This is a genomic window from Paeniglutamicibacter sp. NPDC091659 (assembly GCF_044756805.1).
Lineage (GTDB): Bacteria > Actinomycetota > Actinomycetes > Actinomycetales > Micrococcaceae > Paeniglutamicibacter.
Genome location: NZ_JBIVTO010000007.1, coordinates 170,666 through 228,336 on the forward strand (window position 1 = coordinate 170,666; position 57,671 = coordinate 228,336).

A 57,671-nucleotide genomic window follows, 5' to 3' on the forward strand; every position below is an offset into this window, starting at 1 on the left:
TGGCGACGGAGTACTCGAGGGAACCCAAGGCCGCGGCATCGATGACGTGGCCGGCGGTGCGCACCACGAACACGTCGCCCAGGCCCAGGTCGAAGATGATCTCGGCGGCAAGCCGGGAATCGGAGCAACCGAAGATCACTGCGAAGGGGTGCTGCTTGTCCACCAGGGAATGTCGGCGCATTGCATCCTGGTTCGGGTGGTCGGTGCTGCCTGCAACAAACCGGGAATTTCCCTCACGCAGTTTCCGCCAGGCCTGGGCGGGGGTGAGGTCGATCGGGTCGACGGATACGACGGGTTCATTCATGTTTTTCAGCTTAAGCCCACGAATGCCCCCGGTCCGCACATTGGTCAAAGCATGAAGCGCACGGACGTGTGGGAAAAGTCTCACCGGAAATCCCGGTGCGCGCCCCCGTGCCGGAGGGCGGCGGTGTCAGGAACCCGGGATCTGCTGCTGCGCCAGGCGGGCCAGCGCGTCGAGGGTTTCGATGCCGCTTTCGCTGGTGAGCACCACGGTCGAGTCGCCGAACTTGGAGATCAGGACCTGGTCCTTGTCCTTCTTGCGCAGTTCCCACGCATTTCCGTCGACCACGTGCTCGCCGGCCGGAGTCGCGTTGTCCGTGACGGTGGCCAGCCACGACGGGTTGGCGTCGGCGCTCTGGCGGACCCAGACGAACTTCTCGTCGTGCGTGACGACGCCGAGCTCCCAGTACTTGATGCCGTCGATGTTTCCGGTGATCCAACGTGCGAAGTTCACGTAGTCGCCCTCCGGCATCGCCGGTGCCCACGGGGTGAATGCGGCGTCGGCGGCGGCCTGCGAGGCAACGGCCGTGACGTCGACGGGCTGGCGGTAGGTGTCGGCCTTGTTGCCCGGGTTTATCAGGACCACCGGGATGGCCACTGCGACGGTGAGCACCACGGAAATGATCATGCCCTTGAGCGTCTGGTTGGCGCGCTTGGCCTGCGAGGCGGTCAAGACCGGCTTGAACGGCAACGGGGATTCGCCGGCCGCGGGGGTCTCCGGTGCCGCCGGCGGCTCGGTTGCTGCGGCGGGGGCGGATGCGGGCGCGGAAAGGTCTTCGGGGTGCTGGGTCACCACACCATTCTCGCGCATCCGCGCCGCAGAATCTAAACGCGGGATCGGACCGCCTGGCGCCCGTGCTTGGGAACGAGTTGACCGCTGACGATATGATGGAACTTGTTGGCCCCCGGCAAACGAACAGATCTCAACGACGAGGAAGACCGTGACTGAAGCCACGAATTTTGCCCACCTGTCCCCACGACTTTCGGTCGGCGACGCCGAACCGGACCGCAACCTTGCCCTTGAGCTCGTGCGCGCCACCGAAGCCGCGGCAATCGCCTCCAGCCCCTGGGTTGGTTTCGGCGACAAGAACGCCGCCGACGGCGCAGCCGTCGATGCCATGCGCTCGCTGCTTTCCACCGTGTCCTTCAACGGCGTCGTCGTTATCGGCGAAGGCGAAAAAGATGAAGCCCCGATGCTGTTCAATGGCGAGCACGTTGGCGACGGAACCGGCGCCGAGTGCGACGTCGCGGTCGACCCGATCGACGGCACCCGCCTGACCGCGCTGGGCATCGGCAACGCACTGTCCGTGCTGGCCGTTGCGGACCGCGGATCGATGTTCGACCCGTCGGCCGTCTTCTACATGGAAAAGCTCGTCACCGGCCCCGAGGCCGCCGATCTCGTTGACCTGCGCCTGCCGGTCAAGCAGAACCTGCACCTGATCGCCAAGGCCAAGGGCAAGAAGATCTCCCAGATCACCGTCTGCATCCTTGACCGCCCGCGCCACGCCGGACTGGTCGAAGAGATCCGTGCCGCCGGCGCTCGCACCAAGTTCATCATGGACGGCGACGTTGCCGGCGCGATTGCCGCGACCCGCGAGGACACCGGCGTCGACGTGCTGATGGGCATCGGCGGCACCCCGGAAGGCATCGTCACCGCCTGCGCCATCAAGTCGCTCGGCGGCATCATCCAGGGGCGCCTGTGGCCGATCGACGACGACGAGCGCCAGCGCGCCATCGACGCCGGCCACGACCTGGACCGCGTGTTGACCACCAACGACCTGGTCACCTCGGATAACTGCTACTTCGCAGCCACCGGCATCACAGACGGCGACCTGCTGCGCGGCGTCCGTTACAAGAACAACCGCATCTACACCCAGTCGATCGTGATGCGCTCCAAGTCGGGCACCATCCGCTTCGTCGAGGGCGAGCACCAGGCCGACAAGTGGGAAGCCTACACCCGCTAGGCCCAACGCCTGAGGCAAACGTTGGAGGGGCCGGTTCATTCATCATGAATGAACCGGCCCCTCACGTCGTTAACGCAGGATTTGCGGGCAACGCCGCAGGCTAGCGCGCTGCCTGGACCGTGACCGCGAAGGCGCGTGCGCCCGAGCCCACCGAGCGCCGGGCCACGGCCGGTGCCTCGGAGGCGCCGATGAACACGGATTCGCCGCGGTGCAGCACCAGGTCCCCGCGCGGGGTGTCCACGACAAGCCGTCCGTCGACGCACACCATCAGCACGGGGCCGTTGGCGGCGATCGGCACGTCGGCATCGGCCATGTCCGCGGCGTCCTCCGCGGCGGGCAGTTCGATGTGCTGCAGCTGGAACTCGTCGAATGGCGGCACGAAGACCTGCTGGCCGAAGGCCGTGGTCTCGGGGAGCAGCAGGGGCACTTCCTGCGGCTCGAACACGGTGATCCGCAGCAGCTCCGGCAGGTCGATGTGCTTGGCGGTCAAACCGCCGCGCAGCACGTTGTCGGAGTTCGCCATGACCTCCACGCCGAGCCCGCGCAGGTAGGCGTGGGCGTTGCCCGCGGCCAGGTAGATGGCCTGGCCCGGCGCCAGCCGGACGAGGTTGAGCATCAGCGACACCAGGATGCCCGGGTCGTTCGGGTAATGCGTGTGCAACGAGGGCAGTTCCGCCAGCGCGGGGTGGGAGCGCAGCGATTCCTCGGCCTGGACCGCTTGCAGGACGCTGGCCGTCAGCTCGGTGAGTTCCGGTGCTCCGCAGAGCAACCGCCCGAAGGTGCTGCGCAGCGCGTCAGCGCCGCCCAGCCGCACGATGACGTCGGCGCAGGCATCGGCGGCAATGCCGGAAAGATGCGGGAGCAGCAGGGAGAAAAGCCCGCCGATTTCAGCGGGTTCGCGGAAGCCGCTGAGCGCCGCGAAATCGGTGAGCGCGTAGATCATCTCGGGCTTGTGTGCGGCGTCGCGGTAGTTGCGGTGCGGGGCATCCAGCGGGATGCCGGCCTCGTTCTCCGCGGCGAACCCCTCGGCGGCCTGGGTCGCATCGGGGTGGACCTGGATCGACAGCGGCTTCTCCGCGGCCAGGAGCTTGAGCAGGAACGGCAGCGAACCGCCGTGGCCGGCCAACCCGGTGCCAAGCAGCGCCCCGGCATCGCGGGAAATGAGTTCGTCGAGTCCCGGGGTCTCGCCGGGGACGCCGGAGACGACCCTGGACGGGGCACTGGGGTGGGCACCGATCCACATCTCGGCTTCCGGTTCCGCACCGGGCTCATGGCCCAGCAGGTCGGCGATCAGAGTGCGGGAACCCCAGGGGTAGTTGCGAAGGGGATTTTCCAATCGATACAAGGTGGCACGTCTCTCTACGGAACGGAGCATTCATTGTTGTTGGCCGCGATTTTCGACAGGATGTCGGTGCGGCCGATCTGTTCCAGGGTGACCAGGTACTCTTCGGTGAGTGGGGACCCGTCGGGCTTGGTGGTGGGAACCGAGGCCTCGCCCTCGTTGACGTTGCCCGGTTCGCTGTTGCGTTCGCCGGAGCTGGACTTGCCGCCGGTCGGGCTCGGGGAAGAGCTCTTGGAGCTGCCTCCCGAGGTCGCCGGCTTGTCATCCGTCGCGGCCTTCTTTGGCTTGGAGGATTCACCCGTGGTGGCGATCAGCGAGGCGATGCGTGCGTGGATCTTGTCGAAGTCGGGGTACGTGGAGAACTTGTCGGAGGCCGAGCCGAAGTCCGGGGCACCGAGGGTGAGGTGCTTGAACGGGGTGGAGCGGGCCTTGTCCGCCAGATTCAGGAAGGAGCCCAGCTGCTGCTGCGGGATATCCGTCTCGACGAGGTCCTCCCCGGCATCCATGATCGAGGTGAAACGGGTGAGCATGGTCTGCGGGCTGAACTGGGAAATCATCGCCTGCTGCAGGCACTGCTGGCGGGCGATGCGGTGGTAGTCGGTGGTGAACTCGCGGGAGCGGGCGAACCAGAGGGCCTGCTTGCCCGTGAACGTCTGGACGCCGGGTTCAAACCAGTGGGTGTTCACCGAGGAGTTCGGCCACTTCTTGGCGTTGTAGGGGACCCAGCCGCCGGAGTCGACGGTGACCCCGCCCATCGCGTCGATGAACCCGGCGAACCCGGCCATGTTGATCATGACGTAGCCCTGGACCTTCAGGCCGGTGGTGCCCTCGATGGCCTCCATGGTGGCCTGGGCGCCTGGGTTCGCCACGCCGGGGTAGAGGTCCGCGTGGCTGTCGGTGGCGTTGCGGTAGATGGCGTTGAACAGGCATTCGTCGCCGCAGTTGTAGCCCTTCGGGTACACCTTGCGCATCGGCGAATCCTCGGAGAACTGCGCGTTCTGGAGGTTTCGCGGGATGGAAATCAGCAGGGTCTTGCCGGTCTTGGCATCGACGCTGAGCAGCGACATGCTGTCGGTGCGCACGCCCTCGCGGTTTCCCGCGGAGTCCGAGCCGAAGACCGCGATGTTGTACCGGCCGTCGACCGGCTTGAAGGCCGGCCCCGAGCTGAAGACGTTGGAGATGGTCGAGCGGCCCTTGTTGAGCACGAACGCGCCGTATCCCAGGGCGCCGCTGGTGGCCAGGATGGCGACCACTATGCCGCCGGTGACGATCAACCGGGCCCCGGGTGCCAGCAGCTTGGGCCGGATGATGGCCAGCGTGTTCAGGAACATCAGCAACCACCCGGCCGCCAAGGCGAACATGACGATGCTGGCCACCAGCTGCACCCAGGACTGCGCGAAGAAGCTCAGCAGCCAGTCCCGCTTGATGAGGGCCAGCAGGATCAGCACGGCGACCACGGCCCAGCAGGCCATGGTGACGCGCATGGCGATCCCGCCCAACTCACGCTTGCCCGACACCCATTGGGCGCTGCCGGGGAATACGAGGGTCAGCAGCAACAGCACCACGGCGCGCTTGGTGCGCACCGGTGCCGTGGCCGACTCCGGATCCGGCAGAAGATCGGTCGAGCGTGCGGAAGGGCGGGTCGATGTCATATGGGTCCTTATTCGCCGAACTCGGCGGCTGCGGCTGCGCGCAGGGCGGCACCCTTGTCGGAGGCCACCTGGCGCAGTCCCGCGGCGAACTCGATGAGCTGGGTGCGCAGCGAGGCGGCGAGCTCGTCGGTTCCGGTGGCCAGGATGCGTGCGGCCAGCAGGCCCGCGTTGCGTGCGCCGCCGATCGACACCGTGGCAACGGGTACGCCGGCCGGCATCTGAACGATCGACAGCAGCGAATCCATGCCGTCGAGCGTCTTCAGCGGCACGGGGACGCCGATGACCGGCAGCGGGGTGACCGAGGCAAGCATGCCCGGCAGGTGCGCGGCGCCGCCGGCTCCGGCGATGATGACGCGGATGCCGCGGGCGTGGGCTTCCTTGCCGTAGGCGATCATGTCCTCGGGCATGCGGTGCGCGGAGACGACGTCGGCCTCGAAGGGGATGTCGAATTCGGCCAGTGCCTCGGCGGCCAGGCGCATGACGGGCCAGTCCGAATCCGAGCCCATGACCAGTCCGACGAGCGGGGTTTCATTCGACATTTATGCTTGTCCTTCGGTGCTTGCGGCGGTCGTCGCCGGGACGCCGTCGCGGATCAATGAGGCGACGGTGTTGGCGCGGGCGCGCAGCGACTCGGCGCTTTCGCCAGGCTCGGAAACGACGTTGACGTGACCGATCTTGCGCCCGGGACGCACCGACTTGCCGTAGGCGTGGACCTTCACGCGCGGTTCGGCGGCCAGGGCAGCACGGAACGCGGAGTACAGGTCCTGGTTCTCGCCGCCGAGGTAGTTCTTCATGACGGTGATTTCGGCCAGCGCGTCGGTGGCGCCCAGCGGCAGGTCCAGGACCGCGCGCAGGTGCTGCTCGAACTGGCTGGTGATCGAACCGTTCATGGTCCAGTGCCCGGTGTTGTGCGGGCGCATCGCGAGCTCGTTGATGACAAAGCCGACGCCGACGCCGGGGGTCTCGAAGAGCTCGGCGGCCATGACGCCGGTGACGCCGAAGGCGTTGGCGATCTTCAGGGCAGCGGCCTCGGCCGTGTGGGCGACCTCGGGGGAGATGTCCTGGGCCGGGGCGATGACCTCGTCGCAGACGCCGTCGACCTGGATGGTGTGCACCACGTCCCAGGCCTTGGAGTCGCCGGACGGGGTGCGGGCCACCAGTGCGGAAAGTTCGCGGGTGAACGCCACTTTGTCCTCGGCCAGCAGGGCGCCGTTGCCGAACCAGTCGGCCGCGGCACGGGCTTCGTCGGCGTCGTCGATCATGCGCACGCCCTTGCCGTCGTAGCCGCCGCGCGGGGTCTTGAGCACGATGGGCCAGCCGATCTTCTCGCCGAAGGCGACAAGCTCCTCGACGGTTTCAACCGCTGCCCACGCCGGGTTGGGCAGGCCGAGCTTCTCGATCGCGGCTCGCATGACGAGCTTGTCCTGGGCGTGGATCAGCGCGGCGGGGCGCGGCTGGACGTTGACGCCCTCGGCAATCAGCGCCTGCAGGTGCTCATTCGGCACGTGTTCGTGGTCGAACGTGAGTACGTCGACACCGCGTGCGAATTCCCGCAGGGTTGCCAAATCTTTGTAGTCACCCACCGGTGCGTCGGCAACGGAGCGCGCAGCAGAGACATCCGGGCCTTCGGCCAAGATGCGTAGTTCGAATCCGAGGTTCAATGCCTCGGGGGCCATCATTCGTGCGAGTTGACCTCCGCCAACAACGCCAATTACTGGAAACATCACTTACATAGCCTACCCAACGCCGGTCGCGCAGCGCGGAGCCAAAGCGACATTGGACACCATTCTTGGGTAACTTTCAGTGAACCGCATTAGAATGTTTAGGTTGACCGGGTCTTGAAGTCGCGGTTCGACCGCACCTTTGCACCCCGGATCGAGAGTATTTCGGAGCGGTGCTTTCAAACCAATCCGTGGAGGATCATGCAGGCGAAGATCTGGGGCAGGCTCAACGGCCTTGTGTCGATGATGTGGCGTGAAGTCGCGAAATTTGGTGTTGTCGGCGGCGTCGCCTTCATTATCGACTCGGGCATCTATCTGTGGATGCTTGGGGGCCCGATGCACGACTCCGAGGTCAAGGCGAAGATCGTCGCTGGCGTGGTGGCCACCATGTTCTCGTGGGTTGCAAACCGTTTCTGGACGTTCCGCCATCGCCGACAGGCCAATGTGGTGCGCGAACTGGTGATGTTCCTCATCATGAATGCCATCGGCCTGGGAATCGCCGCGGCATGCGTGTGGGTCACCAAGTATTGGATCGGGTTGACCGACACCACCAGCCTGTTCATCGCGGGTTCGGTTGTGGGCCTGGTGCTTGGAACCATCTTCCGGTTCTTCGCCTACCGTTTCTGGGTCTTCGGAGCCGAGCTGGACGAGGAAGAGGCATTCGCGCACGATCGCGAATTGATCGGCATCGGTGCCGATTCCGGCAGCGCCGCGAAGCTGGCCGCCCCGGCAACGGAGCAGGCAGCGCCGGCCGAGAACGAAGCGGTCAAGTAGCAGTTCCCTGCCGCGGGCAACGCCCTGCCGCCGGGCAAAAAGGTTCCCGTCGTGTCCGCCCAATGGGTGGACACGACGGGAACCTTTTTTGCATCCCAGGGATAAAAGCGTGCCGGCAGGTAGCCGCTAGGCGCCCTGGTCCAGCCGGTTCACCACGCGTTCCCCGGAAAGCAGGCGGTCGGTGATCGCGACGCCCTCCTCGACAAGCACCACCGGGGTGCCGTTGGCCCACAGGCCGACGAGCGCCGGCAAAAGGCGCTCAAGCGGCCAAGCGGTGGTGGCAAGCGTGGTGCCCTCCGCGCCGGCGGGGATGAACAGCTCGCTGAAGCTTTGTCCGCCGTCACCCGATGCCAGCGCAACCGCACTGGTGTCGATGGGCGAGGCGAAATAGGAATCCGCGTAGGCGCGTACCTCTGCCGCGTAGTCGGTGGAGCCCACCGGAAGCTCGCCGTCGTAGGACATGGCCAGCGAGGGGAGCGGGACCACCAGCACCTCCACCGAACCGCCCACATTGAGCGTTTCGGGATAGGCCGTGACAAAAAGGTCCACGGTTCCGGGGTTCGTCCCCGGTGCCACGCAGCGCAATTCGGCGCCCAAATGCCAGCACGCCAAGGCCAGCGCGGCCGACTTCCAGTGCCCCGGCATGTCGGTGGCAACGGTGTCCCCGGGGGCTAAATCAAATTCTTCGCCCAAAAGGTTCGCGCTCTTGGCCACCCAGTTGTCAAAGACCCGGCCGCTCAGCTCGACGCGTTCACCGTTTTGCGAGTACCAGGTGAGCCACGGATGGGTGGAATGTCGGACCGGGGACAACAGGGCCTCGACGGGAGATAACGAATCGGTATCAAAAGCCATATGGAAGCTCCTTGTCATGCCGGAAATTCACGGGGAATTCACGGGGTTGCTGTATTGCTGGTGACTATCACGGAAGTCGCGGGCGTGGCGTGACTCCAAATCTACGATAACTTTCGCTAAAATCGTCGCCCCCACTTGACGCATCCGGAGTTACACCAGTGTAATTAGATAGTGAACCGTCCGGGAGAGCGAAATTGTCTCGCGGCGGCTTTTTATTGAGGAGCCGTCGCTGTTTTCCTAGGGTCTAGTTTTGAATCGAATTCGTTACAGCGGAAGGTTAATGAATCATGGGGAACGTGGATCGCGGCTTCGAAGAAGCGGCAGTACGGGGCGTCGCGCCGACCCAGTTCGGGTCGCGAAACGTGCCATCGGACTGGTTTGTCGATCCGGCCGGGGCCATCTTGGCTGATGGCGACAGTGATTCCCAGGTTCTGAGCAGCGAGGAACAGGTCGCTGCATTCTTGTTGGCCCATGACGCGGTCAACGAACTTGCGGGAGCACCAACCCCGTCGTGGGCGCCAAGCCTCGACGCCGAGTTGGACGGTGGGAATCCTTCAAAGGCCATCTGGATAGGCTTGGGGGCCGAATCCGAAGATGGCGAACTGGGCTGGCAGTCCCAGGCGCTTTGCGCACAAACCGACCCGGAAGCGTTCTTCCCCGAAAAGGGCGGATCGACACGGGACGCGAAGCGCGTATGCGGCTCATGCAGCGTACGCTCCGAGTGCCTTGAATACGCATTGACCAATGATGAACGATTCGGTATTTGGGGCGGATTGTCAGAGCGTGAACGTCGACGTTTACGGAAACGAGCAGTCTAATTCTCCCTACGATCCACGTTACCGCCGTTGTGGCATCCCGCAACGGCTCAGCTTTTCTCCCACGAACCCTCACCGCATTGCGGGATCAAACACGCCTGATCGACAGGTTCGTGGGAGTCGACGCTTCATCCGGCGACGATTCCGAGGCCTTGCTGCGCAAGCACCTGCCCTCGGATGCGAGCATCCTCTCCGTCGCGCCGCACAGCTTTGGCCGGTCCGTGAAAACGGCCGTCGACTCGCTGGGCCAGCCGAAGGCCGGACGCACCGAATGGCTGTGGCTGATCCACGACGATTCGGTGCCCGAACTCGATGCGCTGGAGAAGCTGCTCACCGTTGTCGAGGCCACCGAATCGGTGACCATCGCCGGCTGCAAGCAACTTGACCTTGATTCCCCGCGCCGCCTGCTGGACGTGGGACTGGGCGTGAACGAACACGCCGAACGTGTCACCCTCATCGAAATCGACGAGGTCGACCAGGGGCAGTACGACGGGCGCACCGACTCCTTCGCCGTGACAAGCGCCGGCATGCTGATCCGCCGCGACGTCTTCGAGGAGCTCGGAGGATTCGACCCGGCATTGCCCGGCCTGGGCGACGACATGGACCTATGCTGGCGCAACCGCCTGATGGGACACCGTGTGGTGGTGGTGCCGCAGGCCCGCATCTACCACAAGGCCGAGGTCGTCAGGGCGCTGGCCGGACCGCACGAGACCCGCCGCGCCGAGGTCTTCATGCGCCTGAAGCACGCCGCCGCCTGGAAGCTTCCCTTCCTCATCGTTGGCGCCGTGTTCGGCGGGCTGTACAGGTTCCTGGATTCCATCCTGGCCAAGGACCCCGCCTACGCATTCGGGCAGCTCGGCGCGACGCTGCGCGCGGTCGGCTCGCCCGTGAAGCTTTCCCGCTCGCGGGCCGCGGCCGCCGAGACCCGCCGAGTGCCGAGAAACTCGATCGCGCGACTGCTCACGGACCAGTCCAAGGTGCGCGAACACCGCAAGCACATGCTCGAGAGCATCGACCACGCGCAGGTCTTCGGCGACGGAACCGGCGCACTGACCTCGCAGGCCCCGAGCGGCGACTCCCGCAACGACTTCGCCGCGGTCGCGGCCCCGGCCCGCACCTCCGCAATCGTCAGTGCGATCCTGGCCGTCCTGGGCACCCTGGCCGTTTCCCTCGTCGGGCTGCGGTCCTTGATCGGCGCCCCCGCCGTCGCCGGCGGGGCGCTGCTCCCGCTCTCGACCACGGCCGGCGAGATTTTCACCAACGCCACCGCCTGGTGGCAGAACCTCGGCGCCGGGATCCCCGGAGGCGCCGACCCGTTCGACTTCCTGTTGTGGCTGGGCGCACTGCTCGGCGGCGGCAACGCGAACGCCACGGCCGTCGTGCTGACCCTGCTGGCCATGCCCCTTGCGGGGCTCAGTGCCTGGCTCGGGCTGGGGGCGGTGACCCGTTCACGCTCCGCCCGCATGGTCGGCGGACTGCTCTGGGGCCTGTCCCCGGTGCTGCAGGTGTCGCTTGCCTCCGGCCGCGCCGGTGCGGTGCTGGTGCACGTTGCCGCTCCGCTGCTGCTGCTGGCGCTCCTGCGCACGGTCGGTGCCGCCGCGGACACCAAGCCGCGTGCCCCGTGGGCCCAGGCCCAGAACATTTCCCGCCCGGGATTCGGCGGCGTCCCGTCGTGGACGGCTGCGGCCTCGGCCTCGCTGTTGCTGGCCGCCGTTGCGGCGGCCTCCCCGTCGCTCGGCCTGGCCGTGGTGGTGCTCATCGTCCTGTGCGCCATCCCGTTGGGTGCGCGGGCCAAGACCCTGTGGTGGGTTCCGCTTCCGGCACTCGTTTTCCAGGCCCCGCTGGTCATCGCCGCGCTGGGTAACCCGCGGGCCGCCTTGGCCGACCCGGGCCTGCCGCTGGCCTTCGCCCCGGCGCCGCTGTGGGCCCAGGCCCTCGGCTTCCCCGTCGACTTCGACCCGTGGGCGGTCCCGGCCGGCTTCGGTTTCCTGCCCTCCGGACCGTGGTCGCTGGTCCTGGCACTGGCCATTGGTGCCCCGTTGATCGTCTTTGCCGTGCTGTCGCTGTTCCAGGGCGGCCGGAAATCGGCACTGCCCCGCGCGCTCTGGCTGCTCGGCGTGCTGCTGCTTGCCGGCAGCTACGGCGCGGGCCTGATCCCGACCGCGGTTTCCGGCAACTCGCTGGTGAGCCCGTCCAACGCCCCGTTCGTCTCCGGATTCCTCCTGGCGATGCTCTTCGCCGCCGCGCTGGGCCTCGCCTCGCTGCGTCGGGAACAGGAAGACACCGCTCCCGACGTCCTGCTGGACCGCGACGGATCGACCAAGGACCCGGCACGCAGGGCCCCGGCCGGCGCACTCGCCGTGGCTTCCTCGTTGATGGCGCTGGCCATCGTTGCTGGCGGCGCCAACTGGTTGTTGTCGCAGGACGCCCGGCGAGATGCTGCCCAGACCTCGTGGGGGACCACCAGCGCGCTGCGCTCCGTGGCTCCGCGCACCTTGCCGGCCACGGCTGCCGACAGGGGCCTTGGTCGCTACGAGGACCGCACGCTGGTGCTGGCCCAGGGCACGGACGGGGCCGTTTCCGCGGCCCTGATGAACGGCTCGGGAACCACCGCCGACGCACTGTCCCAGGTCGCAACCGCGGAACGGCTCCGCGGCAACCTGCTGGACCCGCAGGTGCGCGGGGACGACGCGGCCGAGAAACTCATCGAGTCGACAGTGGCCATGCTGGTCTCCGACTCGGCCCTTGACCCGCGCACGGCGCTGGCCTCGCTGGGCACCGGATTCGTGGTGCTGCAAGAAAACGACGACACTGCCTCGGCACTGGTCGCGCAGCTGGATTCCGTGCAGGGGTTGGTGCCCGTGGGCAAGACCGATGCCGGCTGGCTGTGGCGGGTCGAACAGCAGAAGGAGGTCGCCGGTGCCGACAACGCCACCGACTTCACCTCGCGGGTCCGGGTGACCACCAACGGCCAAACCACGGCGCTGCTGCCGTCGCACCGGGCCGAAGTCTCCAACGCCACCGTGGCGCCGGGGGAGGGGAGCCGGATGGTCGTGCTTTCCGAACGCGCCGATGCGGGCTGGTGGGCGACCCTTGACGGGGTCCCGCTGAAACGGACCACGGTCGGGCCCGACAGCGCCTCGCTGGCCGGCGCCGCCGGCACGCAGTCGCTGGCCTGGGCCCAGGGCTTTGAACTGGGCGCGAAGGGCGGCACCCTGAACGTGGGCTACCGCAGCCCCTTCGCGGTGCCCGTGGCCATCGCCCAATGGACGGTGCTGCTGCTGGCAGTGCTGCTGGCCATTCCGATTCCGCGCAGCCGCCGGTTCGCCACACGCCGGCTGGACGAGTACCGCACCCGCGGAAACGCCGAAAGCATCAACGAGCTCGATAGCGGACTCCGCGAAACGCGAGCCAAGGAGAACAAGTCATGAGCGAATCCCGTCGCGAACGACGTGAGGCCGAACGCGGCTCCAAGCGCCGCCGCATCTCACTGGGCAGGCCCGAAGCCGCGGAGCAGGAATCCGCACGCCCGAAGCCCGCGGAACAGGCGGCGGCCGCGCAGGCTTCGGAGGACAGGGCTTCCGAAGCCAGCGTTCCCGCTCCTGCCGTCACGGCGGCGGAAGAACCGGCGGTCGTTGCGCCGGCCGCGGGCGATGCTGCGGATCAGGCACCCTCCAGCAAAGAAGAATCCGGCAAGCCCGAATCCGGGAAAGGCGAACCCGCCAAGCCCGAATCCGGGAAAGGCGAACACGCCAAGGAATCTGCCTCTGCGAACAAGGCGGCGCCGAAGGCTGCAGCACGCGCGTCGACACCGGATTCGCGGGCAGCAGCGCGCGAGGCAAAGCCCGCCGGAGGCCGCCCGAAGAAGGAACACACCCCCGGACGCAAGGCCCTGGGCGTCGTCGGATCGGTTGCGGTGCTCTGCCTGGGCGCGGCGGCCATCGCCGCCGGCTCCCTGTTTCCGCCCGAGCTTCCCGCCCAGGGCGCAACCACGGAACTGACCACGTTGCCTGCCGGCGACTCGCTGGCGACCTGCCCCGCCTCGGTGCGCCTGCTCAAGGGCGCCGGAAACGGAACGGATCCCGAGTTCGCCCCGGCATCGAAAGACGCCAAGTCGCTGGTCCGCGCCGCGGCGCTCTCCGACTCCGCGGGCCGCATCCCGGGGGCGCAGCTGCTGGAAGCCAACGGATCGGCCGGGCAGCAACTGGCTCCTCGGCTCGCCGAGGCCGAGGCCGCCACGCTCACCGGCGCTGCCAAGGACGGAACCTCGCAGCGCAAGGGCGTGGTGAGTGGCGGCGTTTCCCACGACGCACCGCTGAGCCTGCGCGCGCAGCCGCTGGGCGGGGTCCAGTCCCTGTCCGCGGCCGCCCGCTACTACACCGCCAAGGACGGGGACCTGGCCGGGCTGGCCGCTGCCCCGTGCACGGTGCCCGGCTCCGAAGCGTGGATCACCGGGGCCGCAACGACCGGCGGAACCACCTCGATCCTGCACCTGGTGAATTCCTCGACGTCGGTCAGCCAGGTACGCATCGACCTGCGTGGTGCCGGGGGAATGATCCCCGCACCGAACCTGGAATCGGTGGCGATCGCACCGGGCGAATCGAAGTCGCTGGTCCTTGCCGCCTACGCGCCGAACGAGAAGTCGCTCTCGCTGAAGGTCGTGGCTTCCGGCGGCCGGGTGAACGCCAGCATCCAGCAAAGCACGCTGCGCGGGCTGGTCCCGGGCGGCGTCGACTACTTGGTGGCCGGCACCCCTGCGGCAAACAGCCAAGTCATCCCCGGCGTGGTCCTGCTGGACCCGAAGCGTGCCGGCGAACTGGCCGGATCGGCCGCCACCGCCGATGCGGTTCCCGAGCTCCACGTGGCGGCAACCTCCGCGGAGGGTGCCACCGTCAAGATCCGGATCATGGGCGCCGCGGGCGAGGTTGCGGTCCCCGGCGGCGGGGAGCTGGTCGTCGCCTCCAACGCGACGGCCCGGCTGCCGCTGACCGGCCTCCCCGCCGGTGCCTACACCGTCGTGGTCCAGGGCGATTCGGCGGTGAGCGCGGCGGTGAAGCTGGTGCGCGGAACCAAGTCCGCGGAACCCATGGACCAGGCCTGGGCGCCCGGTGCGGCACGGATCGGCAGCGAACACCTGGTGGTCATGCCGGAATCCGGCAACGCGAAGCTGGTGCTCAACGCGCCGGCGGAAAGCTCCACGGTCACTCTCCGCCCGCTGGGCAGGAACGGGGCACTGGGCGCGGAGCGGAAGATCGAGCTCTCGGGCTCAAAGACCGTGGTGCTTGCCGTCCGCGACCTGGGGGCCGACGTCGCAGCCGTCATGCTCTCGGCCAACGGAGCCCCGAGCTACGCCGCAACTGTCGTAGAGGAGGGCGCAGCCGGCATAGCCGTGCTTCCGCTGGGCGAAGCCCCCGTGGGACGCGAGGGCGTCCAGGTGCAGCTGCGCCACTGACGGGTTTGAGACAACGGGTTTCGGGGGCCTAGTCCCCGAACCCGTTGCCCCAGCCGCGGTAGCCCGGGTCGATCTCCTGCGGGTCCATGGCCCACAGCTCGGCCAGTTGCTCGACGACCGCCATGTGCACGAACTCGGCCAGCTCGGCGGGGACCGGGCAGGCCTGCTCGATGGGGCGCCGGTACACGGTGATGCGTTCGGGCCGTCCCGGGCGCCCCGGGCGGCTGGTGGCCCACGGCACGCGCGAGCCGGTGGCCTGGGCCTTGTCCAGGACCTTGGCGTTGGGCACCAGCATCAGGCGGAAGTCGATGCCCGTCACCCGATCGCCCCAGCGGTCGGCCAGGCGTTCGGCGGATTCGACCAGCAGGTCCTCGAAGTGTTCCTCGCGGGTCCGCGAACCGGGCAGCCGCGCATCGAGCATCGGCCCGCGCCGGCCGCGCCCGTGGCGGTTGCGCTTGCGCGCGCCGAAGCCGCGCACCGCACCTTCCTCGGCGCCCTGCCCGGGTTCCTCTGGATCGAGGGGATCGAGGTCGATCGACAGGTATTTGTCCATGTCCCAAGACTAGGCCAGCCCGCACGCCCCGGCACCGCATCGGCACGGCATCGGCACGGCTTTGCGCGGGCCTGCGGCGGTGCGTCGAGGCAAACGCCGCGGAACGGGGTAGTCTGTCTAACCGTGGGATCTTCCAGACTTTGTTCACGTTCGGCGTGCCGTCAATCGGCCATTGCGACTTTGACGTATGTGTATGCCGACTCAACCGCAGTGTTGGGCCCGCTGGCCACCTACGCGGAGCCGCATTGCTACGACCTGTGCGCCACCCATGCCGGACGCCTGACCGTGCCGCTGGGGTGGGAAGTGCTGCGCCTGGCCCTGCCCAGCGAGGCGCCGCTGAACAGCGACGATCTGTATGCGTTGGCGCGTGCCGTGCGGGAGCAGGAAGCCCAGACCCCCATGGAACCTGCCGGCGAGGTCCCCGCCCCGCGCACCTCGCCCCCGGCGATCGAACCGGGCTCCGGCGCACATCTGACCCGCAGGCACCTGCGCGTACTGCGCGAGGGGAACATGGAGCCCTAAACTGGGTTGCATGTCGAATCTTTCCACTGAACTTTCCTCCCTGCTCCGCTGCCCCCTGACGGGCTCGCGGCTTGAACAGTCCGGCGCCGCGCTGGTTTCCACCGGAACCGGCGAGAACGGCGAACGCTACAGCTACCCGATCGTCGAGGGCATCCCGATGCTGCTGGCCCAGGCGGCCACGACGGTCCCCGCCGGCACCGGGGCAGGCCCCGCACCCGCGGGGGAGTGACACCGGCGATGGGCATCGATTTCAGGGTCGCAGACCTTTCGCTGCACTCGGCCGGACGCCACCAGATCCGCCTGGCCGAGCACGAAATGCCGGGACTCATGGCCCTGCGCACCGAATACGCCGATTCCCGGCCGCTGGCAGGGGCCCGCATTGCCGGGTCCCTGCACATGACGGTGCAGACAGCGGTGCTCATCGAAACACTGGTGGCCCTCGGCGCGCAGGTGCGCTGGGCCTCCTGCAACATCTTCTCCACCCAGGACGAGGCCGCCGCCGCCGTGGTGGTCGGCAGCGGAACCCCCGAAAACCCCGCCGGGGTCCCGGTGTTCGCCTGGAGGGGCGAGTCCCTCGAGGACTACTGGTGGACCGCCGAACAGATCCTCACCTGGCCCGGGGCCGCGGATGATCCCGGGCTGGGCCCGAACATGATCCTGGACGACGGCGGGGACGCCACCATGCTGATGCACCTGGGCGCGCAGTACGAGGCCGCCGGCACGGTGCCGGGCCCCGAAGCCGCGGAAAACCTCGAGCACGGCATCCTGCTGGCGACCCTGCGGGCCGCCCTGGCCAGGGACCCGGGCAAGTTCACCCGCATCGCCGAACGCATCCTGGGCGTCAGCGAGGAAACCACCACCGGGGTCCTGCGGCTGAACCGGATGGCCGCCGCCGGCGCGCTGCGCTTCCCGGCGATCAACGTCAACGACTCGGTCACCAAGTCCAAGTTCGACAACAAGTACGGCATCCGCCACTCGCTGCCCGACGGGATCATGCGCGCCACCGACGTGCTGATCGGCGGCAAGGTCGTGGTCATCTGCGGCTACGGCGACGTGGGCAAGGGCGCCGCGGAGGCCATGCGCGGGCAGGGTGCCCGCGTCGTCGTCACCGAGATCGACCCGATCTGCGCGCTGCAGGCCGCGATGGACGGCTACCAGGTGGCGAGGCTTGAAACGGTGCTCGCCCGGGGCGACATCTTCGTGACCACCACCGGCGGGCGGGACATCATCACCGCCGCCCACCTGCAGGGCATGAAGAACAAGGCGATCGTGGGCAACGTGGGCCACTTCGACGACGAGATCGACATGGCCGGCCTTGCCGAAGTGCCGGGCGTGCGGAAGGTCGAGATCAAGCCGCAGGTCCACGAGTGGGTCTTCGACTCCGGCACCGAGGCCGAGCGCTCCATCATCGTGCTTTCCGAGGGGCGCCTGCTGAACCTGGGCAACGCCACGGGCCACCCCTCCTTTGTGATGTCCAGCTCGTTCACCAACCAAGTCATCGCCCAGATCGAGCTGTTCACCAAGGCCGGGACGGGCGCCTACGGCATCGGTGTCCACGTGCTGCCGAGGATCCTCGACGAGAAGGTCGCCCGGCTGCACCTGGACGCCCTGGGCGTTGAACTGACGGTGCTGGACCCGGCCCAGGCCGCGTACCTGGGGCTCGATGCCGCCGGGCCGTACAAGCCGGAGACGTACAGGTACTGAGCAGCTTTCCCCGTCCCGGACCTGCCGGCGGGGACGCGAAAACCAGTGCCGTCCGGCCGACACGCTGGGTCGCGAACGCCGCAGTGAACCGAGGGTTGGGCACTTGTCTCGATAGGCTTGCACAGTGGTGTGTTCCGGGCCCGGCAAGTATGCCTGCGCCCCTCGCACAGGCACGTCGCCAATTGTCATAAGTTGTGAGGGAGAACATGGCTGAGCAGGACGAACCCCAGGCTGGTAAGCCGGAGCCCCGGTTGGCACAAACGGCCGATTCGAGCGCCGGCTCCGCGGTCCTGGCCGCCGAACCCGCCACGGTCCCGGCCAAGGCCAAGGCCAAGGCCAAGGCCGAAGCAATGCCGCTGAGCGCCGCGGCCGCGGCAGCCGCGGCGAAGATCGAGGCGACAATCGCCGCTTCCCGTGCCGCAGCCGCAGCCAAGGGATCCGCCGCACCCGTGTTGAGCGTTCCCGAGGTCGAGCCCGTGGACGAGCCGGTCGAGCACCAGCTTCCCGCAACCGTCCCGGCTGCGCCGAACCCGGCCATCAGCGCCGCGGCCGCAGCGGCGTCCAACCTGGCGGCCACCGCCGCCCCCGCAACCAAGGGTGCCCCCGCCGACGACCGGCCGGAGATCGACGACTTCATCGCCCGGATCCCCGTCGAACCGCTGCCGGCACCGACCGCCGCGACACCTGCCGACCCGGCAGCAAAGGCCCCGGAAACCCGGGCATTGCCGACCCCCGAATCGGCCGACCCCGCCGCGGCAAACGCGGCCATGACGGCCGCAGCCGTTGCCGAGGCCCGCAACCGGGTCTTCGGAGCGTACACGCCGATTCCGGAGCCGACCCGCGCCGCCCGCGAGCGCCGTGCCGCGCGCGAGGCCGCACTCGGTGCCAAGCCGCCGCTGGCCCGCACCCTGCAGGTGCTGCTGGCCGCCGCCTACCCGCTGGTGCTGCTCATCCTGGCGATCCGCCTGATCGCCAGCCCCGTCTTCCTCTGGATCGCCTACCAGCGCCCCGGATTCCCGGCCGACGGCTTCGGCTTCAGCACCTCGGACAGGTTGCTCTACGGTTCCTACGGCGTCGACTACCTGAACAACTTCGCGGACTCCCGCTACCTGGGCGAATTGCGCGACCCGCTGGGCAACCCGCTGTTCCTGAACACCGAGGTCCAGCACATGCTGGACGTCAAGAACGTCATCTCCACCACCTACCTGGCGGGCCTGCTGCTCGCGGCGCTCGTGGTGGTGGCGCTCGTTTATCTGGGCAAGCGCTACGCCGGCGGCATCCGCCGCGGGCTCTTTGCCGGCGCCGTCGCCACGCTCGCGCTGTTCGCCGTGCTGGGCACGCTGGCGGTGCTCGGCTGGGAATCCTTCTTCACCGGCTTCCACAAGATCTTCTTCGCCAACGGCACCTGGACGTTCAACTACTCGGACACGCTGATCCGCCTCTACCCGCCGCAGTTCTGGGTCGATGCGGCGATCGCCATCGCGGTCCTGGTGGCACTCACCTCGGTCATCACGCTCATTGCCACTTGGCCGACGGCCAAGCGCCGCGAGGCCTCGCGGCTGCGCCAGGATGCGCGGGTCTTCGGGCTGAAGTAACAACGACGCAGCAATCCGGCCAAGCAAAACGGCCAAACAGCGAGGGGCCTTGCCGGGCCCGGGATTCACAACCCCGGACCCGGCAAGGCCCCTTTTTGCGCCTGCGGTTGTGCGCCTGCGACGGACTTGGCGCCGGGGCTAGCGCTGGTAAAGCTTGTCGATTTCCGCGGCGAACGAATCGATCACGCTGCGGCGCTTGAGCTTCATCGACGGGGTCAGGTGCCCCGATTCCTCGGTGAAATCGCTCTCCAGCACCACGAACTTCCTGATGGTTTCCGCCTGCGACACCGTGGTGTTCGCGGCATCCACCGCGTGCTGCACCGCGGCCAGCACCAGCGGGTGCGACGCGGCCAGTGCCATGGACAGCGGGGGCAGTCCGTTGGCCCTGCACCACGGACCCAGCTCGTCCGCGTCCAGGGTGACGAGTGCTGCGACGAACGGGCGGTTCTCGCCCACGACGACCACCTGGGAGACCAGCCGGGCGGAGCGGACGTATTCCTCCAGCGGGCCCGGTGCGACGTTCTTGCCGCCGGCGGTGACGATGATGTCCTTCTTGCGCCCCGTGATGCTCAGGAAGCCGGACTCGTCCAGGGTGCCGGTGTCGCCGGTCTTGAAGAACCCGTCGGCGTCGAAGGCGCCGGCCGAGGCCTCGGGGTTGTTGTGGTATCCGGCGAAGACGCCGATGCCCTTGACCAGCACCTCGCCGTCCGGGGCGATGCGGATCGTGGTTCCCGGGATCGGGATGCCCACAGTGCCGACCCGAACGTCGTCGGCCATGTTCACGGTGGCAGGGGCCGTGGTCTCGGTCAGCCCGTAGCCCTCCAGCAGGCCCAGCCCGGCGCCGCGGAAGAAGTGCGCCAGGTCCGCGTTCAGTTCGCTGGCCCCGGATATCGTGTAGCGGGCGTGCCCGCCGAGCACCGCGCGCAGCTTGGGGTAGAGCACCTTGTTGAACAGTGCGTGCTTGGCCAGCAGGACGGGGGAGCGGAAGACTCGTTCTCCGCGCCCGCGAGCGTCCGCGGCCTTCGAGTATTCGATGGCAACGGCCTCGGCCTGGGCAAAGAGCGCGCCCTTGCCGGCGCCCTCCGCCGTCGCGAACGCGGTGGCGCGGATCTTCTCGAAGATGCGCGGGACGGCCAGCAGGAAGCCGGGCTTCACGGCCTTCATGTCCTCGACCAGCGTCGCCGCGGACGGGGTGTGGGCGATCGTGGACCCCGCGTGCAGGCACACCTGCTGCACGGCGCGGGCGAAGACGTGGGCCAGCGGCAGGAACATCAGGGTGCGTTCCCCGTCACCCAGGACCTTGGCCATGTGCGGGGCAAGGTTCACGGCGACCTCGGAGAAGTTCGCGTGGGTCATCACGCAGCCCTTGGGGCGGCCCGTGGTGCCCGAGGTGTAGACCAGCGTCGCGGTGTCCCCGAGTCCGGCGATTTTGCGCACGGCTTCCACGTCGGCCTCGGAGACCACCGAGGCGGCGCCCTGCTCCAGCAGCTTCCGCAGCCCGTCGGCGGGGATGGGGGCATCGGCTGCGTCGTCGGATCCGGTCTCGAAGGGCCAGATCGTGACGGGTTCGCCCAGCGAGGCCAACGCGGCCCGGACCACGCCCGCGCGCTGGGAATCCTCGGCGAACACGTGTCTGGCGCCCGAGTCGCGCAGGATCCATTCGACCTGGAAGGGCGAGCTGGTCTCGTAGATCGGCACGGAGATGGCGCCGGCAAACCAGATGGCCTGCTCGGCCATGGCCCATTCGTAGCGGGTGCGGGACATGATGGCCACCCGGTCCCCGGGCCTCACGCCGTCGGAGATGAGCAGCTTGGCCAGAGAGCGCACGTCGGCGACGAAGTCCGCCGTCGACACGTCGTGCCATGCGGTGCCGCGCTTGACGCTGAACAGCGGTGCCCCGCCGCCGGATTCGAGCCTGTCCACCAGCATCTGGGTGGTGTTGAACCCCGGGGGAAGGTCAATGAGTTTTTCGGTGCTTGCTTCGCGCATGAGTGTTCCTGCTTGTCGGGGTGTTCAAAGTATCGGGGGAGCGGGTCGGCGGGCCTAGGACCAGCTCGGCATCCAGATGTGGATGCGCCAGTCGTCGTAGGTGACCATCTGCCCGGACCAGATCGGCCAGAAGAAGGCGGACACCGCGACAATCAGGGCCACGAACATCCCCAGCAGGAGCAGGCGGCGCCGGTGCCACGGGGAATGCGAGTCCGGGGGCAGGAACCTGCCCAGCACGTAGGTCAGTGCCAGCACCATGAACGGCGCAAAGGGCAGCGTGTAGAAGAAGAACATGGTGCGTTCGGGGTAGGCGAACCACGGCAGGAACCCTGCGGCGATCGCCCCGAGGATCGCCCCGGCACGCCAGTCGCGGGCACCGACCCAGTAGAAGAGCAGCAACAGCAGGCTCAGCGTCGCGGCCCACCACATGATCGGGTTGGGCAGGTCGGTGATGCCCTGGACGCAATTGGCATCCAGGCAGCCGTACTGGCCGTTGCTGCGGGACTCGTAGAAGAAGAGCACGGGACGGCCGGCGAAAAGCCAGCTCCAGGGGGAGGACTCCCAGCCGTGCGGCGAGCTCAGCCCCTGGTGGAAGGCGTAGGCGGCACGGTGGTACTCGGCCAGCGAGCGCAGCGACGCCGGGACCCAGCCCCAGGTGTCGGACGGATTCTCCGCGGCCCACTGCCTGTAGCGGCCGCCCGACGTGGCCAACCAGCCGGTCCAGGTAGCCAGGTACACGGCGCAGGCCGTGGGGATGATGGTGAGGAACGCGGGGATCCCGTCGCGCAGCACCCCGCCGAGGATCCAGTGCCTGATGCCCGCGCGGCGGCGTGCCGACAGGTCCCACAGCACAGTCATCAGGCCGAAGACCGCGATGAAGGAGAGCGCCGACCATTTCACGCCGGCCGCGCAGCCGAGCATTATGCCGGCCAGCAGCCGCCAGGGCCTCCACAGGATCCAGGGGCCGTAGGCCAGCAGCCGGGGATCGGGCAGTCTACCGTCGACGGTGGCCAGGGCCCGGGCGAGTTTCTCGCGGCCGTGGAAGCGGTCGTTGAGCAGCGCCCAGAACCCGGCGAGGATGAAGAACATCAGGAAGATGTCCAGCAGCCCGGTGCGGGACATGACGATCTGGTGCCCGTCGATGGCGGCCAGCCCGCCGGCCAGCCCGCCCAGGAGCACCGAGGAAAACAGTTTCTGGGCGACCAACGCGACCAGCAGCACCGACAACGTGCCGAAGAGCGCGGCGCTGAAGCGCCAGCCCAGGCCGTTGTCCGTGCCGAAGAGCCACATGCCGCCCGCGATCAGCCACTTGCCCAGCGGCGGGTGCACCACGAAGGAAGCGGTGTCCTTCGGCGCGGGGTGCCCGTTGATGAACGCGTCGTTGGGATTCTCTCCCCATTCGAGCTCGTAGCCCGCGTGCATCATGGTGTACGCGTCCTTGACGTAATAGGTTTCGTCAAAGATCAGCAGGTGCGGGTGGTCGAGGTTGGTGAAACGGAGCATGCCCGCAAGCACGGTCACGGCCAGCGGAACAATCCAGCCCCACAGCCCGGGGGCGAAGGCCCGCCCGATGAGCCGTTCACGCAGCGCTTGGACGCCAAAGGCCTGATCCGGGTCGATGGCCCAGCGGCGCGTGGTCTGCGGGGATGCTGTGTTCACCGTCCTTACTCTACCGGCGGGCCCCCGCGTGCGCGGGGAGGGCGGGCGGCGAGTAGGCTTGGCGTGTGGAAACTCAAGAAAAGCCGGGCCAGATTGTCCTCGCGGCAACCCCCATTGGCAACCTGTCCGACGCCTCCCCGCGGCTGATCGAATTGATGAAGACGGCGGATGTCGTGGCGGCCGAGGACACTCGGCGATTCATTCACCTGGCCCAGGGTCTGGGCGTGCGGGTCCCTGGACGCCTGATCAGCTACCACGAACACAACGAGACGCACCGCCTGGCCGAACTGCTTGAACTTGTTGCCGGCGGCGCCACCATCCTGGTGGTCTCGGACGCGGGAATGCCGTCCGTCTCGGACCCGGGATTCAAGCTGGTGGAGGCCGCAGTCGCGGCGGGAGTCACCGTCACGGCCGTTCCCGGCCCCTCGGCCGTGCTGACGGCGCTGGCGCTTTCGGGCCTGCCCACCGACCGCTTCACCTTCGAGGGCTTCCTGCCGCGCAAGGCGGGGGAGCGCGCCAAGCGCCTCGAGGACCTGGCCACCGAGCAGCGCACCATGGTCTTCTTCGAGGCACCGCACCGACTGGATGCGATGATCCGCGCGCTGCGCGATGCGTTCGGCGCCGACCGCCCCGGTGCGATCGCCCGCGAACTGACCAAGATGTACGAGGAAGTCATCCGCGGAAACCTCGGCGAGCTGCTGCTCTGGGCCGAGGGCGAGGTCCGCGGCGAAATCGCCGTGGTTATCGGCGGCGCCCCGGCCGGGGAACCCGCCCGCGCGGTCGACCACGTGGCGCAGGTGCAACAGCTCGTCACGGAGGGCCTGCGGCTGAAGGAAGCGGTGGCGGCGGTCGCCGAAAAGGAACGGGTCTCAAAGCGCGAGTTGTACACCGCGGTGCTCGAAGCACGCGCCTAGCCCGGGGCCCGGTCCGGCGCTCCGTGCGGCGCCGGCATCCGGTCCTTTGGGATACCTGCACAACGCCCGGGGTGCGTCATAGTGCAGATAGAAATTTACAGCCACACTCCGCACCACTAGCGTGGGCAGGGATATGTTCCACCGCCCGATACCTTTCGTTCAAGGGAGAACGCCCCGATGACCATTACCCCAGAGCGTGAAGCCGCGCTGATCGCCTCCGTTCCCACCGGCCTGCTGATCAACGGCGAATGGCGCGATGCCTCCGACGGCGGCACCTTCGACGTGTTCGACCCGGCCACCGGAGAAAAGCTTGCCACCCTGGCCAGCGCCACCAGCGAAGACGCCATGGCCGCACTCGACGCCGCCGACGCAGTCCAAGCCTCCTGGGCCCTGACCGCACCGCGCGAACGCGCCGAGATCCTGCGCCGCGCCTTTGACCTGATCACCGCGCGTGCCGATGACTTCGCGCTGCTGATGAGCCTGGAAATGGGCAAGCCCGTGGCCGAAGCCCGCGGCGAGGTCACCTACGGTGCCGAGTTCCTGCGCTGGTTCTCCGAGGAGACGGTACGCGACTACGGCCGCTACCTCACCACCCCCGAGGGCAAGAACAAGATGATCGTGCAGACCAAGCCGGTCGGCCCGTGCCTCTTGATCACCCCGTGGAACTTCCCGCTGGCCATGGCCACCCGCAAGGTCGCCCCGGCGATCGCCGCAGGTTGCACCATGGTGCTCAAGCCCGCCAAGCTCACCCCGCTGACCTCCCAGCTCTTCGCCCAGGTCATGATGGAAGCCGGCCTGCCGGCAGGTGTGCTGAACGTCGTTTCCTCGGCCAGCGCCTCGAAGATCTCCGGCCCGTTGATGGCCGATTCCCGTCTGCGCAAGGTTTCCTTCACCGGTTCCACCGCAGTTGGCAAGATGCTCATGAAGGACGCCACCGAAAACGTGCTGCGCACCTCCATGGAACTGGGCGGCAACGCACCGTTCCTGGTCTTCGAGGACGCAGACATCGACGCAGCAGTCGAAGGTGCCATGGCAGCCAAGATGCGCAACATGGGCGAAGCCTGCACCGCAGCCAACCGCTTCCTGGTCCACGAGTCCGTGGCCGAGGAATTCACCGCCAAGTTCGCGGCCGCCATGGGCGCGCTGAAGACCGGCCGCGGCACCGAGCCGACCACCAACGTCGGCCCGCTGATCGACGGCAACGCACGCGACGACGTGCACGCACTGGTCGTCAAGGCCATCGAGGCAGGCGCCATCGCTATCACCGGCGGCGCGCCGGTCGACGGCCCGGGCTACTTCTACCAGCCGACCGTGCTGACCAACGTCGCCAACGACGCCGAGATCCTCCGCCAGGAAATCTTCGGCCCGGTTGCCCCGATCACCACCTTCCGCGACGAGGCACACGCCATCGAGCTGGCCAACGCCAGCGAATACGGTTTGGCTTCCTACGTCTTCACCAAGGACCACAACCGCCTGTTCCGCGTGGCAGAGAAGATCGAATTCGGTCTGGTTGGCTTCAACGCCGGCGTCATCTCCAACGCGGCCGCCCCGTTCGGTGGCGTGAAGCAGTCCGGCCTGGGCCGCGAAGGCGGAGCCGAGGGCCTGGCCGAGTACACCACCACCCAGTACATCGGCATCGCCGACCCGTACGCAGTCTAAGCAGTACCGCCTGCGGCCTTGGTGCCGCTTGCGTCTTGAGCGGTGTTCCGCCTTCCTTCCGGCAATCGGGAGGAAGGCGGAACACCGCTTTTGTCTGTGCAGGGTCCGGCCGGCGACGGAGCGCGGTTCCGCTAGTGGTACGGGTCCTCGAAATCGTTCGAGAGCAGCATCCGAAGGTATGCGCCGTAGCCGCTCTTGCCCAGTTTGCGGGCGCATGCCTCCAGCGACGCATCGTCGATGTATCCGCTGCGCCACGCGACCTCCTCCGGCACCCCGATCTTCAGTCCCTGGCGGGCCTCGATGGTGCGGATGAAATTCGACGCATCATTGAGCGAGTCAAAGGTCCCGGTGTCCAACCACGCGGTGCCGCGGGCCAGCACGTTGACCCGCAGCGACCCTTCGTCCAGGTACTGGCGGTTGATGTCGGTGATCTCCAGCTCGCCACGCGGCGAGGGTGAGAGGTGTCGGGCCCGCTCGATCACCGTGTTGTCGTAGAAGTACAGCCCGGGCACCGCATAGTTGCTCTTCGGCTTTTCCGGTTTTTCCTCGAGCGAGATTGCCTTGCCCGCACGGTCGAACTCCACCACCCCGTAGGCGCCGGGATCCTTGACCCAGTACCCAAAGATGGAAGCACCCGAGTCTTCATGGAAATCGGCAAGTTGGGTGCCGAACCCCGGGCCGTAGAAAATATTGTCGCCGAGCACCAACGCGACGGGCCCGTCCCCGATGTGCTGCTCCCCGATGATGAACGCCTGGGCCAGGCCGTCCGGGGATTCCTGGACGGCGTATTCCAGCCGGATCCCGAATTGCGAACCGTCACCCAGCAACTCGCGGAATTGATGCGCATCCGCCGGGGTCGTGATCACCAGGATGTCCCTGATGCCGGCGAGCATCAACGTGCTCAACGGGTAGTAGATCATCGGCTTGTCGTAGACAGGTACCAGCTGTTTCGAGATGCCGTTGGTGATCGGATGAAGTCTCGATCCAGTGCCCCCAGCAAGAATTATCCCCCTCATGAGCACATACTAGGCACACCTAGCCACGAATGGGGAGGGGCGCTAGCCTTGCAACCATGAAAAGAATCCTGGTAACTGGGGGTGCCGGATTCATTGGGGCAAATTTTGTTCGATACGTGATTGCGCACTCCCAAGTACGCATTGTTGTTGTGGACGCACTGACCTACGCGGGTAATCCCGATTCGCTCAGGGGCCTTCCCCCCGATCGGGTCCAGCTAAGAATCGGGGACATCACCGATGCCCCGTTGATCGACGAACTCGTGGGGCAGGTCGACGCCGTGGTCCATTTTGCCGCGGAATCCCACAACGACAATTCACTCCACGACCCCGCGCCGTTCCTGAACACCAACATCGTGGGAACATACACCTTGCTCGAGGCGGTCAGGCGTCACGACGTGCGTTTCCACCACATCTCGACGGACGAGGTCTACGGCGAGCTGGCGCTGGACGATCCGGCGCGTTTCACCGAGACCACGCCATACAACCCCTCGAGTCCCTACTCGTCGACGAAGGCGGCCTCGGACCTCCTGGTCAGGGCGTGGGTACGGTCGTTCGGGGTACGGGCAACGTTGAGCAATTGCTCGAACAACTACGGGCCGTACCAGCACGTGGAAAAGTTCATCCCGCGGCAGATCACCAACATCCTCAACGGGGACCGGCCCAAGCTCTACGGCAGCGGCGCAAACGTACGCGACTGGATCCACGTCGATGACCATTCATCGGCCGTCTGGGAAATCCTGCAACGCGGCGAGGTGGGCCGCACCTACCTGATCGGGGCCGACGGCGAGCAGAACAACCGCGAGGTCCTGGAAACGATTCTTGGCCTGCTGGGCGAGAACAAGGACGCCTTCGACTCGGTTGCCGATCGGCCCGGCCACGACCTGCGCTACGCGATCGACGCGAGCACCCTGCGCCACGAGCTGGGCTGGCGCCCGCGGCACCAGGACCTGGCCGCGGGCCTGGCCCAAACCATCGCCTGGTACCGGGAGAACCGATGGTGGTGGGAACCCGGCAAGCAGCAAACGGAGGAGCGCTACGAGCTTCAGGAACAAGCCCACCGACTCGCAGCCGCAACGGAAGGCTCCGGCCGGTGAAGGCTCTCGAGGTCCAGACCACCGGCATACCCGGGCTGTTGGTGGTCCAACTGCCCGTGCACGAAGATGCGAGGGGCTGGTTCAAGGAGAATTGGCAACGCGAGAAGATGGCGGCCGCCGGGCTGCCTGACTTCCGCCCGGTGCAAAACAACGTTTCCTTCAACCGGGAACCGGGAACAACCCGGGGGATCCACGCCGAACCCTGGGACAAGTACGTTGCCGTGGTTGGCGGGTCGGTCTTTGGCGCCTGGGTGGATTTGCGTGCCGGGGAAGGCTTTGGCGCCAGCTTCACCACGATTCTCACCGCGGGCCAGGCGGTATTTGTTCCGCGCGGTGTCGGAAACGGTTTCCAGACCTTGGAACCGGACACCGGATACAGCTATCTGGTGACGGAGCACTGGTCGCCGCAGGCCCAGGAAAGCTACACGTTCGTGAACCTGGCCGATGAAGTTGCCGACATCCGGTGGCCGATCCCGCTCGACAAGGCGATTACCTCGGATGCGGACAAGTCCCACCCGGCCCTGGCCGATGTCGTTCCGGTGCAACCGCTGAAGACCTTGGTGATCGGAGGTAACGGGCAATTGGGGCGCTCCTTGGCCACGCTCGTTTCCGGGGACGGCCGCCATGATTTTCCGCAGCGTTCGGAATTCGACCTGTGCAATCCTGCCCATGTGGCGCAGGTCAATTGGTCGGAGTACGGGACGGTGATCAACGCCGCCGCATACACCCAGGTCGACCTGGCCGAAACCGAAATCGGAAGACACGACGCCTGGGCCACAAACGTCACGGCCGTGGCACGGCTTGCCCGAATCTGCATCGAGCATCAGATCACGCTCGTCCATGTTTCCAGCGACTACGTCTTCGACGGACGCAAACGTTCCTACGACGAGGAAGACGCGCCTTGTCCATTGGGTGTCTATGGCCAGACGAAGGCGGCCGGCGACGCCCTGGTGCGGATGGTTCCGCGGCACTACATCATCCGTACGAGCTGGGTTGTCGGCGACGGGAAGAACTTTGTCGCAACCATGTCGCGGCTGGCCAAGACCGGTGTGAATCCATCCGTGGTCAACGACCAATACGGGCGGTTGAGCTTCACCGAAGACATTTCGGCCGGCATCGTGCACCTGCTCGCTTCCGGTGCTCCATACGGCGTGTACAACCTGACCAACGACGGTGACCCAACCTCATGGGCACACATCGCCCAGCAGGTTTTCATGCTCTGCGGACACGACCCCGGCCGTGTGACCGAAATCAGCACCGCCGAGTACTTTGCGGGGCGCCGCGATACGGCTCCGCGGCCGGCGAGCAGCAACTTGCGTTTGGACAAGATCCAAGAAACCGGCTTCAAGCCGTCGGACCAGTTCGAGCGCCTGTCCGGCTACTTGGAAGACACGTAGCCCACTGGTTCCAGCGGGCGCGGGGCAAAGACGGATCGCGGCCACAAGCCAACCGCAAGCCGTTGCCCCGCGCCCAGCCGGGACCTGAAGGCCTGCTCGACAGCGGACAAGGCCTCCGCCAGCACCCGGCCGTCGGCCTTGGACGACTTTGCCGGGGCGTAGAGCTGCCTTTCATACGCCCCGGCCAGTGTTTGCAGGTCCGTCTTGGCATCGGGCAGCAACGCAGCCAGGCGCCGGGCGTAGTCCCCGGCCGATTCATCCTGCCGCATGGGTCTTGAATGGTCCAGGCCCAGCGCGACCAGTTCCGCCCATGCCGAGGCAACGCCGGAAACGGCGGCATCGGTGCCCGTGGCGTCGATTCTGCGCAGGCGTCCGGCACGTTGGAAGCGCCTGATTGCCAGCGGAACCGAGCCCAGCAACAGGAAGCCAACGAGCACCGCCAACGGCCACGGGGACGGGGTCCGCTTCACGGTTTCGTTCCCGACGATGGCTGCCGGCGCGCTGGAGCTGGAGCTGGACGAGGTAGCGGCCGGTTTTTTCGAGGTCGGGTTCGTCTGGCGCGGGTCGGCGCCCAGGGAGGGGTTCTGTGCGACGGCAGCCGGGGCGTAGGCCGGCGGCACGCCGCGGCCCGGGGTTGGCTCGAAGGCGACCCAGCCCGCGCCGGGGAAGTACAGCTCCGGCCACGCGTGCGCGTTGCGGGAACTGACGGTGAACTCGTTCAGCGTGGTCCCGTTGCTGCCCGGAACGCTGTTGCCGGTGGCGCTTCCCGGGGAGTACCCGGTGACGATGCGGCTTGGAATGCCCAGCGTGCGCGCCATCATGGCCATGGTCGAAGCAAAGTGCACGCAATAGCCGGACTTTTCCTCGAGGAAGGCCTCGATGACCTGCATGCCGCTGCCGTCGTAGCCGTCCTCGACGGGGGTCTTTTCGGAATAGCTGAAGGCCCCCGAGCGCAGGTGCTCCTGGATGGCGGCCGCCTGTTCAAAGGGCGACTCGTTCTCGGATCCGGCAATGGCCTTCGACGCCGCCGTAAACAGGGACTCGGGAGTGTCGTCCGGCATGCGCGAGTACACCGGGTCGACAGAGCCGAAGAATCCCTCTTGACTTCCATCGGTCCAGTCGACGAGCTCTTTGGCCGTGATCTCGGGAACCTGGTTCAGCGTCGTGTAGTCCTGGGCCGCCATCGGTTCGTTGGACCCCGCAAGCATGGTCCCGGTGTCCGGGCTCCAGCGCCAGTTGCCGGGCAGCCCGCTGATGAGCACCGGGTTTCCCGGCATCGGCAGCCACACCCCGCGGTACTTGTCGGTCACGACCCGGGTCACGGAGTCCCGCATGGTGCCATACATCGTGGGAATCTCCGGGGTTGCCAGCGTCTCCGTGACGGGCACGCGGAGCAGTGCGTCGTCCGGCTGCCATTTGCTGCCCTCAAGGTTCCCGATCACCGAGGTGCGCAAGTACTGGGGCTCCGTGTCATTGGTGTAGTACCGCAGGACCGTTCCGGGGGCGTTGTTGCGCAGGTCGTTCCCCAGGGCGATCATCGGGTCGATGTTGGTTGCGACTCCGCCCCAGGACGGCCTGGTGCCCTCCACCATCATGCCCTTGGTGAACCCGGGGACGACCATGGGCAAGACCATCAGGCTTGCCACGGCACCGGCGATGATCACCGATCCCTGGATCCACGAATTTCCCGGCTTGCGGGCTGCCGCCGCATGGCCGCTCCCGTCGTCGCCGACAAGTTCGACGGCCAGCCGCCGGCCCCTGCCCGCCGACGTCCCGGATTCCAGCCATCGGGCGGCGGCCAGGATCAGGAGGTATCCGATGGCCGTCACGGCGACGGAACCGATGCCGGCGCCAAGGGGTTCGAACAACGAAGAGATGAGCAGGAGCAGCGACAGGGGGATCCCGGCCACTGCCGCGGCCCGAACCGTGAAGGCGAGCGTGTCCACGGCCAGGGCGACAATGGCGGCCCACAGCGTCACGGAAAATACGATGACGCCCGTGGTCTGCACCGGCGGCACCTGGGACCCCATTTGCTCGTTGGCCGTGGCCCAGACGTGCAGCAGCGCCCGATACGTAGCGGAGGTGGGGATGAAGCCAAGCAATGCGGTGTTCGAAAAGAACAAGACGGTCAGGGTGAGGACGCCGGCCAGCAGCCCGATCCCGGGCACGAGCAAGCGCGGGGCCACCAGATAGCGGGCCACGTTCGTGGCCACGGCAATCGCCAGCACAGTGACCGCCACCTGGACCAGCCATCCCCAGCCGCTGACGACCCCGTGGAGGCTGGCCGCGGCGCCAAGCGTGGCCAGCACCGTGGCAAACGCAGCAAAAAGCAGCGGAGCCGCAGCCCTGAGGTCCCTGCGGGCAGGGGGCGGGACGTGGAGGTTCTCGGAGGTTCGAGGTTGGTCCAGCGTGGGGGTGCTCATGACTGCCTGCTTAGTTCGTTCCAGGCCTCGGCAAGCGAGGTCTTGGGGGAGACTGCCACGGCCGACCATCCTGCCTGCCTGAATTGCGTGATGACATGGTGGGCCTGCTCCGGTCGATGCACGACGCACATGACCGCGACCTTGCGGCGCCCGCCGACCGAATCAATCCAGGCGTTCGCGGTCGCGGGGGACACCTCGCCGAGCAACAGCACGAGCCTGTCGCCGTGGGTCCGCAGCCGGGTTTTCAACGCGGTGGTCAGAGCCGGTGCGGACTCGGAGACGTGCCGCGAGGGGGGATCCTCAAGCCCCAGCGCCGCAAGTGCGCCCTGCATGTCCTCGACGGCATGGGAACCGCCGAAGACCTCGGCGCCGTCGTCGGACCCGGAAGCCGAGACCTGGTTGATGGGCCGGGCCTGGTGGTCGATCATTTCGATGCCGAATCCGGAGTGCGACAGGTATGCGCCTATGCCCAGCGCTCCCTTCAGCGCCCACTCGAATCGTTGGCTGGATTGCTTGGATGCCGAGGTGTATTGCGGGATCTCCAGGCTGGTTTCGGAGCCGACGCCGTGGGGCAGGAATGCCGCACGCGAACGGTCAAGCACGATGACCGCCCGCGGGGTCGCGCGGTAGTCTTCCTGGCGCACCATGACGGAACCGCGCCGGGCAGTGGCCGGCCAGTGGATGCGGCGCACCGAATCCCCGTCCCGGTAGTCCCGGGTCATGACGTCGAAGGAATCCGGGGTCAGCCGGCGGTTGGAGCTTGCCTGGCCGTGGGCCCCGCGCTCGCCGGGCAGCCCGCCCGGCTCCAGGGATTCGATCTGCGGCATTGCCACCAGGGCGCTGGGTTTGTCCAGCGCCGCCGGGCGCGTGGCCAGCCCGAACGGATCGGTGACCTGGGCCTTGACGGGGCCGATGGGGTAGATGCCGCGGGAGGCAAGGCGGAGGCGGTATTCGTAGTGGCTGCTGGAAACCCCGCCCTGGACCACGGCGGTCCGGGACGGGTAGGTGAACTCCGGCCCGTTCCCGAAGTCCTGCGGCAGGGTGTCGCTCAGGGGCAGGATCCCGGGGGAGCGGCCACGGTGGCTGATGTGGAGCCTGACCCGGAGGCCCGAGTCCGTCACGGCGACGCTCGGGTTGAACGTCCGGTTCACCGTGATCGGCGACCGTCCGTAGCGCAACAGGAAAGCAGCCAGCAGGGGCGTGAGGATCAGGAACAGTGCCACGGCCATCAACTCGCGGCGGCCCAATAGCCAGGCGCCGGCCAGGGCCGCGACGCCCGTGGCAAACAAGCCCCAGCCGCGTGCCGTGAGGAACCCCAGGTGGACGCGCGCCCGCAGGGTTGCCGGCGGCTCGTCGCGGGTCCACCGGTCGTTGTGGGGGGACTCGCGGAATTCGGCGGGTCCCGGATCCGGCAGGCTCATGTTCCCGACAGGCTTTCGCGGGTTATCCGCGGGCACCGGCACGAACCGGGATGGAGTTGAGGATGGACGCCAGCAACGTTTCGGCGTTGGTGCCGGCGGCCTCGGCGCGGCGGTGCAGGATCAGGCGGTGCCCCAGGACGTCGGTGGCGATGGTCCGCACGTCTTCGGGCAGGACATAGTCCCGGGCGTTCAACGCTGCCTCGGCCTTTGCGGCGCGCAGCAGCTGCAACAGGGAGCGGGGGGATGCCCCCAACCGGATCTCGCCGTGTTCGCGGGTGGCCCGGCCCAGGGCAACGATGTACTCCTTGACCGGCTCCGAAACGTACACCGCCGCAACCGTGTTGATCAGGGTATGCAGGGTCGCCAGGTCCAGCACGGGGCGGACCTTGTCCAGGGGCGAGGTGGATTGGTGGGATTCGAGCATCGACATTTCCGCCGCGGCATCGGGGTAGCCCATGGAGATCTTGGCCATGAACCGGTCCCGTTGCGCCTCGGGCAGCGGGAACGTTCCCTCCAGCTCGATGGGGTTTTGCGTCGCGATCACCATGAAGGGGTTGCCCAGGGGGTGGGTGATGCCGTCGACCGTGACCTGGCCTTCTTCCATGCACTCGAGCAGCGCGGATTGGGTCTTGGCGTTGGCCCGGTTGATCTCGTCGCCGATGACGATGTGGGCGAATACCGGCCCCGGGCGGAACTGGAACTCGTGGGTGTCCTGGTTGAAAATCGAGACACCGGTGACATCCGAGGGCAGCAGGTCCGGGGTGAACTGGATCCGGTGGACCGTGCAGTCGACGGTCTTGGCCAGGGTCTTCGCAAGCATGGTTTTTCCGACGCCCGGAACGTCCTCCAGCAGCAGGTGGCCCTGGGCGAGCAGGACGATCAGGGCGGTGCGCGCCACCTCGGCCTTGCCGTCGATCACCGTGGCGATGCTGGACAAGACCTGTTCACAGACGCGGCCAAATTCATCGGCCGACAGGATCTGGGGCTCGGTGGATAGCGACATGCAATGTCCTCCTGAAGTGCGGCAACAAGTAAATGTGAAGTCCTTACTTCAACGATACCGGCATTGGCGTGCCGAGCGTCACATTCGGCGGGGTTCGGTCGGGTGAGCCGCGTACCCTAGATACGTTGTGGGCAAACGCTTCGGAACGAAAAACGTGGATTGATAGGGAGCTGGATTGATGGCCAAGGGCAGTGGCGGCGCTAAGGGCGGAAGCGCCATCGGGGTTCCCGAGGCATACCTGCCCGCGGAGGACAAGGAAGGCGCGGCCGGAGACCTGGCGCGCAGCAGTGAAACCGAGCATGGCAAGAAGCGGAACCTCCACTACCCGCCCGCGCCCGAGCCGCTGCCGTTTGGCGTTCCGGACAACCACACCCACCTGGATTTCCGCGACGGCCTGGTCAACGTCAATGTTGCACAGGCGCTTGATGCTGCAAATGCCGTGGGGGTTCCCGGCGTGATCCAGGTCGGTTGCGATGTCGAATCGTCCGAATTCGCGGTGCGTGCCGCCAGCGAGGACAGCCGCGTCCTGGCCGCCGTGGCAATCCACCCCAATGACGCGGCAGATCTTGGGGCACGCGGCGAGCTTGATGCCGCGATCGCCAGGATCGAGGCGCTTGCCGGCCACGAGCGGGTCCGCGCCATCGGGGAAACCGGCCTGGACTACTTCCGAACGGGCCCGGAGGGGCGCCCGGCCCAGGAGGCCTCGTTCCGCGAGCACATCCGCATTGCGCGTGAAAATGGAAAGGCGCTCCAAATCCACGATCGTGACGCACATCTCGACGTGGTCCGCGTGCTTGAAAGCGAAGAGCTGCCGGAGCATGTGGTCTTCCACTGCTTCTCGGGGGATGCCGCTTTGGCCGAGATCTGCAACGCCAACGGTTGGTACTTGTCGTTCTCGGGAACCGTGACGTTCAAGAACTCCTTGGACCTGCGTGAAGCCTTGTCGGTAGCCAGACCGGAATTGGTGTTGGTGGAGACCGACGCCCCGTTCCTGACCCCGCACCCCTACCGGGGGCGGCCCAATGCCAGCTACCTGATCCCGCAAACCGTGCGTTTCATGGCCGGCCACGTGGGCGTTGAGCTGGAGGAATACTGCCGGACGCTCGCCGACAACACCCGGCGTGCCTACGGCTCCTTTTAACGCATTTTTCCCACAACTCAAGCACGCGCCACTTGCGACCTTATTACGATTCGATTACGGTTAATAGAAAGTAGCCGGGATCGGGGAAGGTTCCCGGGTGCGTTTGTTGCTGCAGATGTTAGGCCGGGATCCGTTTGGGTACCGGCATTTCTGTGGCATCGGAGGTGCCTCAAAACACCCGCCTTGTGCAACAACGGCTCCGCCCCTGGTTCGTGATCGAACTTGTGGCTGCAATCGCGCAAGGGCGGGATCCCCGTGCCTGGACCAGATCTAAGTTTGGAATCCTGTGCAGAATGCCTTCAAGAATCGCTGGGTGAAAATCGGCGCGCAAGCAGCCGTCCTAACCGCGTTGATCCTCGGTCTTGTCATGTTTGTCGGTGGCAACAAGTCCATCGCCGTGGCCATTGACGGTCAAAGCCAAAACGTATCCACCCGTGCCGCAACAGTGGCCGATGTCCTGAAGGACTCGCAGATCGAGGTTTCCAGCCTCGACGTGGTTTCGCCGGCCCTTGATGCGGCCGTTTCCGATGGATCATCCATCGAGATCAAGCGCAACAAGACGGTCGAGGTCAGCATCGACGGTGTTGAGCGCGTGGTTCACACCACCGGCCTGACCGTCGCCGATGTACTTGAACAGCTTGACGTGGATTCCGACTCGGCAATCGCACAGCGTCCGGCGCTTGAGCTTGCGGATTTGAGCACCTCGATCGATATTTCCACTCCCAAGGCAGTGACGATCAAGGTCGATGGCGACACCAAGAACCTGGACACCACGGCCGCCACCGTTGCCGAGGTGCTGGGCGATGCCAAGGTGAAGCTCGGGAAGGATGACGAGCTCAACCTCAAGCCCTCTGACGAGGTCACCGAGAACCTGAAGATCAAGGTCACCCGCGTGGAGACCAAGAAGGTCAAGGAAACCGAATCGATCGCCCACGGCACCAAGACCGTCAAGGATTCCAAGGCGCTTGAAGGCACCAAGAAGACCCTGACCAAGGGCGTCGATGGCGAACGAACCCTCACCTACACGGTCACCCTGCGCAACGGCAAGGAATCCGACAAGGAACTGGTCAGTGACAAGGTCACCACCAAGCCCGTGGAAGAAGAAGTCTCCGTGGGAACCAAGGCCAAGCCCAAGGCCAAGACGGCCACCGCGGCCCCCGGCAGCGTTTCTGCCACCTGGAAGGCCTTGGCCAAGTGCGAATCCGGCGGCAACTGGTCGATCAACTCCGGCAACGGGTACTACGGCGGCCTGCAGTTCTCCGCCAGCAGCTGGGCCGGCGCGGGAGGCACCAAGTACGCTCCGCTGCCGCACCAGGCAAGCCCCGCCGAACAGGTTGCAACGGCCGAGAAGCTCCGCGCCAACGGCGGCTGGGGTCACTGGCCAGCCTGCTCGAGCAAGCTGGGCCTGCGCTAGGAACCAACGCATGGCGCGCCCTCGGGCGAGGGCCGGCAACAGCACAAACCAGAATGAACGATGGGCCCCGCGCAATTGCGGGGCCCATCGGGCTTTCCCACCATTGCCCCGCTTCCGGAGCTTTCCGCGGACCACCGGTCCGCCCGGTCCGGTGCCTGAACTAAGATTGAAACGTGACTTCCGTAGAATCAACCCCGCCGCCGCTGCTCGGCGCCACCGACATTCGCCGCCTTGCCGGTGAACTCGACGTACGCCCGACCAAGACGTTGGGGCAAAACTTCGTCATTGACGGAAACACTATCCGCCGCATCGTTTCCACCGCGCGCCTGGATCCAAGCGAGACCGTGCTCGAGGTCGGACCCGGTCTCGGCTCGCTGACCCTTGGCCTGCTCGACGCCGCGGCCCGCGTGGTCGCCGTCGAGATCGACCCGAAACTGGCCGCACGACTGCCGCAGACCGTCGCCGAATTCCGTCCGGACAAGGCGGAGAACCTCACGGTCATCCTTTCCGACGCCATGAAAATCACTGAGCTTCCGCATGAGCCCACGGCGCTTGTGGCAAACCTGCCGTACAACGTGGCGGTGCCGGTGGTCCTGCACCTGCTTGAACACTTCCCGTCGTTGCGCCACGGCCTGGTCATGGTGCAGGACGAGGTCGCCGACCGCATGGCGGCCGGACCCGGCAACAAGACCTACGGGGTCCCCAGCGTCAAGGGCGCCTGGTACGGCACCATGCGCAAGGCCGGCGTCATCGGCATGAACGTATTCTGGCCCGCGCCGAAGATCAACTCGGGCCTCGTCGGCTTTGAACGCAGCGAGCCGCCGGTGACATCCGCCAGCCGCAAAGAGGTTTTTGCCGTCATCGACGCGGCCTTCGCCCAGCGCCGCAAGACGTTGCGCGCGGCACTGGCCGGATGGGCCGGATCCCCGGCCAAGGCCGAAGAAGCCCTGGTGGCAGCCGGCATCGACCCGCAGGCCCGCGGCGAGAAGCTCGGCATCCTCGAGTTCACGGCCATCGCCGAGGCCAAGCAGAAGCTGGAATCCGGTACCGAATGAGCCGCACCATCACCGCCCGCGCACCGGGAAAAATCAACTGCTACTTCAAGGTTGGTCCTCCCCGGGAAGACGGCTACCACTCGGTGGCCAGCCTTTACCTGGCGGTGTCGCTTTACGAGGATGTCTCGGCAACCGGTCGCGACGACGAGGAAATCCACGTCTCGCTGCACCCGGATTCAACCGCGGTCTCCGACCCCGACTCGTTCCCGCTGGGCCCCGACAACCTGGTGGTGAAGGCCGCGATGATGCTGCGCGAGCACACCGGCCACTACGCCGGCGTGGACCTCTGCATCACCAAGCGCGTGCCCATCGCAGGCGGCATGGGTGGGGGATCGGCCGACGCCGCAGCCACCCTGGTGGCCTGCAACGCACTCTGGGGAACCGGGCTGAACCGCGAGGAACTGGCCAGGCTCGGTGCCCGCCTCGGCGCCGACGTGCCCTTCGCCCTGCACGGCGGAGCCGCCGTCGGCCTGGGCGTCGGGGACCTGCTGGCCCCGCTGCTCCTGCGCGAACGCACCGACTGGGTGCTGGTTCCCGCCTCCTACGGCCTGTCCACGCCGCGCGTCTACGGCATGCTGGACCGGCTGCGCGCCACCGAAGACGTCCCGACGCCCACGGAGGTCGACCCCGACATGGTCGGCGCCCTGATGGACGCGGACCTCGAAGCGCTTTCGGGCCTGCTGGTCAACGACATGACGCGTGCCGCACTGGCACTCGCCCCGGAACTCGGCGTGGTGCGCGACCTCGGCGAGGCCGCCGGCGCCCTGCACGCCCTGGTCTCCGGCTCCGGCCCCACCCTGGCCCTGTTGGCGACCGACGAGGCGCACTGCGAGCAAATCATGACCCAGCTCTCGGACGAGGCGGGCGTGGCGACGATCGCCGTGCACGGCCCGGTTCCCGGAGCCAGCATCCTGCCCACCACCGAACACACCCTCTAGCTAGGAGCACCCCACCCGTGGCACATTTGCTCGGCGCCGAAAACATTTCCATGGCCTTCGGCACCCGTACCGTTCTCGATTCCCTGTCGCTGGGGCTCGAGGACGGCGACCGCATCGGCATGGTCGGTCGCAACGGCGACGGCAAGTCCACGCTCATGCGCCTGCTGGCCGGTCGCATCACCCCCGACTCGGGACGCGTCACCAAGCGCGGCGACGTGCGCGTCGCCTACCTTGACCAGTCCGACGTGCTCGAAGGGCACCTTTCGGTGGGCGAGGCAATCGTCGGCGAGGCCGCGGACCACGAGTGGGCCTCCAACCCGCTGGTGCGCGAGGTCATGGGCGGCCTAGTCGGCGAGGTCGACTGGCACGCCGAGGTCTCGTCGCTCTCCGGCGGCCAGAAGCGCCGCGTCGCCCTGGCTAAGCTGCTCATCGGCGAGCACGAGGTGATCATGCTCGACGAGCCGACCAACCACCTCGACGTCGAGGGCGTGGCCTGGCTGGCCAAGCACCTGAAAAGCCGTTGGCGCGCCAACGCCAACGGCCTGCTCGTGGTCACCCACGACCGTTGGTTCCTGGACGAAATCTGCACCCGCACCTGGGAGGTGCACGACGGCATCGTCGACCCGTTCGACGGCGGCTACGCGGCCTACGTGCTGGCCCGGGCCGAACGCGACCGCACCGCGTCGGTTGTCGAAAGCAAGCGCCAGCAACTGGTCAAGAAGGAACTGGCCTGGCTGCGCCGCGGCGCCCCTGCCCGCACCGCCAAGCCGAAGTTCCGCATCGAGGCAGCAAACACCCTCATCGCGGATGTCCCGGTGGCCCGCGACTCCGTCGCCCTGAACAAGATGGCAACCGCCCGGCTGGGCAAGGACGTGCTTGACCTCGAGCACGTCACCCTCGACTTCGGCACCGGCAAGCCACTGTTCAACAACATCACCCTGCGTCTGGCGCCGGGCGAACGCATCGGCATCGTCGGAGTCAACGGCGCCGGCAAATCGACGCTGATGCGACTGCTCAACGGCGAGATCGAGCCAACCGCGGGCAAGATCAAGCGCGGCAAGACGGTCAAGACCGCCATCCTCACCCAGGAGGTCAAGGAGCTCGACGAGGTCGCCGACATGCGCCTGATCGAGGTCATCAAGTCCGAGCGCATGTCCTTCGAGGTCGGCGGCAAGGAAGTCTCCGCCGGCCAGCTCGCCGAACAGCTTGGCTTTGGTACTGACAAGCAGTGGACCCCGGTCAAGGAACTTTCCGGCGGCGAGCGCCGTAGGCTGCAGCTGCTGCGCCTGCTCATCGGGGAGCCCAACGTGTTGATGCTCGATGAGCCCACCAACGACCTGGACACGGACACCCTCGCGGCGATCGAGGACATGCTCGACGGCTGGCCGGGCACCCTCGTGGTTGTCAGCCACGACCGCTACCTGCTTGAACGCGTCACCGACCACCAGGTGGCACTGCTTGGCGACGGCAAGATCCGCGGCTTGCCGGGAGGCGTGGACCAGTACCTGGAACTTCGATCGGGTGTCCAGGGCGGTGGAAGTACGGGCGCCCCCACCGACAAATCCGGATCCGCCGCGGCCGTCGACGCCGCCGGACCGAGCGAGGCCGAGAAGCGCGAGGCCCGCAAGGAACTGAACCGCGTCGAGCGCCAGATGGGCAAACTGGACACGCAGATCGACAAGCTCCACGCACAGATGGCGGCCGCATCGGAAGCCATGAAGTTCGATGAGGTGAACAAGTTCAACGCCACCTTGCAGGGCGTCGAAGCGGAGAAGGAAGAGCTGGAAATGGCATGGCTGGAGGCCGCTGAAATTCTCGGCGAGTAAGAGTCCGGCGGCTGGCCGTGTGACTGCCCTCCAGCCGCACGGCCAGCCAAGCTATCAACTGCATACCCACAGATGACCTATCCAATCTTATTTTTCAGTGGCAAGATTGCCCCATGGGGGAGGGGCAGGCATAAGTGGATTGGTTTGGGGCGGTCGCCGAGTCACAATCGTATTCAGGGGATCGGTTCGTCGATTCGCAACGCGGCCTAGATTTCAACTGGGATGTCTTTGAAAGGGACGGGCTGGTCAATCAGGCCGTCGATGCATTGCTCAACGGACCGGGCGCTCTGCTTGAGGGGCCGGCTGGCTCGGGCAAGCGAACGATGGCTGCCGCGGTCATGCGTAAATTGCATGGCAAAGCCCTCTTCCTGGATTTGGGATTTCCCGAGCAGCAACGCACAACATTGGCTTTCAGTCGGGTCTTGGATCGCATGGAACACCAGGATGAGGAAACCAAGTTCCAGGAGCTTAGCGGCGTTCACGAGATGCTGGAAAGGGAATCCGGAGGACGGCCAGTTGTGGTCTTTGTTCCCGAGGCCCTTCATCTTGGCTCCCATGCCATTTCATTCCTGTCTGCCTTGGCGCTTGCCAATGCCGTTGCATTGTTGTGTTTGACGACAACTTTGCCCTCGGCAGACCACCAAGAACGCGACGACCTTCTGGGTGCCGTGCGCTTGCAGCGGGTACGGCTAATGCCCTTGACCCTGGGCGAAACACAAAGTCGATTGGGAATGGCGTTGGGTGGCGACGTCAGCCGCTCCACGTCATATCAACTGTGGAAGTCCTCTTCAGGGCAACTGCACCTCATCGCGGCGCTTGTGCAGGACTGGTATGAGCAGGGCTACTTGGTCCGCTCGGGAAACGTTTGGATCGTCAACGGCACTATGGGCCCCATTGGGCCGCGTAGCCGAGCCATCCATGTGACAACGGCACAGCGGACCCATGGCAAGGAACTCGAGATCCTCCAACTCTTGGCGCTTTCCGAGGAAATTCCATTGAGCGCTTTGATGAGCGTCAGCGATGCCTCGGTCATCGATTCCGTGCATGCCCAAGGACTGCTGGAAATTCGTGGAAAGTACGCGCGAAAGGTGAGTCTGCAGGGGGCGCTCAGTCATCAAGCTGTTGCAGATTCCACACCACCGGGGAAAGCCCGTGAGCTGCTGGAGATTTTTCTAAGTGTTCCGGGCAACGAAGCATCGCTGAAGCCCTCGATACTGTTCAAATGGCAGCAGATAGCCGGCATGACCTCCAACCTCGGGCTTGTTCACGGCGCGGCAATGGAAGCGCTCTCCGGCGGGCAACCCGATCTCTGCTTGGAGATCCTCAATGAACGGCACGATGCTTCCGCGGAAACTGACTTGATTCGGCTTGAAGCACTCATCGACGGTGGATACCTGGAACGTGCCAGCGAAATGCTTGGCCGTTTGCAGGCCCTGTTCGGTTCGGGAATCCCGGTACCGGTTTCCAGCCCGGCACCGGAAAACCTAGCGTTCATGGTTCGTCTGGAAATCGCGGCGACTCTGCTTCACGCCATCCAGTCGCATTCTGTGGAAGGCCATCTGGGGGATATCTTTGCCATGACACGCAACGCCATCGCTGCGTGGATCAATGCCGGTTTTCCAGGCACCGAAGGGCTGCCGGAGTTGGCCGGAAAGCTCGACCTCATGGAATCTGAGGTTCTTTATCGTGTTGGTGAAAGATTCGGGATCGGCAGTTCACCATACACTCATCCGAGTTTGAGAGCCGATGACCTGCTGCGTTGGCAGTTCTTCCACAATTTGCATTCCTTGCGCGCCGGGCACGTTAGATCCGCCCTTAGGCGGGGTGAGGAATCGGTTCTCCTGCTTCAGCAAGATCCGTTGCCCGTTTCCACGAATCAGAGAATTCGCCAGCATTTGGTCGATTTGTACTTGATTTCTGGAGAGTGGAGCAAAGCCCTCGCCTTGATTGAGGCGGCGTGGACCGGGGGCGAAGAATCCCCTAGAATCACCGAATTCAAGGGTCTGTACGCATCGCTCGTACACGTATTCATGGGCCACCCGGAGGATGCGTTGCAGCAGCTTCAGGTGGAGATCGAACAACTCCGAACCATGGATCCCGATCGCCAGCTGCCGCTGGCAATGGCTGCCGCTGCCTTGGCGGCATCGAATTTCGACGAAGCGGAAGCTGTGGGGTACCTTGCGGAATTGGACCTTATACCGATCCCGCACGACTGGGAGACCGCGCAATCGGTGGCAGTCCTCACGGCAATAGTCCATTTCCATTTGGGGGCTCGTGAAAAAGCCATTCAGATGCTGCAAGAACAGGCGGAAGCGAATCTTGCGAGAGGGGCGCTTACCTTGGAGTTGACGAACCGCATGATGTTGCTGCGCTTCGGACATCATGAGGGTTTCGACAAGCTGCTTTCTTGCTCGGAAAAAATTGATGGTTCGCTGGCGGCGACGGTGGAATCACTGATTCGGCATTTTGATGAAACGGAAAGTTCCGAGCGCGCACAGGCAGTTGAGGAGGCACGGGCTATGGGCCATAAGTCCTTCGCAACGGCCGTCGACTTTCAATTGGCGGCAGCGCAACCTCAAAGCGTTTACAGGGGGTCGCCGGAAATTCTTTTTGTCCTGCCTGAGTCGGATACCGGCGAAAACATCGCTGCCACAAACGAGTCTGCGGCTGAACGCGTTTCGTCACTGACAGACCGGCAAAGAATGATTGTCGCCGAAGTCGCCACCGGTGCCAGCAATAAGGAGATCTCAGAGCGGTTGCGGGTCAAGGTACGGACCGTTGAGGGGCATCTGTATCAGATCTATCAGCGACTTGACGTGGGTTCGCGTCTCGACCTGGGGAGACTGTATCTAGACGCAATTGCTGATTCCAACGGAGGCACTGGCAACCGGCCTGAGGATACTTAAGTACCGCAATGGGCCAAACGAGTGAATCAAGTATTTGAATAACTAATGACTGGACCACGCAACCGTCGTAGGATGAGGACGAAGTAGCGAAAGGCCACTCTGGGGGCGGTCTTTCGCTGATTTATCCGGCTTTGGGGAACGGGTGACGATGACTGAATACAATGCTTGGCGTCCTAATTTTGAGGGTAAGGCCAATGCAAATGGGGAAAAGAACGTTGAAAAATCCTTGGGGGGAAAACCACGTGAATTCTATCTTGGCGAACTGAAAGCTGTACTCCACGATGACTCCGCAACGGCGCTGGTCATGCTCGGTGAACACGGCGACGATAGGGTCGCCCTGCTGACACTGGCGCAGGGAGAGCTGTCCGAAACCAACGAGCTCATCTACGTCGTCGGAACGGCCTATGCGCAAAGATTGGACTACGGGGCACTTGCATTCCTGCTCACTGATATCGGACCAGACGATTCGGTTGGTCCTGCCGATGTAGTTCGCTCCATTTCGAAGACTGCGCGTCGGACCGGTGGCCGGCCCATTGTCGTGGTCCAGTATCCACAACTCCTGGATGCAAGATCACGCGCCGTTCTATCGCAAATGGCCTACAGCCGCAGTATTCTGTTGGTCGTCTTGGCAGCTCATGCGGAATTCCTTCCCGCCGAGTTCGTTCCACTCTGCGATGGCCCGGGGTACCACGAAGTAAACATTGATCCGTTTACTTTTAGTGAGGTGCATCAGGCGCTCATCGATGAGTTTGGTGCTGTTCCAGCACCGGTGGTTACGGCAGAAATGTGGCGCCGGAGTCAAGGAAACCCCGGGTGGCTGGAGGCTCTTGCGCACGACGCCATGGCCAGCGGAAAACTTGCGATTCATGATGGGCACTTGGTCGCGGTGCATGGGGCGTGGCCGCACGGAGCCAGAGTCGAGTCAATGGCCCTCTCTCAATTGTCCATCCTGAGCGACTCGGAGCGCCGGCTGATTCAACGGCTTGCCACTTCAAGGTCGATGACCATTTCGCCGTTGAAGGAAAGCGAGCTTGCCGACGTCGACCATCTGATTGGGTGGGGCTTCGTAGAGCGCATTGGCAGTAACAGGGAGGCCATCAGGCTCAGTTCAAAACTTCTTGAAGACGTGCTCAGAAGTGAAATGCATTTGGACCCATCGAACCAAGACTCGAGTGCCGGATCCGACGAAGGAAACTTTTTCGCTTTCATCTGCGATCAATCCACCGGGCATCGAGGCTTGGACAGCAGCGAGAACCCTCGTGCATTCGACTTGTGCCAGTTGCTCGATGGCTTGCGGATGAGTCTCTTGGACGGAGAGCTGGAAGACGCAGAGCAGGCCATCCACCGGATACTCCCGGAGTACCTTGAAGAACTTCCCGCGGAACTTTTCGAGGCCGTCGCCGTGGCGCAGGCTATCCTGCACGTCATCTCCGACCGGTTTCACCAGGCCCAGCCGGTTCTCGACTCGTTGTTCGCCCAGTTGGAAGGCTCCGAGGCAACATACGATTTGTGGCTCATACGATCTATGCGGAACTTTGTCCAAGACATCGACGATCCGTCACGGCATACCCCATTGCCTTTCACCGAACAATGGGATTCGGCACGATGGTGGTTTACCGAATTGCTTGCCTCACCGGAGACCACTACGGGGCACAACCTGCGAATCACCGACGATAGCCAGAAGAATGTCAGCCAGCGAGAAGCTCTCGAATTGCTTGTCGGACTGCGGCATGGATACCAGCTCCACAATCGCCTTTCGGATCGGAATGTCGATTGTGCATCTTCAAGAGCGGGAACCGCATTGGCACTCATGGCTTCCGGTTCAGCACGAGATCTTGAATCCGAGCTGCTGGCCGGGCTGGAAGCTATGATTGACGCTGGTTTGGTTGTTTTTGCCTTGCCACGTGCCAATTGCGCACTGGAAAAGCTCTCGCCGTCAGGTCAATCGTTGGTGGCGAGCTGGGTGAATCGCCGTCGTAAGAACATCGTGTCGCGGCCGAAGGCCACGCGCGAAGAAATTCTGGACGGCGAATGTCCGCTTCTCGAAGTCCTGACCCGGCGCGAGAAATTTGTGGCCACGGCAGCTGCACAAGGCCTCAACAACCAACAAATCGCCAAGGACGCCGGTGTTTCGATTCGTACGGTCGAAGGCCATCTCTACCAGATCTATTCCAAGTTGGCGATTGGCGGACGAAGGGAGCTGAGCTCAATGGTTGCTTCGCTGGAAACTGGCAGTAGCGTCAAAGTATGAGCGCCCTTGGACACGTCGTAACCGACCGAGCCGGTCACGATGCACGTTCCGAACTCATCAAATTGATGAGTGAACAAACATCGAACGGAGCCGTGATATCCGGCCCGATTGGCAGCGCGAAGACTGCGCTGCTGGCCGAGGTTCTCGGTGGGGAAACCGCGGGAGCGGTTCATCTGCTCTGTTCGCCGGTTTTGGGCGAAAACGTGTTCGGAGCACTTTCGCCGTTGCTAATCGACTTTGAGGCACAACTGTCCGAAATCAGTGTTTTGCGGTATCTCACCCGTCGCTTCGCATGCGCTGGAAGCGGATCCAAGCCACTTGTCGTGGTCGAAGACGCACATTTCCTGGACGTTGCAAGCGCCTTTGTCCTGTCGCAATTGGCTTTGGCCGGAAGCATCAGGTTGGTCCTGCTGGCCGTCGGACAGGGTCATACCGAACCCGTGGTTGCCAGCACGGAACTTGGTGCGCGCCTGGGGCGAGTGTCGCTTACCGCATTGTCTCTGCATGAGGTGGAAGAGTATACGCGGCGCTTCCTTGGAGGGCCGACGACAAGCGCAAGCACACATTCTATCGCTGTTGCGTGCGCCGGAAACCCCATGCTCATAAGCGCCTTCCTGCGTTCTGCTCGCGAGCAAGGGATACTTGTTGAATCCAAGGGATGGTACATCCTTACCCAGTCGCATGTAGACAATGACGTGCATTTGTCCACAGCGGTATCAGAGATCCAAAAGCGCTTGAATGTTGCAGATGCAAAGGCACTCGAGGTGCTGGCGCTAGGAGGGGCCGAAGACGTTTCGGTCCTGGAGGAAGTCTCTGGTGCGGACATTGGGCGGTTGCTGGGTACCGGACTGGTGAATTACATGGCCGAATCCAGGGTCGAAATCGCGGCACCGTTGTACGCACAGATACTTCGCGACCTCGTACCTCCTGGCCGAAGTGCACAACTTTGGGGACACGTATCGAAGCTGACATCGACCTACGGCAGTCTGCCCCATTCCTTGCTCTGGGCCTGTGAAAGCGGAGACAGCGTCCCAACCGAACGTTTCATTGATGCCATCGCCAAGGCAAATGACAGCCTGGACTTTCTCAATGCCTGGAGGCTGTGCCAGCTCACCGGCGCGCTTGAAACCAATTCGGTCATCGCATTGCACGGTGCCAAAGCGATGATGGGGCTGAAACGCCTGCAAGCAGTTGCTGGGATAGTTGAACGGGCTCTGAACCAGTGCGACGATCTCAGCCTCCTGAGAGAATTCAAGACGCTGAGGGCAACTGCCCTGTGGCATGGCGGGGACTCCGACGATGAGATTGGGGCGTTGCTACAAGACTGGAAGGTCCGCACCGAACTCATTCAATTCAACGACGTCTCGGCCGACATGGCTGAGGTCGCGCTCAACAGGCGTGCGATCGATGTGCTGGAACTTTGGATCGATCTGGCAGCCCGGAAAGACCTGCGGACCATTTTGGCCCAGGCGCAGCACTATGAGGCGGGAAGCGAACATGGAAGCCTTGAGTATCTACTTTGTCGAGATATCAGCAGTGGAATAATGATGGCGCTCGGGCATTTCGTGGAAGCCGCCGATATTGCGCTGGAATCGCTCAAGGCCATACCGTCAGGTTCGGCTAATGAATACATTGCCGGGTACCAGGTTGTTTCCACCGCATTGCGCGCACTTTTTGCCGTAGGAGACTATGCAAAATTGCGGGCATTGGCTGTTTCACTTGAACCGGAGTCACCCGAACTACATCTGATTTGGAGTGGCACGCTGCATTTTTGGGCGGCATTCGCCTCGGTTCAGGAAGGGCGCTGGCAACTTGCCAGCAAACTTTTGGACGAGGCACGGGCGGAGCTTGCCATACACGACCCAGATCGGTACTTTGTTCTCGCGGAGGCCTTGTACGAATATGAAGCATCCGCGTTCGGCCGCGATCCCGCATGCGATGATGGCGGAATTCGAGACAACCCAACGAATCGCGGATACAGGGGCATGGAGAACTCCGATGCGACGTTGCTTGCTGCAGCGTACCGGAGTCTTTCACGAGCCCCCGAGAACACCGGCAATCTGCGGAAACTCATCGAAAGAGCCCATGCCGAAGAACGCTTCCATACTGAACAGCAGCTTCTGGTCCTGCTGTGGAAATCGGCAGCTGGACCATCGAAAAACATCGAGGGAATGGCAAGACTCCAAGAGCTTTGCGCAGCCGGTGTAGGGCGGCGAAACGGTGCATTGGCCGCTGCAGTCTCGATGACCGCCTTAACAGACACAACGGTGTTGGTGAATGCCGCAGACGAGCTCTTTTCCAGCGGCGAAACCGGCCTGGGAACTGAACTTCTTGCCGTTTCCCTGCATCATCTGGAAGGGACGAAGAACGAACGCCAGCGCGGTATTGTGCTGCGCAAGCTGGATTCCTGGATCAAGGAGCTGGGCGGAAAAGCGTGGGGCACCCTGACGGCGGCCATGCACGAAAGGGTCTTGACGAACCGAGAGAAAGAGATCATTTCCCTGGTTCGCCAAGGCCTGAGCAACAAGGAGATCGCACAGGTACTGGTGGTCTCCCAACGAACGGTTGAAGGCCACCTCTACAGGGTTTTCGCCAAACTCGGGATCAGCGGACGCGAGGAACTCGACGGCCAGCTGTAGACGAGAGAATCCCTCCTGACGCGATTTCTTCGAGTAGCGTGGATCCGATTTCACGTAAAGGATGGCGAAGAATTAGGTAGCTGCTACGCGTGAGCATTGTTCGTTGCATTGTCTAATGTTTGAAGTACCCCAGAAGGCCCCTTTTGGTCGATGGCGTGAATCCCGTGCACATGATTCACGATTCCCATGCAGGGATCATCTGGCGGCAAGTGTATCCAATAGACGGGTTCACTTGAACACAAAGGACTGGAGCCGGCGGCTGGCGATCCTCTTAACGAGCGATCGACCCCCCAGCAGCCGCCGGCTCCTTCCGGGTTCGCGTATATGGCGTATTCATACACCCCGCCACCGACCGAGACTCCCCTGGGATACTCGCTCCAACGATCGCAACCCAACGGTCGGATCGTTTCCCGACAAAACGCCACCGAATTTCCCTCACAAAGCCGAGGCAATGTCCTCGCGGCCACTTTGAGCCACAGTACCCGGATAGACGAGTGCTTGTGGTCGACTACCTATGTAGGCGCGGTGGCGAATCGAGTATGTGGTTACGCGTGTACCCCACTTTCGGCAGAACTAGGCTCGCAACAGGTCGGCATGGGAAGCCGACGGCAGGTAAGCAACACTACTTGGGGATTTGGGGAACGATGATTACTGCATTGCGTTCGCATGCACCGGTCGTTTTTTCAGGACCGGGTTATTGCGAAAGTTTCAGCAAATGACCGACATCAATGATTCATTCGATGCAACGTCACGATGGTGGCCAGTGCGGCGCAACTCGCAAGCCCGCACAGCCAAGACCACCGTTCATGCTCCTGCCAGGGAGTGGCGTCGCAGGTTTACCTGGAAGTTGGCCGCCACGGACTTGTCGATCATTGTGGTCGTTTGTTCCGCCGGCGCACTTGCGTTGCCGGGCAGGACACCGGAGACCATGATTAAAGTCGTCGACGTGGCGATTTTCTGGATGATCCTGTTGGCGCTGTACCGCACGCGCTCGCCGCAGCGCATCGGTGCAGGTGCCATGGAATACAAGCGAGTCGTAGATGCCACCGTTGTCACGGCCGGCTGGACCGCCATGGCGCTAGTGCTCACCGGCTCACTGGACGCGCGATGGATGTTCGTCGTTGTCTTTCCCGTGGGACTGGCCGCGCTGCTGTCGGCACGATGGCTGTGGCGCCGTTGGCTGACCCGACAGAGCTCGGTATCGGGACATTTCCTTTCGCGGGTGGTGGTGGTTGGCCGCAGTTCCGACATCCACTACGTAACCGAGCGGTTGTCCCAACATTCAGGTGCCGCATACAAGGTCGTGGGCGCCGTTTATGACGAAGACGTCGTTCCAGGACACGGCGCCCCGTATCCACAGCGGGCAGGGCTACAGACCCTGGAGAACGTTGTTGCCAGCACCGGTGCCGATGCAGTCATCGTTGCCGGCAGCCTGCGCGATGGAAGCGAAGCCGTCAAGAACCTGGGCTGGCGCCTGGAGGAATCCCGGACGCAAATCATCCTGGTCTCGAGCCTGACCAACGTTGCCGGACCCCGTATCAGGATGCGGCCCGTCGAGGGTCTGCCCCTGATGCACGTGGACCTTCCAAACTTTGACGGGGGACACCACGTGGTCAAGCGCATGATGGACATCCTCCTATCGACTGTGGCGCTGCTTGTGTTGCTCCCCGTGTTTGCCGCCCTGGCGATCATCGTCAAGAAAGACAGCCCCGGACCGGTCTTCTTTGCGCAGCAGCGCGTCGGCCGCAGCGGAGAGCCCTTCAAGATGTACAAGTTCCGCTCCATGGTGGTTGACGCCGAAGCACGGCTCGAAGCCCTGAAGGACCAAAACGAGGGCCACGGGCACCTGTTCAAGCTCAAGAACGATCCCCGCGTCACCCATGTCGGCCGGTGGATGCGAAAGTACTCGCTGGACGAACTTCCCCAGCTGCTCAACGTGCTGAAGGGCGACATGTCCTTGGTGGGCCCGCGCCCTCCGCTGGCAAGCGAAGTCGCCCAGTACGAGAGGGAAACGGTGCGCCGTCTGTACATCAAGCCCGGTGTCACCGGGCTCTGGCAGACCCGTGGACGCAATGACCTGCCCATGGACGAGAGCATCCGCCTGGACCTGTACTACGTCGAGAACTGGTCCGTCACAGGGGACATCATGATCATGTGGCGGACCGTGAAGGTAATGATCAAACCGGAAGGTGCATACTGATGCCGAACCAAACCCAACCGCTCAAGGTTGCAGTGATCGGTGCCGGCTATTGGGGACCGAACCTGGCAAGGAACTTCTCGACGTCTTCGCTTTGGGATCTCGTTGCCATCTGCGATCTCGACACCGAACGTGCCGAGGCATTGGCCGCGAAGGTCGGTCGCCCGGCAGTCGTCTCCAGCGTCTCGCAACTGCTGGCGGACTTCGATATCGACGCGGTGGCCATCGCCACCCCCGCCCGCACGCACCATCCGATCGCCATGCAGGCCATGGCGGCGGGCAAGCACGTGCTCGTGGAAAAGCCCTTGGCCGATCGTGGCAGCGCCGGACGGGAACTGGTGGAAACGGCGGAGGACCTCGGACTGGTGCTCATGGCCGACCACACCTATTGCTACACACCGGCGGTCCTGAAGATCCGTGATTTGATCGCGTCCGGGGATCTGGGCGAAATCCTCTACATCGATTCTGTCCGAATCAACCTGGGACTGGTTCAACCCGACGTCGATGTGTTCTGGGACCTTGCGCCGCACGACCTTTCGATCCTGGATTTCATCCTTCCCGACGGGTTGCGGCCGCTGACGGTCACCGCCCAGTCCGCGGATCCGCTGGGTGCCGGAAAAGCCTGTGTCGGATACCTTTCGATGCCGCTTCCCGGAGGGGCGTTGGCTCACATCCATGTGAATTGGCTCAGTCCCACCAAGATCCGAAGCATGGTCATCGGCGGTTCCAAACGGACCCTGGTGTGGGACGACTTGAACCCGCAGCAGCGACTGAGCGTCTATGACCGCGGCGTGGACCTGAGGGGCCAGGAACTCATCAACGGGGACAGCAGCGACCGGCGCAATGCCTCGGTGTCGTACCGGCTGGGAGACACCTGGTCGCCGGCGCTGGAGGAATTCGAGCCGCTGGCACGCATGGTTTCCCAATTCCACGCCAGCATCCAGGACGATGTGGCTTCCCCGACCGACGGCCGGGCCGCCATGCGTGTGCTTTCGGTCCTGGAGGCCACCAGCAGGAGCCTGGAAAAGGGAGGCCGCCGCGCACGCGTCTTGGGGGACGAAATGCGTTTGGAAGTAGCGAAGTAACACAGGCACGTACAAACAAAACTTGGGGGCATCATGCAGGAAAACACTTACGGCGGGCGGGGCAGCATCCCGACCGCGCTTGCCGGCGGGCACTACCTGGTGACAGGCGGGGCCGGAACCATCGGCTCGGAAATCGTCGACCAACTCCTCGATGCGGGAGCCGCGCATGTACAGGTGCTGGACAACCTGGTCCGCGGGCGGCGCGCCAACCTTGCCAACGCGTTGGACAGCGGCCGGTGCACCCTGATCGAGGGCGACCTGGCAGACCGCAGGCTGGTGGCCGAACTCGTCCGGGGAAAGGACGTGGTCTTCCACCAGGCCGCCATACGAATCACCCAATGCGCCGAGGAACCGCGTCTGGCCTTGGAGGTCCTGGTCGACGGGACGTTCAACGTGCTGGAGGCGGCTGCCGCGGCGGGGATACCCAAGGTGGTCGCGGCCTCCAGCGCCTCGGTCTACGGACAGGCCGAGGCATTTCCGACGGACGAGTCGCACCACCCGTACAACAACGACACGTTCTACGGGGCCGCCAAGACCTTCAACGAGGGCATGCTTCGTTCGTTCCGGGCCATGTACGGCATGAACTATGTGGCGCTGCGGTACTTCAACGTGTACGGGCCGCGCATGGACGTCCACGGTGCCTACACCGAGGTGTTGGTGCGCTGGATGGAACGGATCGCCGATGGGCTGCCGCCGCTGATTTTCGGCGACGGGTCCCAGACCATGGACTTCGTCTTCACCGAGGACATCGCCCGCGCCAACCTGCTGGCCGCGGCCGGCCCCGTCACCGAGGGCACCTACAACATCGCCAGCGGCACCGAGACCAGCCTTCTTGACCTGGCGCAGGCCCTGCTCAGGGTGATGGGTTCGGAGCTCGACGTCGAACACGGGCCGGAACGTGCGGTCAACGGCGTGTCGCGCAGGCTGGCGGACACCACGGCGGCGCAATGCGACCTCGGGTTCGCTGCGCGGGTCGGCTTGGAGGAAGGCTTGAAAAAGCTGGTCACCTGGTGGGAACCGCTGCGTGACGAGGTGGCCGCCGGCCGCCTGCTGGCCGCCAAGAGCGGGGCAGGTTCCCGATGAGCACCAGTCCAGTGTCGATCCCGAAGACAGCACTCGACCGCATCAACGTCATGAATCCCTGGCTGGGCGCGGACGAATCACGCGCACTGGCCGAGGTCATCGCCTCCGGCTGGGTGGCGCAGGGCCCGAAGACGGCTGCCTTCGAGGCCGCCTTTGCCGCACACCAAAAGGTCGATCATGCCGTCGCCACCTCCAGCTGCACGACGGCGCTGCACCTCGCGCTGATCGTGGCGGGGGTCAAGCCCGGGGACGACGTGATCGTCCCGTCCTTCTCGTTCATCGCCACCGCGAACGCGCCCACGTATGTGGGGGCCCGCCCGGTCTTTGCCGACGTCGACGAGGCCACAGGCAACGTCACGGCGGAAACGCTGGACCGCGCGCTCACGGTGGCCACGAGCGCCGTCATCGTCGTCGACCAGGGCGGCATGCCGGTCGACTTGTCTCCCATCCGCCGGTGGTGCGACCTGCACGGCCTGCTGCTCATCGAGGATGCGGCATGTGCGGCCGGCTCGACGTACCGGGGAGAACCCGTGGGGCGCGGTGCCGATGTCAGCGTCTGGTCCTTCCACCCGCGCAAGGTGCTCACCACCGGCGAGGGCGGGATGCTCACCACCAACAACGAACAGTGGGCGCGGCGCGCGCGGACCCTGCGCGAACATGCCATGGGCGTCTCCGCGGCGGACCGCCACTCGGCGCTCGTGGCGCCGGCGGAAAGCTACGCCGAGGTCGGCTACAACTTCCGCATGACCGACCTGCAGGCGGCCATGGGCCTGGTGCAGTTGGGCAAGCTCGATGAAATGGTCGACCGGCGCCGCCTGCTCGCGGAGAAGTACCGCACGGCGCTCGCCGGGATTCCGGGGCTGCGCCTGGTCGCGGACCCGGAGCACGGTACCTCGAACTTCCAGTCCTGCTGGATCGAGGTCCTGCCCGACTATCCGCTGGGCCGCGAGGCACTGCTGGAGCACCTGGGCAACATGGGTATTTCGGCCAGGCGGGGCATCATGGCTGCCCACCGGCAACCCGCATACGCGCATGTCGCGGCCGGCAGTCTGCCCGTTACCGAACGGCTGACCGACTCGACGCTGATCCTGCCGCTCTACCACCTGCTCAGCGACCACGACCAACGACGCGTGATCCACGCGTTGGCGAACCCGCGGGGCTGAAGGGCATGGCACGGGTGCTGCTGCTCGCCGCCGGGGGACTGGCGCGCGAGGCCGCATCGTCGATCCTCGCCACCGGCGACCACCAGGTCGCGGGCATGCTCGACGACTCGGCAAGCCTGTGGGGCGGAAAGGTCGCCGGGGTGCCGGTGCTCGGCGGGATCGAGCTGGCCGCGCAGCGCAGCGAAATGCTCCTGGTGTGCGCGGGCCCGGGGAGGGCCCGGGAACGAATCGTCCGGCGTTTGGCGGCACTCGGGGTGGGACCCGGGCGCTATGCCACGCATGTCAGCGGCACCGCCGACATCGGCAGCAATGCCTCGGTGGGGCCGGGCAGCATCATCCTGTCCGGCTGCGTCCTGACCTGCGACGTGTCGGTCGGAAAACACGCGGTGCTGATGCCGCGGGTGGTCCTGACGCATGACAACGCGGTGGGGGACTACGCAACGCTGGCTGCCGGTGTCGTTCTTGGGGGCAACACCGTCATCGGTCCGACCGCCTACGTGGGGATGAACGCCAGCGTCCGCCAGGGCCTCAGCGTGGGGGAAGGCGCCACGCTGGGCATGGGTGCGGTGCTGCTCGTGAACCAACCGGCCAACAGCGTGTGGGCGGGGAACCCCGCCCGCGCGCTGGAACACGCCTCGTCGGATCAAACTTCACCGAAACAATCACAGTCCGATCATTCAAGCATGGCCGCACAACGTGCAGCCGGAAGCTCTTGGGGGAACGATCACGATGAAGATACTAGTTTGTCCGCATGACATGAACCTCGGCGGTTCCCAGCTCAACGCGATCGAGCTGGCGGACAAGGTCAGGGCCCTGGGGCACGAGGTCGTGATCCATGCCCCGGAAGGGGTGCTGACGGACAAGGTCCGGTCCCTGGGGATTCCGTACGTGTCCTCGCCCGTTCCGGCGAACCACAAGGAGTGGCGCAAGTCCCTGGGGCGGCTGCTCGAGGACACGGACATCGACCTCATCCACACCTACGAGTGGGAATCCACGCTGGATGCGAGTTTCTCCCCGAGCGTGCGCGGCAGGATCCCGCTCCTCGCCTCGGTCATGTCGATGCAGGTCCCGGAGTTCCTGCCGCGGCACCTGCCCCTCACCGTCGGCACCCCGGCACTGGCCGCGGAACTTGCCTGGCAGCACCGCACGGCGTTCCTGCTGGAGCCGCCGGTGGACATGGAACTGAACAAGGCGACCGATCCGGCCGCGGCGCGTGCGGGCCTGGGCCTCGGGGACGACCGGATCGTCATCTCGATCGCCACGAAGCTGGGCACCGAGCTGGAAAAGCTGCAGGGAGTCCTGAGCGCCATTGCCCTGGTCGACAGGATGGCTGATTCTCATCCGCTGCACCTGCTCATTGCCGGGGGCGGGCCGGGCCTGTCCCAGGTCCGGGAACGCGCCCGGGCGGTCAACGAGCGACACCAAGGAACCGTGGTGGAAGTGCTGGGGTACCTGAACGACCCGCGGCCGGCCTACGAGGCCGCGGACATCGTGCTGGGCATGGGCGCCTCCGCGATCAAGGCCATGGCGTTTTCCAAGGCACTGGTTGTCCAGGGCGAAGCAGGATTCTGGAAGACCCTCGATGAAGGCAACGCCGAGGGATTCCTGCAACGCGGCTGGTTCGGCTACAAGGGACAAGGAATCGCGGACCTGGAACGCGAGCTGGAAACCCTCGTCGCGCAACCGGAACTCCGGGAGCGGCTCGGTGCCTTTGGCCGGACGCTGGTTGAGAAGCGCTACAGCCTGGATCGAAGTGCTAAGGAACTGGTGGCGATCTACCTCGACCTGCTGGCGCATCGCGGCACCGATACCCTCACGGCCCGCGCGGCTTCCTTGCTGCGGTCAGCGGTCGAGGTGTCGAGATTCCGCACCGTGATGAAAAGCGGTGCACTGACCGAACGTGAAAAATGGAGCCACAGCGGGGTAGAGCTATGAACATCGACATCACCACACGCAACGTCCCGCTCGTCGACCTGGGCGCCCAACAAGCCGAGATCGACGAGGAGGTCAGGGCGGGTCTGGCGGAAGTCTTCGCCAGCACCTCCTTCATCGGCGGGCGGCAGGTCGCTGAGTTCGAGCGCTCCTACGCGGCATTCCTGGGGGCACGTCATTGCATCGGGGCCAGCAACGGCACCGACGCGCTTGAGCTGGCACTGCGGGGCGCCGGAATCGGCACCGGCGACGAGGTCATCCTGCCAGCCAACACCTTCATCGCCACCGCGGAGGCGGTCTGCCGGGTCGGGGCCGTACCCGTGCTGGTGGATGTGGATCCCGAATACCTGCTGATCGACCCTGACGCGGTTGCCGTAGCCGTCACCGGGCGCACCCGGGCCATCATGCCGGTGCATCTCTACGGCCAAAGCGCCTTCATCGAGCAACTCGAACCGCTGGCGGCGGCTCACGGGCTGGCCATCATCGAAGATGCGGCACAGTCCCAGGGGGCAACACGCCACGGCAGGGCGGCCGGAACCATCGGCATCGCGGCGGGAACCAGCTTCTACCCGGGCAAGAACCTTGGTGCTGCAGGTGACGCGGGCGGTGTCATCACCAACGATGATGCGCTCGCCGAACGCGTGCGGGTGCTCGGTGCCCATGGCAGTGCCATCAAGTACGAGCACGACGTGGTGGGGTTCAACGCCCGCATGGACACCGTCCAGGCAGTGGTCCTCAACGCCAAGCTGAAGCGGCTTGCGGGCTGGAACGACCAGCGGCGGGCGGCAGCCAGCAGGTACGGCGAACTGCTTGCGGATGTCGCCGGGGTGCTCGTTCCACGCAGCGCACCCGGCAACGAGGATGTGTGGCACCTGTACGTCATCCGCGTTGCCGAACGCGACCGGGTGCTGAAGTCGCTGAACGAGGCGGGAATCGGCGCGGGCATCCATTACCCGTATCCGCTGCACCTGACTAAAGCCTTTGCGCACCTGGGCTACGGACCGGGTTCCTTCCCCGTGGCCGAACTTGCGGCCACGCAGATCCTTTCGCTGCCGCTCTACCCGCACATTGCCGCCGATGCGCAGCAATACGTGGTCGACGAGCTGGCCAAGGCATTGAGCCAGGAATGACGACCACCAACGAGCGCCGGAAATCGAGATCCGATTCCGGCGCCTCAAGCGCCTTTGGCTGGAGCCTGCTCAATACCGTCGCCTCGCGATTCGCGACGCTGGGGATCGGGATCGTACTGGCACGCGTCCTGGGCCCGGACCAGTTCGGTACCTTTGCCGTCGCACTGGTGGCGCTGATGGCCGTGTTGAGTTTCAACGAACTGGGCGTCAGCCTGGCGATCGTCCGATGGCTCGGCGATCCTGCCCAAATCGCCCCCACCGTCAATACCATTTCGCTGGTGTCCAGTGCGATCGTTTGCGTGCTGGCTTGGGTCGGGGCGCCGACGTTCACCGCGCTCATGGGAAATCCGCAGGCGACGGACGTGGTGCGTCTGCTGATTCTCAGCGTCCTGATCAACGGCGCGGTGGCCAGCCCCGCGGCGCTCCTGCAACGGGATTTCCGCGAGCGTACGAGAATGGGGATCGACCAGGTCAACGTATGGGTGGGAGCACTGGTGTCGTTGGCGCTGGCACTGACAGGCATGGGCGCCATGGCACTTGCCATCGGCCGGCTGGCGGGAAGCACGCTCTCGGGGCTCCTCTTCATCAAGGCATCTCCGCTGCCGTACCGGTTTGGGTGGTCCCGGGAACACTCCCTTCCCCTCATGAAGTTCGGACTTCCCCTGGCGGGAACAAGCATCATTGTGTTCGCGGTCGGATATGCGGACCAGCTGACGGCAGGCGCCATCTTGGGAGCGACTGTCCTTGGGTTCTATGTGCTCGCTTTCAATCTCTCCAGCTGGCCGGTAAGCATCGTGTCGCAGCCGTTGAGGCGCGTCGCCCCGGCTGCGTTCGCGGCCGTCCAGGACGACCCGCATCGAATGCGGCAATCCGTACTGGCACTCTTTGGAGTAGTGGGAGCCGCGACGGTTCCGGCATTCTTCGCGATCGCCAGTGCGGCACGGCCGCTGGTCCGGCTGGTCTACGGGGAGATCTGGCTGCCGGCAGCCGTTGCCCTGTCGTGGCTTGTCATTGCGGCACTCTGCAGGGTCTTCAGCGAACTCACCTATGACTACATCGTCGTGTTGGGGCGCACCGGCGTGGTGTTCCT

General features: G+C 65.2%; 43 protein-coding genes (2 of these 43 running past the window's edge). 29 read left to right on the forward strand and 14 right to left on the reverse strand.

Annotation, left to right across the window (positions count from 1 at the left end):
• Both ACIQLF_RS14280 and ACIQLF_RS14285 read right to left on the reverse strand, forming a co-directional pair.
• Positions 1–304: the 5' portion of a carbonic anhydrase gene (locus ACIQLF_RS14280; RefSeq protein ID WP_400299575.1), read on the reverse strand. The gene continues 335 nt to the left of window position 1, outside the view; only the first 304 of its 639 coding nucleotides appear in the window; it begins with the start codon at positions 302–304; the stop codon falls past the left edge of the window.
• A gap of 126 nt (positions 305–430) precedes the next feature.
• Positions 431–1,093, reverse strand: a complete 663-nt coding sequence (locus tag ACIQLF_RS14285; RefSeq protein ID WP_400299577.1) for a DUF4245 domain-containing protein — start codon at positions 1,091–1,093, stop codon at positions 431–433.
• A 148-nt stretch (positions 1,094–1,241) separates the two neighbouring features.
• Here ACIQLF_RS14285 and glpX point away from each other — a divergent pair, with 148 nt between their 5' ends.
• Positions 1,242–2,264, forward strand: coding sequence for a class II fructose-bisphosphatase (gene glpX / locus ACIQLF_RS14290; RefSeq protein WP_400299580.1), 1,023 nt, complete (start codon positions 1,242–1,244; stop codon positions 2,262–2,264).
• 100 nt (positions 2,265–2,364) lie between these two features.
• Here the strand turns inward: glpX and manA are convergent, their stop codons facing one another.
• Genes manA through ACIQLF_RS14310 form a run of 4 tightly spaced genes read right to left on the reverse strand, consistent with a single transcriptional unit; the run spans position 2,365 to position 6,982 of the window.
• Positions 2,365–3,600 (reverse strand): mannose-6-phosphate isomerase, class I, encoded by a 1,236-nt coding sequence (gene manA, locus ACIQLF_RS14295; protein WP_400299582.1) that lies wholly within the window; start codon positions 3,598–3,600, stop codon positions 2,365–2,367.
• A 23-nt stretch (positions 3,601–3,623) separates the two neighbouring features.
• Positions 3,624–5,258 (reverse strand): LCP family protein, encoded by a 1,635-nt coding sequence (locus ACIQLF_RS14300; protein ID WP_400299584.1) that lies wholly within the window; start codon positions 5,256–5,258, stop codon positions 3,624–3,626.
• A gap of 8 nt (positions 5,259–5,266) precedes the next feature.
• Positions 5,267–5,797: a 5-(carboxyamino)imidazole ribonucleotide mutase gene (gene purE / locus ACIQLF_RS14305; protein ID WP_400299586.1), complete on the reverse strand. Its 531-nt coding sequence runs from the start codon at positions 5,795–5,797 to the stop codon at positions 5,267–5,269.
• A complete protein-coding gene (locus ACIQLF_RS14310) occupies positions 5,798–6,982 on the reverse strand; it encodes a 5-(carboxyamino)imidazole ribonucleotide synthase (protein WP_400299839.1) in 1,185 nt (394 codons plus the stop codon).
• A 198-nt stretch (positions 6,983–7,180) separates the two neighbouring features.
• Between ACIQLF_RS14310 and ACIQLF_RS14315 the strand changes: the two genes are divergently transcribed.
• The gene (locus ACIQLF_RS14315; RefSeq protein ID WP_400299589.1) at positions 7,181–7,753 is read left to right on the forward strand and encodes a GtrA family protein; all 573 of its coding nucleotides are present in this window, start codon (positions 7,181–7,183) and stop codon (positions 7,751–7,753) included.
• Positions 7,754–7,879: 126 nt separating this feature from the next.
• Here ACIQLF_RS14315 and ACIQLF_RS14320 read toward each other — a convergent pair whose 3' ends face one another.
• Complete coding sequence (locus tag ACIQLF_RS14320) at positions 7,880–8,605, reverse strand: TIGR03089 family protein (protein ID WP_400299592.1); 726 nt, start codon at positions 8,603–8,605, stop codon at positions 7,880–7,882.
• A gap of 287 nt (positions 8,606–8,892) precedes the next feature.
• Between ACIQLF_RS14320 and ACIQLF_RS14325 the strand changes: the two genes are divergently transcribed.
• From ACIQLF_RS14325 to ACIQLF_RS14335, 3 genes are read left to right on the forward strand one after another with little or no spacing between them, the layout of a single operon-like run.
• Positions 8,893–9,423 (forward strand): WhiB family transcriptional regulator, encoded by a 531-nt coding sequence (locus tag ACIQLF_RS14325; protein WP_400299595.1) that lies wholly within the window; start codon positions 8,893–8,895, stop codon positions 9,421–9,423.
• Positions 9,424–9,452: 29 nt separating this feature from the next.
• The gene (locus ACIQLF_RS14330) at positions 9,453–12,851 is read left to right on the forward strand and encodes a glycosyltransferase (RefSeq protein WP_400299597.1); all 3,399 of its coding nucleotides are present in this window, start codon (positions 9,453–9,455) and stop codon (positions 12,849–12,851) included.
• Positions 12,848–14,872 (forward strand): DUF5719 family protein, encoded by a 2,025-nt coding sequence (locus ACIQLF_RS14335; protein ID WP_400299599.1) that lies wholly within the window; start codon positions 12,848–12,850, stop codon positions 14,870–14,872. Before ACIQLF_RS14330 ends, ACIQLF_RS14335 begins: the two co-directional genes overlap by 4 nt.
• A gap of 28 nt (positions 14,873–14,900) precedes the next feature.
• Here the strand turns inward: ACIQLF_RS14335 and ACIQLF_RS14340 are convergent, their stop codons facing one another.
• Entirely contained in the window at positions 14,901–15,425 is a 525-nt protein-coding gene (locus tag ACIQLF_RS14340) for a metallopeptidase family protein (RefSeq protein WP_400299602.1), read from the reverse strand.
• Between the two features lie 123 nt (positions 15,426–15,548).
• On the opposite strand from ACIQLF_RS14340, the gene ACIQLF_RS14345 reads away from it, so the two are divergent.
• The 4 genes from ACIQLF_RS14345 to ACIQLF_RS14360 all read left to right on the forward strand — a co-directional run bounded on the left by ACIQLF_RS14345 (position 15,549) and on the right by ACIQLF_RS14360 (position 19,246).
• Entirely contained in the window at positions 15,549–15,947 is a 399-nt protein-coding gene (locus ACIQLF_RS14345) for a DUF3499 domain-containing protein (protein ID WP_400299605.1), read from the forward strand.
• Between the two features lie 10 nt (positions 15,948–15,957).
• Positions 15,958–16,176: a Trm112 family protein gene (locus ACIQLF_RS14350; RefSeq protein ID WP_400299607.1), complete on the forward strand. Its 219-nt coding sequence runs from the start codon at positions 15,958–15,960 to the stop codon at positions 16,174–16,176.
• A gap of 8 nt (positions 16,177–16,184) precedes the next feature.
• Entirely contained in the window at positions 16,185–17,651 is a 1,467-nt protein-coding gene (gene ahcY, locus ACIQLF_RS14355) for an adenosylhomocysteinase (RefSeq protein WP_400299610.1), read from the forward strand.
• A 206-nt stretch (positions 17,652–17,857) separates the two neighbouring features.
• Positions 17,858–19,246, forward strand: a complete 1,389-nt coding sequence (locus ACIQLF_RS14360; protein WP_400299612.1) for a TIGR01906 family membrane protein — start codon at positions 17,858–17,860, stop codon at positions 19,244–19,246.
• A 138-nt stretch (positions 19,247–19,384) separates the two neighbouring features.
• On the opposite strand, the gene ACIQLF_RS14365 is transcribed toward ACIQLF_RS14360, so the two are convergent.
• Complete coding sequence (locus ACIQLF_RS14365) at positions 19,385–21,235, reverse strand: AMP-dependent synthetase/ligase (protein WP_400299615.1); 1,851 nt, start codon at positions 21,233–21,235, stop codon at positions 19,385–19,387.
• Between the two features lie 54 nt (positions 21,236–21,289).
• The gene (locus ACIQLF_RS14370; protein WP_400299617.1) at positions 21,290–22,894 is read right to left on the reverse strand and encodes a dolichyl-phosphate-mannose--protein mannosyltransferase; all 1,605 of its coding nucleotides are present in this window, start codon (positions 22,892–22,894) and stop codon (positions 21,290–21,292) included.
• 65 nt (positions 22,895–22,959) lie between these two features.
• Here ACIQLF_RS14370 and rsmI point away from each other — a divergent pair, with 65 nt between their 5' ends.
• Positions 22,960–23,808, forward strand: coding sequence for a 16S rRNA (cytidine(1402)-2'-O)-methyltransferase (rsmI, locus tag ACIQLF_RS14375; protein ID WP_400299620.1), 849 nt, complete (start codon positions 22,960–22,962; stop codon positions 23,806–23,808).
• Between the two features lie 177 nt (positions 23,809–23,985).
• Positions 23,986–25,467: an NAD-dependent succinate-semialdehyde dehydrogenase gene (locus ACIQLF_RS14380; RefSeq protein WP_400299623.1), complete on the forward strand. Its 1,482-nt coding sequence runs from the start codon at positions 23,986–23,988 to the stop codon at positions 25,465–25,467.
• Between the two features lie 131 nt (positions 25,468–25,598).
• Here ACIQLF_RS14380 and rfbA read toward each other — a convergent pair whose 3' ends face one another.
• Positions 25,599–26,483 carry a glucose-1-phosphate thymidylyltransferase RfbA gene (gene rfbA / locus ACIQLF_RS14385; protein WP_400299625.1) on the reverse strand — a complete coding sequence of 295 codons (885 nt, stop codon included), beginning with the start codon at positions 26,481–26,483 and terminating at the stop codon, positions 25,599–25,601.
• Between the two features lie 56 nt (positions 26,484–26,539).
• On the opposite strand from rfbA, the gene rfbB reads away from it, so the two are divergent.
• A complete protein-coding gene (gene rfbB, locus ACIQLF_RS14390) occupies positions 26,540–27,577 on the forward strand; it encodes a dTDP-glucose 4,6-dehydratase (protein WP_400299628.1) in 1,038 nt (345 codons plus the stop codon).
• Complete coding sequence (locus ACIQLF_RS14395) at positions 27,574–28,974, forward strand: sugar nucleotide-binding protein (RefSeq protein WP_400299630.1); 1,401 nt, start codon at positions 27,574–27,576, stop codon at positions 28,972–28,974. The genes rfbB and ACIQLF_RS14395 overlap by 4 nt, the downstream gene beginning before the upstream one ends.
• Here ACIQLF_RS14395 and ACIQLF_RS14400 read toward each other — a convergent pair.
• The 3 genes from ACIQLF_RS14400 to ACIQLF_RS14410 are packed head-to-tail and all read right to left on the reverse strand — an operon-like array spanning position 28,956 to position 33,821.
• The gene (locus ACIQLF_RS14400) at positions 28,956–31,397 is read right to left on the reverse strand and encodes a DUF3488 and DUF4129 domain-containing transglutaminase family protein (protein WP_400299633.1); all 2,442 of its coding nucleotides are present in this window, start codon (positions 31,395–31,397) and stop codon (positions 28,956–28,958) included. The genes ACIQLF_RS14395 and ACIQLF_RS14400 overlap by 19 nt on opposite strands.
• On the reverse strand, positions 31,394–32,818 hold the full coding sequence (locus ACIQLF_RS14405) for a DUF58 domain-containing protein (RefSeq protein WP_400299635.1): 1,425 nt from the start codon (positions 32,816–32,818) through the stop codon (positions 31,394–31,396). The genes ACIQLF_RS14400 and ACIQLF_RS14405 overlap by 4 nt, the downstream gene beginning before the upstream one ends.
• 22 nt (positions 32,819–32,840) lie before the next feature.
• Positions 32,841–33,821: an AAA family ATPase gene (locus ACIQLF_RS14410; protein ID WP_400299638.1), complete on the reverse strand. Its 981-nt coding sequence runs from the start codon at positions 33,819–33,821 to the stop codon at positions 32,841–32,843.
• Positions 33,822–33,999: 178 nt separating this feature from the next.
• Between ACIQLF_RS14410 and ACIQLF_RS14415 the strand changes: the two genes are divergently transcribed.
• The 16 genes from ACIQLF_RS14415 to ACIQLF_RS14490 form a co-directional block, all read left to right on the forward strand.
• Positions 34,000–34,962 (forward strand): TatD family hydrolase, encoded by a 963-nt coding sequence (locus ACIQLF_RS14415; RefSeq protein WP_400299640.1) that lies wholly within the window; start codon positions 34,000–34,002, stop codon positions 34,960–34,962.
• Between the two features lie 313 nt (positions 34,963–35,275).
• The gene (locus ACIQLF_RS14420) at positions 35,276–36,376 is read left to right on the forward strand and encodes a transglycosylase family protein (protein ID WP_400299642.1); all 1,101 of its coding nucleotides are present in this window, start codon (positions 35,276–35,278) and stop codon (positions 36,374–36,376) included.
• A 173-nt stretch (positions 36,377–36,549) separates the two neighbouring features.
• Positions 36,550–37,431: a 16S rRNA (adenine(1518)-N(6)/adenine(1519)-N(6))-dimethyltransferase RsmA gene (rsmA, locus tag ACIQLF_RS14425; protein ID WP_400299645.1), complete on the forward strand. Its 882-nt coding sequence runs from the start codon at positions 36,550–36,552 to the stop codon at positions 37,429–37,431.
• Complete coding sequence (locus tag ACIQLF_RS14430) at positions 37,428–38,369, forward strand: 4-(cytidine 5'-diphospho)-2-C-methyl-D-erythritol kinase (protein WP_400299648.1); 942 nt, start codon at positions 37,428–37,430, stop codon at positions 38,367–38,369. The genes rsmA and ACIQLF_RS14430 overlap by 4 nt, the downstream gene beginning before the upstream one ends.
• Positions 38,370–38,386: 17 nt before the next feature.
• Positions 38,387–40,195, forward strand: a complete 1,809-nt coding sequence (locus tag ACIQLF_RS14435) for an ABC-F family ATP-binding cassette domain-containing protein (RefSeq protein ID WP_400299651.1) — start codon at positions 38,387–38,389, stop codon at positions 40,193–40,195.
• Between the two features lie 134 nt (positions 40,196–40,329).
• A complete protein-coding gene (locus ACIQLF_RS14440) occupies positions 40,330–43,101 on the forward strand; it encodes a LuxR C-terminal-related transcriptional regulator (protein ID WP_400299652.1) in 2,772 nt (923 codons plus the stop codon).
• A 148-nt stretch (positions 43,102–43,249) separates the two neighbouring features.
• Positions 43,250–45,352: a LuxR C-terminal-related transcriptional regulator gene (locus tag ACIQLF_RS14445; protein WP_400299655.1), complete on the forward strand. Its 2,103-nt coding sequence runs from the start codon at positions 43,250–43,252 to the stop codon at positions 45,350–45,352.
• Complete coding sequence (locus tag ACIQLF_RS14450; RefSeq protein WP_400299657.1) at positions 45,349–47,991, forward strand: LuxR C-terminal-related transcriptional regulator; 2,643 nt, start codon at positions 45,349–45,351, stop codon at positions 47,989–47,991. The genes ACIQLF_RS14445 and ACIQLF_RS14450 overlap by 4 nt, the downstream gene beginning before the upstream one ends.
• A gap of 715 nt (positions 47,992–48,706) precedes the next feature.
• Entirely contained in the window at positions 48,707–50,191 is a 1,485-nt protein-coding gene (locus ACIQLF_RS14455; protein ID WP_400299660.1) for a sugar transferase, read from the forward strand.
• Positions 50,191–51,273 (forward strand): Gfo/Idh/MocA family protein, encoded by a 1,083-nt coding sequence (locus tag ACIQLF_RS14460; protein WP_400299663.1) that lies wholly within the window; start codon positions 50,191–50,193, stop codon positions 51,271–51,273. The genes ACIQLF_RS14455 and ACIQLF_RS14460 overlap by 1 nt, the downstream gene beginning before the upstream one ends.
• Before the next feature lie 33 nt (positions 51,274–51,306).
• Positions 51,307–52,356 carry an NAD-dependent epimerase/dehydratase family protein gene (locus ACIQLF_RS14465; protein ID WP_400299665.1) on the forward strand — a complete coding sequence of 350 codons (1,050 nt, stop codon included), beginning with the start codon at positions 51,307–51,309 and terminating at the stop codon, positions 52,354–52,356.
• Complete coding sequence (locus ACIQLF_RS14470; RefSeq protein ID WP_400299668.1) at positions 52,353–53,519, forward strand: DegT/DnrJ/EryC1/StrS family aminotransferase; 1,167 nt, start codon at positions 52,353–52,355, stop codon at positions 53,517–53,519. The genes ACIQLF_RS14465 and ACIQLF_RS14470 overlap by 4 nt, the downstream gene beginning before the upstream one ends.
• Before the next feature lie 5 nt (positions 53,520–53,524).
• Entirely contained in the window at positions 53,525–54,274 is a 750-nt protein-coding gene (locus ACIQLF_RS14475; protein ID WP_400299671.1) for a NeuD/PglB/VioB family sugar acetyltransferase, read from the forward strand.
• On the forward strand, positions 54,249–55,454 hold the full coding sequence (locus ACIQLF_RS14480; protein ID WP_400299674.1) for a glycosyltransferase family 4 protein: 1,206 nt from the start codon (positions 54,249–54,251) through the stop codon (positions 55,452–55,454). The genes ACIQLF_RS14475 and ACIQLF_RS14480 overlap by 26 nt, the downstream gene beginning before the upstream one ends.
• A complete protein-coding gene (locus ACIQLF_RS14485; RefSeq protein WP_400299677.1) occupies positions 55,451–56,581 on the forward strand; it encodes a DegT/DnrJ/EryC1/StrS family aminotransferase in 1,131 nt (376 codons plus the stop codon). The genes ACIQLF_RS14480 and ACIQLF_RS14485 overlap by 4 nt, the downstream gene beginning before the upstream one ends.
• On the forward strand, positions 56,578–57,671 hold the 5' portion of the coding sequence (locus tag ACIQLF_RS14490; protein ID WP_400299679.1) for a lipopolysaccharide biosynthesis protein. It continues 382 nt past the right edge of the window; 1,094 of the gene's 1,476 nt are visible here — the first part of the coding sequence; the start codon lies at positions 56,578–56,580; the stop codon falls past the right edge of the window. The genes ACIQLF_RS14485 and ACIQLF_RS14490 overlap by 4 nt, the downstream gene beginning before the upstream one ends.

Excerpts from the sequence above, each read along its gene's own strand:
- ACIQLF_RS14300 (WP_400299584.1), bottom strand. The coding sequence starts at position 5,258 with ATGACATCGACCCGCCCTTCCGCACGCTCGACCGATCTTCTGCCGGAT.
- purE (WP_400299586.1), bottom strand. The coding sequence starts at position 5,797 with ATGTCGAATGAAACCCCGCTCGTCGGACTGGTCATGGGCTCGGATTCG.
- ACIQLF_RS14310 (WP_400299839.1), bottom strand. The coding sequence starts at position 6,982 with ATGTTTCCAGTAATTGGCGTTGTTGGCGGAGGTCAACTCGCACGAATG.
- ACIQLF_RS14315 (WP_400299589.1), top strand. The coding sequence starts at position 7,181 with ATGCAGGCGAAGATCTGGGGCAGGCTCAACGGCCTTGTGTCGATGATG.
- ACIQLF_RS14320 (WP_400299592.1), bottom strand. The coding sequence starts at position 8,605 with ATGGCTTTTGATACCGATTCGTTATCTCCCGTCGAGGCCCTGTTGTCC.
- ACIQLF_RS14325 (WP_400299595.1), top strand. The coding sequence starts at position 8,893 with ATGGGGAACGTGGATCGCGGCTTCGAAGAAGCGGCAGTACGGGGCGTC.
- ACIQLF_RS14335 (WP_400299599.1), top strand. The coding sequence starts at position 12,848 with ATGAGCGAATCCCGTCGCGAACGACGTGAGGCCGAACGCGGCTCCAAG.
- ACIQLF_RS14340 (WP_400299602.1), bottom strand. The coding sequence starts at position 15,425 with ATGGACAAATACCTGTCGATCGACCTCGATCCCCTCGATCCAGAGGAA.
- ACIQLF_RS14350 (WP_400299607.1), top strand. The coding sequence starts at position 15,958 with ATGTCGAATCTTTCCACTGAACTTTCCTCCCTGCTCCGCTGCCCCCTG.
- ahcY (WP_400299610.1), top strand. The coding sequence starts at position 16,185 with ATGGGCATCGATTTCAGGGTCGCAGACCTTTCGCTGCACTCGGCCGGA.
- ACIQLF_RS14360 (WP_400299612.1), top strand. The coding sequence starts at position 17,858 with ATGGCTGAGCAGGACGAACCCCAGGCTGGTAAGCCGGAGCCCCGGTTG.
- ACIQLF_RS14365 (WP_400299615.1), bottom strand. The coding sequence starts at position 21,235 with ATGCGCGAAGCAAGCACCGAAAAACTCATTGACCTTCCCCCGGGGTTC.
- ACIQLF_RS14380 (WP_400299623.1), top strand. The coding sequence starts at position 23,986 with ATGACCATTACCCCAGAGCGTGAAGCCGCGCTGATCGCCTCCGTTCCC.
- rfbA (WP_400299625.1), bottom strand. The coding sequence starts at position 26,483 with ATGAGGGGGATAATTCTTGCTGGGGGCACTGGATCGAGACTTCATCCG.
- rfbB (WP_400299628.1), top strand. The coding sequence starts at position 26,540 with ATGAAAAGAATCCTGGTAACTGGGGGTGCCGGATTCATTGGGGCAAAT.
- ACIQLF_RS14400 (WP_400299633.1), bottom strand. The coding sequence starts at position 31,397 with ATGAGCACCCCCACGCTGGACCAACCTCGAACCTCCGAGAACCTCCAC.
- ACIQLF_RS14405 (WP_400299635.1), bottom strand. The coding sequence starts at position 32,818 with ATGAGCCTGCCGGATCCGGGACCCGCCGAATTCCGCGAGTCCCCCCAC.
- ACIQLF_RS14410 (WP_400299638.1), bottom strand. The coding sequence starts at position 33,821 with ATGTCGCTATCCACCGAGCCCCAGATCCTGTCGGCCGATGAATTTGGC.
- ACIQLF_RS14415 (WP_400299640.1), top strand. The coding sequence starts at position 34,000 with ATGGCCAAGGGCAGTGGCGGCGCTAAGGGCGGAAGCGCCATCGGGGTT.
- ACIQLF_RS14430 (WP_400299648.1), top strand. The coding sequence starts at position 37,428 with ATGAGCCGCACCATCACCGCCCGCGCACCGGGAAAAATCAACTGCTAC.
- ACIQLF_RS14445 (WP_400299655.1), top strand. The coding sequence starts at position 43,250 with ATGACTGAATACAATGCTTGGCGTCCTAATTTTGAGGGTAAGGCCAAT.
- ACIQLF_RS14450 (WP_400299657.1), top strand. The coding sequence starts at position 45,349 with ATGAGCGCCCTTGGACACGTCGTAACCGACCGAGCCGGTCACGATGCA.
- ACIQLF_RS14455 (WP_400299660.1), top strand. The coding sequence starts at position 48,707 with ATGACCGACATCAATGATTCATTCGATGCAACGTCACGATGGTGGCCA.
- ACIQLF_RS14460 (WP_400299663.1), top strand. The coding sequence starts at position 50,191 with ATGCCGAACCAAACCCAACCGCTCAAGGTTGCAGTGATCGGTGCCGGC.
- ACIQLF_RS14465 (WP_400299665.1), top strand. The coding sequence starts at position 51,307 with ATGCAGGAAAACACTTACGGCGGGCGGGGCAGCATCCCGACCGCGCTT.
- ACIQLF_RS14470 (WP_400299668.1), top strand. The coding sequence starts at position 52,353 with ATGAGCACCAGTCCAGTGTCGATCCCGAAGACAGCACTCGACCGCATC.
- ACIQLF_RS14475 (WP_400299671.1), top strand. The coding sequence starts at position 53,525 with ATGGCACGGGTGCTGCTGCTCGCCGCCGGGGGACTGGCGCGCGAGGCC.
- ACIQLF_RS14480 (WP_400299674.1), top strand. The coding sequence starts at position 54,249 with ATGAAGATACTAGTTTGTCCGCATGACATGAACCTCGGCGGTTCCCAG.
- ACIQLF_RS14485 (WP_400299677.1), top strand. The coding sequence starts at position 55,451 with ATGAACATCGACATCACCACACGCAACGTCCCGCTCGTCGACCTGGGC.